Raw genomic sequence first — 56,089 nt, 5'->3', positions numbered from 1 at the left:
GAACGGAGGAACGAATGCGACTGAAAGTGGGAGAACTGGCGAAACGCAGCGGGCTGACCGTCCGCACGCTTCATCACTATCACGCGATCGGTCTGCTGACGCCTTCGGCGCGCGCCGACAACGGCTACCGGCTGTACGACCGCCACGACATCGCCCGGCTCCACCAGATCCAGGCGCTGCGTCGCTTCGGCCTGTCGCTCGTCGAAATCGGCGACCACCTGAACCAGCCCGGCACTCCGCTCGTCGATCTCGTCGCGAAGCAGATCGCGCTGCTTGACCGTCAGCTCGCGCAGACCGCGCAGCTGCGCGAGCGCCTCGTGAGCCTGCATGCGCAGCTCGCCGCAGGCACGGAGCCGGAGCTGGCCGATTGGCTCACCACACTGGAGTTGATGACCGTGTACGACAAATATTTTTCCGAGGAAGAACTCGCGCGCCTGCCGATGTACCAGAAAAGCCAGGCGGGCGACGCCGAATGGATCGCACTCGTCGACGAAGTGCGCGCGCTGCACGACGCGGGCGTACCCGCCGAGGACGAACGCCCCCGTGCGCTCGCCAGTCGTTGGATGAAGCTGCTCGTGCGCGACACGAACAACGACCCGCGGCTGCTGGCAAAGCTGAACCTGATGCACGAGCAAGAACCGGCGATGCAGTCGAAGATCGGCATTTCGACCGCGCTGCGCGACTATGTGCTGCGTGCGTCGTCCGAAAACAAGATGCGGATCTTCGAGAAGTACCTCGCGCCGGACGAGATCCGCTTCATGCGTGCGCACTACGGCGAACGCGCGATGGAATGGCCGCAACTGATGGGCGACGTGCGCGACGCGATCGATGCGGGCGCCCGACCTGCTTCGCCGGAAGGCCGCGCGCTCGCGCAGCGCTGGCTCGAGCTGTTCTGCAGCTATGCCGGCCACGATTCGGCCACGCATGCGAAATTCCGCGCGGCGATGATGAACGAGCCTGCACTGACGCAGGATACGTGGGTCGACGACACGCTGATCGGTTTCGTGCGGGAGGCGATGGCGCAGCTTGCGCCCGCGCGCTGAACGCGTTGAGCGCATGAACGTGCGGGCGGCAGGCGGGTTTCCCGCGTGCCGCCCGCTTCACCATTTGCAGCCCGTGTCGCGCACCGCATCCAGCGCGAGCATCGGCAACGCCAGCAGGCCCGCGCGTGAATACGCGTGCCGGCAGTCGGTGCGACGGGCATTCGACATGCCGTCGGCCAGCCTCGCATCGACGGTGTCACGGCGCGCGGCCACGCCGCCGGACGACGCGCCCAATGCCCCGACCGCCGCCTGCGCCGGACTGCGCGCCGCCGCATGCCGCGAGCCGATCGCGTCCAGATCGCGGCGCCAGTCGAGATCGGGGCCTGGTGCGTTCTCGAAATGGGGTTCACGTCGGGTCGCGATTGCGCCGGCAGGCGTTTCACCTTGCCGACGCGAAACGCCCCCCGTATTCGAAGACGCCCGCGTCGTCATGCGCGACACCGCAACCGCGGCGGATCGTTTCGTCGATGACACGGCGCCCTCCGCACCGCGCCCACTCGCGGCGGGCCCGGTTCGCCCGGCGTCAGGCACACCCGCCGCGGGCACCGGCCGCGCGGGAATCAGCTCGACGCGCAGCGCGAGCCGGGGCCGCGCCCCGGCGTTCGGGCCTGCCACCGTCGACGCCCGCTGCAGCACGAACCATCCGAGCAGGTGAATCGATACGGACGCGACGACAGCCAGCGCGACGATGCGCGGCCGGCGCCGCCCCGCCACGCCGGCAAGCCGCGATGGCGATGCGTCAGTCCGGCTCGCCGACACCGTCATCGCTGAACGCGAGCAGGTCGCCGGGCTGGCAGTCGAGATAACGGCAGATCGCCTCGAGCGTCGCGAAACGGATGCCCTTGACCTTCCCTTGCTTGAGCAGCGACAGATTCTGTTCGGTGATGCCGACCGCCGCCGCGAGATCCTTCGAGCGGACCTTGCGCGTCGCGAGCATCACATCGAGCTTGACCACGATCGACATGGCGCGCCTCAGACGAACTGCCGATGTTCGGCATCGAGTTCGCTCGCCTGCCGGAGGATATGCGCGATGACCGCGATGCAGGCCGCGGTGAACAGCGCGACCACGTACGGCAGGCTGAACCCGATGCTGACCACGCGATGGCCGACCGGTTCGCGCAGCGTCGCCCACACGCTCAGGAGCGGTTCGCACAGCAGGCTCAGCAGCACCCACATCCCGATCGCACGGCCCGTCTTGCCGAGATGGCCGGCCGCTTGCGCGGAGAAATAGTCGCGGCGCGCGTAGGTGCGGAACAGCGCACGCAGATGACGAAGGCCGTTCGCGAGCGCGATCAGCGGCACGCTCGACAGCAGGATGCCGACCGCCTTCTGCCACCACGGAAACGCGGCGACATCCACGTGCAGGTTCGAGATCACCGAATCGGTGAGGCCGAATACGAGGCCGGGCCCCGACGCCGCGTTCAGCGACGGGAACGCCCAGCACGCGGCGTTGAGCACCAGCATGCCGACGATGAACCACAGCGTGACGGTGGCCATCTGCTGGCTGATACGGGCGATGCGATCGGAATGCATGGCGTGTCCTCGACGACGAATGAACGAGCGTCGATTGTACGTCTGAAATTATCGTTAAACGATAATTAATTGCCGTTGAACCATGATTTATTATTGTTCGACAGGTTCGACTCACCCCCAACAGGCGCGTGTCGCACGCGCCGTCACGATCGCCGGGCGCGCGCCTATCGGTAGTCGCGCGCGCTGATCGCGTGCCAGTGCTTCGTCATGTAGCGCAGAAACGCGGGTCGGGCTTTCAGGTCCGCATTCGGCACGGGCGCCGCGCCGCCGTCCATGAACTTGCCGTTGACCGTGACGGTTTCCTCGCCGCGCAGCACGTACTTCGTGCCCTGGTCGATCAGGAAGTACTTGACCTGGTCGGCGCTGACGTCGCCGCGGCAGCCGATCCTGTACGCGAACAGAAACTGCTTGCGGCCGTTGCCGAGCAGGTCGCGCATCTCGATCGACGCGGGCACGACGTCGAGAATCACGTCGACCGGGCATGCCTTCACGTAGTCGCGCACGGTCCAGTCGGGCCGGCCGTCGAGCGTCGCGGCGACCTTGAGCTCGAGGTCGTCGCCGGACGCGGTGCGTGCGAGCGTCACCGCATGTGCGCCGGCCGCATCGGTCCACGTGTATTCGGTGGCGGCCTGCGCCAGGTTGCACAGCGCAGTGGCGGCAAGAAACAGGCAAGGCGAAAGGAAGCGTCTCTTCATCGGCGAGGTGAAAGCAGGATCGAACGCGCCATTATCGACACAGCCGCGTGCCTCTGCCAGCCGCCCGCCGCCTGCCCGTTCAGCGCTCGCGCGCCCCGAGCCCGAGCGCCTTCATCCGCCGGTACAACGTCCGCTCGCTCATCCCGACCTGCTCGGCGAGCGCCTTGCGCGTGCCGTCGAACGTGCGCGCGATGCGCACGAGCTCCGCGTCCGACACGCCGCGCGCATCGGCCGCGCGATCCTGCGGCGCCGCCGATGCGGCGACCAGCTCGGCCGGCAGGTGTTCGACCCGGATCGTCCCGTCGTCCGCGAACAGGCACGCGCGTTCGAGCACGTTGCGCAGCTCGCGGATATTGCCCGGCCACGCATAGGCATCGAGACACGCGCGCGCGCGTTCGGTCAGGACAAACGGCCGGGCCGCGAACGGCCGTGCGCCCGTCTCGCCCGCGCCGGCGCGCGCGTTCGCGATTCGCCGCAGGATCGATTCGGCCAGCAGCGCGACGTCCCCGCGCCGCTCGCGCAACGCCGGCAGCGGAATCGGAAACGCGTTGATCCGGTAGTAGAGATCCTGCCGGAACCGGCCGTCGTCGATCATCTCGCGCAGCGGCTTGTGCGTCGCCGCGACCAGCCGGAAGTCCGCGCGCAGCGCCTCGACGCCGCCGACGCGGCGGAACGTGCCCGACTCGATCAGGCGCAGCAGCTTCACCTGCATCGGCAGCGGGACGTCGCCGATCTCGTCGAGAAACAGCGTGCCGCCCTGCGCGGTCTCGACGAGGCCCGGCTTGCGCTGGTTCGCGCCCGTGAACGCGCCCTTCTCGTAACCGAACAGTTCGCTCTCGAACAGCGTCTCGGCGATCCCCGAGCAATCGACGACGACGAACGGCCCCATCGCGCGATCGCTCGCCTCGTGCAGCGCACGGGCGAACAGCTCCTTGCCGGTGCCCGATTCGCCGAGCAGCAGCACCGGCAGCATCGACGGCGCGACGCGCTGCAGTGCGCCGAGCGCCGCATTGAACGCGTCGGCGCCGCCGACGAGCCCTTCCGCACTCGGCTGCGCGGATGCGCTGCGCACCGTGGTCAGCCGCTCGACGTACGCGATCACGTTGCCGTGCGCATCGAAGATCGGCCGCAATTCGACGTCGACATGCTCGGGGCCGCGCGGCGTGTGATGGATGTGCAGCACGCGGTTCAGCCCGCGCGACTCGAGCGCCTGCTTCATCGGGCAATGCTCGCCGGCCTGGTCGCACGGCACGTCGTAGTGATGCGACACCTGGAAGCAGTGCCGGCCCACGTGCTCGACGCCCGCGACGCCGAACTGGCGCCGGTACGCATCGTTCGCCGCGAGGATGCGGTAATCGGGATCGACGACGATCATCGGCTGCGGATCCTGCTCGAGATACGCGACGAGCGCGCGCACGTCGGGCATGACGTCGGGGCGCGGCGCGGGGACGATCGGGATGGTGTCGTGCGGATTCATGCGGACGCTCGGTGAAGGAGATGCCTGACGAACTGGCAGGTGCACTGCCAGGCGGACTGCCAATTCTGCCACGACACCGCCAGAAGTGGCAGTCGGCAGCGGCAACCGAACGCCGGCGACGCCCGTGCTTCGCCGCTCCTGCGCCGAAAACCCGAATCGAATCAAATCCCTGGCAGATCGGCCGGTGCCGCGACGCAGGCTGGCACGCTTCTTGAGTTACAGATCGCGATTGCAGATGCAGAACCCGATCAAGGACACCCCGTGAGCGATGCCACCACGCTGTCGGTCGAAGGCTTTTTCGACCCGGCGACCCACACCGTCAGCTATCTCGTGCTCGATACCGCGAGCCGCGCATGCGCGCTGATCGACAGCGTGCTCGACTACGACCCGACATCCGGGCGCACGCGCACCGCCAGCGCCGACCGGCTGATCGCCCGCGTCGCCGAACTCGGCGCGGACGTGCACTGGCTGCTGGAAACCCACGTGCACGCGGACCACCTGTCGGCCGCGCCGTACCTGAAGGAACACGTCGGCGGCCGGATCGCGATCGGTTCGCACGTGCGCCGCGTGCAGCACGTGTTCGGCACGCTGTTCAACGCGGGCCCCGGCTTCGCGCAGGACGGCCGCCAGTTCGACCGGCTGCTCGACGACGGCGACACGCTCGCGCTCGGCACGCTGACGATCCGCGCGCTGCATACGCCGGGCCACACGCCCGCCTGCATGACCTACTGCGTCGACGACGCGACGCAGCGCGCGGCATTCGTCGGCGACACGCTGTTCATGCCCGACTACGGCACGGCCCGCTGCGACTTCCCGGGCGGCGACGCGCGCACGCTGTACCGCTCGATCGCGCGCGTGCTCGGCCTGCCGCCCGACACGCGCCTGTACCTATGCCACGACTACCAGCCGGGCGGCCGCGACGTGCAGTTCGTGACGACCGTGGCCGAGCAGCGCCGCGCGAACGTGCACGTGAAGGACGGCGTGACCGAGGACGATTTCGTCGCGATGCGTACCACGCGCGACGCCACGCTCGCCATGCCCGTGCTGATGCTGCCGTCCGTGCAGGTCAACATGCGCGCCGGCCACCTGCCCGAGCCCGAAGACAACGGCGTGCGCTACCTGAAGATCCCGCTCGACGCGATCTGAGCGCCGGCGCCTCAACCGAGACCCCCGACATGACCTCCATCCGCAAGCTGACCGACGCGCTGTCGGTCTCGCCGCAGATCGCGGCGGCCGACCTGCCCGCGCTTCACGCGGCCGGCATCCGCGCGATCATCTGCAATCGCCCCGACGGCGAAGGCGCCGACCAGCCGACCGTCACCGAAATCCGCGCGGCCGCCGCGCCGCTCGGCATCGACGTGCTTTACCTGCCGGTCGATACGGGCAAGGTGACCGACGACCAGGCCGCGCAATTCGGCGCACTCGTCGCGTCGCTCGACGGCCCGGTGCTCGCGTACTGCCGCAGCGGCATGCGTTCGGCCACGCTGTGGGCGTTGTCGCAAGCCGGCCTGCGCCCGCTGAACGACATCGTCGCGACGGCCGCCGCGGCCGGCTACGACCTGCACGCGCTCGCGTCGCGTGTCGTGCAAGGCGGCAAGCAGGCGGCACCGGCCGTCGACGCGCGGCACGACATCGTGATCGTCGGCGCGGGCGCGGCCGGCATCGCGGTCGCGTCGAGCCTGCTCGCGCGCGACGCGTCGCTCGACATCGCGGTGATCGATCCGGCCGACGTCCACTACTACCAGCCGGGCTGGACGATGGTCGGCGCGGGCGTATTCCGCCCCGAGACCACCGCACGCCGGATCACCGACGTGCTGCCGCGCGGCGTGCACCGGATCCAGGCCGCCGTCGCGGGCTTCGAGCCCGACGCGCACGTGGTCGTGCTCGACGGCTGCCGCCGCATCGGCTATCGCAAGCTCGTCGTGTGCCCGGGGCTCAAGCTCGACTGGCACGCGATCGAAGGCCTCGCCGACACGCTCGGCCGCAACGGCGTCACGTCCAACTACCGTTACGACCTGGCGCCGTACACGTGGGAACTCGTGCGCGCGTTCCGCGGCGGCAACGCACTCTTCACGCAGCCGCCGATGCCGATCAAGTGCGCAGGCGCACCGCAGAAAGCGATGTACCTGTCGTGCGACCACTGGCGGCGCGCGGGCCGCCTCGAGGCCGCGAACGTCGAGTTCCTGAATGCGGGCGGCGCGCTGTTCGGCGTCGCCGACTACGTACCCGCGCTGATGGAGTACGTGAAAAGCTACGACATCGCGTTGTCGTTCGGCCACAACCTCGTCTCGATCGACGGCCCGGCACGCCGGGCGACGTTCGCGCGCGCGCTGCCCGACGGCGGCAAGGAAACCGTGGTGCGCTCGTTCGACATGATCCACGTCGTGCCGCCGCAGAAGGCGCCCGATTTCGTGCGGTCGAGCCCGCTCGCCGATGCGGCCGGCTGGATCGACGTCGATCCGGCGACACTGCGCCACCGGCAGTACCCGGACATCTACGCGCTCGGCGACGCCACCAACACGACCAATGCGAAAACGGCCGCGGCCGCCCGCAAGCAGGCGCCCGTCGTCGCGCACAACCTGCTCGTGTCGCTCGGTCGCGCGCACGGCGACGCCGCATACGACGGCTACGGCTCGTGCCCGCTCACCGTCGAGCGCGGCAAGATCGTGCTCGCCGAATTCCTGTACGGCGGCAAGGTCGCGCCGACCTTCCCCGCGTGGCTGATCGACGGCAAGCGCCCGTCGCGGCTCGCGTGGCTGCTCAAGGAACGCGTGCTGCCGCCGCTCTACTGGAAGGCGATGCTCAAGGGCCGCGAATGGCTCGCGAAACCCGCGATCGCGCGTTGACCGGAGCCCGATGACGTCATGCTGATTTCCCTCGTACTGGGCGGTTTCGTCGGCGCCGTGCTCGGCCTGACCGGCGCCGGCGGCGGCATCCTCGCGGTGCCCGCGCTCGTCGTCGGCATGAGCTGGCCGATGCAGCAGGCCACGCCCGTCGCGCTCGTCGCGGTGGCCGGCAGCGCGGCGCTCGGCGCGCTCGAAGGCTTCCGCCGCGGGCTCGTGCGCTATCGCGCGGCACTGCTGATGGCGGTGGCCGGCGTGCCGCTGACCACGCTCGGCGTACGGCTCGCGCACGTGTTGCCGCAGCGCCTGCTGCTCGCGCTGTTCGCACTGACGATGCTGGTCGTCGCCGGCCGCCTGTTGCGGCAGGCGCTGCGGCATGCGGCGGTCGACGCCGACGCGTCGCCGCTGTGCGTCGGCCGCGTGAATCCCGATACGGGCCGGCTCGTGTGGTCCTGGCCGGTCGGTGTGGCGCTGGCGTCAACCGGCGCGATGACGGGCCTGATGACGGGGCTGCTCGGCGTCGGCGGCGGCTTCGTGATCGTGCCGATGCTGCGCAAGTTCACGAACGTGTCGATGCATGGGGTGGTCGCGACATCGCTGATGGTGATCGCGCTGGTCGGCACCGGCGGCGTGTTCGCGACGCTCGTGTCGGGCACACGTGCACCGCTCGACGTGACGCTGTGGTTCACCGTCGCGACCGCACTCGGCATGGCCGCCGGTCGGGGCGCATCGAGACACCTCGCCGCGCGGCACGTACAGGCCGGGTTCGCGGCCGTGCTCGTGTGCGTCGCGCTCGGGCTGCTGGCGAAGGCGGCGTTCGGCGCGTAATCGCGTACCGACCGGCGCCGATCGACGCGCAGCGCCGCCAGACAAAACGCCCGGCCGACTCGTCGTCGGCACCGGGCGTTTTTTATCGCGGGCGCCACCGGCCAACGGCGCGACGCGCCGTCGTCGTCAAGGCAGATGCTGGATGGCCGTCAATTCGGCCTTTCGAGCCATTTGCGCAGCCTGCCGGCAATCCCGGATCGCTCGACATACCCCAGCGCCGAAACCGCACACATCATTCCGATTGCCGCATACAGCAAGGCCATTTCTCCGTTCCTTGCGATGTCCGGCCATGCTGCCTGTGTCAGAACCGCAAGAACGGTCGATCCAGCCACACCGCCCACGATGACCAGCATCGGCAATACCGCCCTGCGAGGAAGCAGCGTGCTGGCCCGATAGACCGGATACGAAAGCAGCATTGCCACGGGAAATGCAACCGTGAAAGCCGCAGCGGAAAAAACGATCGAAACACCGCCGAAATCCTTGACGGACAAAACGCCGATCAGCAAGCCTGCCACGATCGCGGCAGTCAGGCTTGCACCAAGCAATTCCGAAATCTTCAATTCCTTTCTCCCGTCGCACCAGACAAAACGCCCGGCCCGACTCGACGTCGGCACCGGGCGTTGTTCATGGCAGACGCCGTTCAGGCGTCAGGTCGCGAATCCCGCCATCCGCTTGCGCTCCTGGCGCAGCATCACGAAGTTCGCGATCACGACGCCGGCCGTCACCGCGACGATGAACAGCGTCGCGAGTGCGTTCATCTCCGGGTTCAGCCCGAGGCGCACACGCGAGAACACCACGAGCGGCAGCGTCGTCGAGCCCGGGCCCGACAGGAACGCCGACAGCACGAGGTCGTCGATCGACAGCGTGAACGACAGCAGCCAGCCCGCGATCAGCGCCTGCGAGATCAGCGGCAGCGTGATCGTGAAGAACACCTTCAGCGGCGTCGCGCCGAGATCGAGCGCGGCCTCTTCCAGCGACGGGTTCAGCTCGCGCACGCGCGACTGCACGATGATCGCGACGTACGAGATGCACAGCATCACGTGGCCGAGCCAGATCGTGAAGATGCCGCGCTCGGCCGGCCAGCCGATCCACTTCGCCAGTTCGATGAACAGCAGCAGCAGCGAGATCCCCTGGATCACCTCGGGAATCACGAGCGGCGCGTTGATCATCCCGCTGAACAGCGCGAAACCGCGAAAACGCCCCATCCGCGCGAGCACGAAACCGGCCCAGGTGCCGATGATCACCGACGCGAACGCGGTCAGCACGCCGATCTTCAGCGACAGCCACGCGGCCGTCAGCAGCTCGTCGTCCTCGACGAGCGCCGAGTACCAGCGGAACGAGAACCCCGACCACACGGTGACGAGCTTCGACTCGTTGAACGAATAGACGATCAGGCTGATGATCGGGATGTACAGGAACGCGAAGCCGGCAAACAGCGCCGCGAACTGCAGGTAACGATTCGGCTTCATCGACGGCCTCCCTGCTCCTTCGCCTGGAAGTGCTGGAACATCGCCATCGGCACGAGCAGCAGCAGCACCATCGCGCAGGTCACGGCCGATGCCATCGGCCAGTCTGCGTTGTTGAAGAACTCGTTCCACATCACGCGGCCGATCATCAGCGTGTTCGCGCCGCCGAGCAGCTCGGGAATCACGTACTCGCCCACCGCCGGGATGAACACGAGCAGGCAGCCCGCGATGATCCCGTTCTTCGACAGCGGCAGCGTGATCTGCACGAACGCCTTCCACGGCTTCGCGCCGAGGTCGTACGCGGCTTCGAGCAGGCGCAGGTCCATCTTCACCAGGTGCGCGTACAGCGGCATCACGAGGAACGGCAGGTACGAATACACCATCCCGATGTACACCGCGTAGTTGGTGCGATACAGCTCGATCGGCGTATGCGTGAGGCCGATCCACATCAGGAAGTTGTTCAGCAGCCCGTTGTTCTTCAGGATGCCGATCCACGCGTACACGCGGATCAGGAACGACGTCCAGAACGGCAGCATCACGCCCATCATCAGCAGGTTGCGGGTCGCCGGGTTCGAGCGCGCGATGTAGTACGCCATCGGATAGCCGATCAGCAGGCACAGCAGCGTCGTGATCGCGGCCACCCACACCGAGTTCACGTAGGTCGCGAAATACAGGCTGTCCGTGAACAGGAACGCGTAGTGCGACAGGTTCAGCGCGACGTGCACGACGCCGTCGGCGTACGACGCAAGCTCCGTGTACGGCGGGATGCCGAGCTGCAGCTCCGCGAAACTGATCTTGACGACCAGCACGAACGGCACGAGGAAGAACAGCACGAGCCACGTGAACGGGCCGGCCACGACCGCCGTGGCGCCCGTCAGGTTGAAGCGCCGCACCGGCCACGAGAGCATGGACTTGAACGAGGTCATGACGTCAGCACCACGCCGGCAGTCGCGCTCCAGCGCACGTAGATCTCGTCGCCGAGCGACGGCGTGTCGAGCTCCGAAATCGCGAGGCTCGACACGTTCGCGATCACCGTCTTGCCGCCGTCGAGCTTCACGTGATACAGCGAATAGCCGCCCATGTACGCGACGTTGCCGATCCGGCCGCGCGCCCAGTTGAACGCGCCTTCGGGCGGCTTGCGCGTGAGCGCGATCCGCTCGGGGCGCACCGACACCGTGACCGGCATCCCGAGCGGGCCCGAGATCCCGTGGCTCACGTACAACCGGCTCGGCAGCTCCGGCGATTCGATGTACACGTGGTCGGGTTCGTCCTCGACGGTCACGCCTTCGAACAGGTTCGTCGAGCCGATGAATTCGGCCGAGAAGCGGCTGTTCGGGTATTCGTACACTTCGTTCGGCGAGCCGATCTGCACGATCTGGCCTTCGCTCATCACCGCGAGGCGATTGGCCATCGTCATCGCTTCTTCCTGGTCGTGCGTGACCATGATGCAGGTGACGCCGACCTTGTTCAGGATGTTGACGAGCTCGATCTGCGTGCGCTGGCGGATCTGCTTGTCGAGCGCGGACATCGGCTCGTCGAGCAGCAGCAGCTTCGGGCGCTTGACCAGCGAGCGCGCGAGCGCGACGCGCTGCTGCTGGCCGCCCGACAGCTGGTGCGGCTTGCGCTTCGCGTACTTGCTCATCTGCACGAGTTCGAGCGCCGCGGCCACGCGTTCCTTCAGCTCGGCCTTCGGCGTGCCTTCCTGCTTGAGGCCGAACGCGACGTTCGACTCGACCGACATGTGCGGGAACAGCGCATACGACTGGAACATCATGTTCACGGGCCGCTTGTACGGCGGCATCTGCGCGAGGTCCTCGCCGTCGATCAGGATCTTGCCCGACGTGACCGTCTCGAGGCCCGCGAGCATCCGCAGCAACGTCGACTTGCCGCAGCCCGAGCTGCCGAGCAGCGCGAACAGCTCGCCCTGGCGCACGGTCAGGTTGACGCTGCGCACGGCTTCGGTGTCGCCGAATTTCTTGACGACGTCGACGATCTGGACAAAGTTCTCGGCGCGCGCATCGGCGCCAGAGGAGGAAACGGAGGACGGTGCGCCCGCGACCGGCGCACCCGACTGGCTATTCATGATGTGCTGCATCTCTCCTGCGTTGAACGAACAAAGCCCCCGGGGGCACCAGGGGCTTCATGACTGCTGGGAACGCCGGCTCGCGTCAGCGGCCCGACTTCAGCTCGGTCCACAGACGCGTCTGCAGACGCTGGATTTCAGGCGGCAGCGGCTTGAGCAGGAACAGCGTCTTCACGACGTCGGCCGGCGGATAGACGGCCGGGTCGTTCGCGACGTCGGGCCGCACGTACTTGCGGGCCTCGGCGTTGGCGCTCGGGTAGTACACCGCGTTCGTGATCGCCGCGTGCACCTTCGGATCCTCGATGTAGTTGATCCACTCCAGCGCGGCTTCCTTGTTCTTCGCGTCCTTCGGGATCGCCATCACGTCGAACCACACCGGCGCGCCGCCCTTCGGAATGTAGTACTCGACCTTGTACGACTTCTTCGCCTCGATCGCGCGATGCTTCGCGATCACGACGTCGCCCGACCAGCCGAACGCGAAGCAGATGTCGCCGCCGACCAGGTCGTTGATGTAGCCCGACGAGTTGAATTGCGTGATGTACGGGCGGATCTTCTTCAGCACTTCCATCGCGGCCTTGTAGTCGGCCGGGTTCGTGCTCATCGGATCCTTGCCGATGTAGTGCAGCGTCGCCGCGAACATCTGGTCGGGCGCGTCGAGCACCGACACGCCGCAGGTCTTCAGCTTCGAGATGTTTTCCGGCTTGAACAGGATGTCCCAGTTGTCGAGCGGCACCTTGCCGAGCGCCTGCTGCGCCTTCGTCAGGTTGTACGCGAGACCGGTCGTGCCGTACGCCCAGGGCACCGAGAACTTGTTGCCCGGATCCGCGCCGGCGACGAGCGCCATCAGCTGCGGATCGAGGTACTTGAGGTTCGGCAGCTTCGACTTGTCGAGCGGCGCGAAGATGCCGGCGGCGATCTGCTTGCCCGCGTAGTTGCTGGTCGGCACGACGATGTCGTAGCCCGAGCTGCCCGTCAGCAGCTTCGCCTGCAGCGTATCGTCGCTGTCGTAGTTGTCGTAGCGGACCTTGACGCCCGTCTGCTTCTCGAAGTTCGGGATCGTGTCCTTCGCAATGTAGTCCGACCAGTTATAGACATTGAGCTGCGTATCCTTCGCCGCTGCCGCCGATGCACCCACGCACAGCGCGAGCGCTGCGAACCGGCCCACTACCTTTGCTTTCATCCCGTTCTCCCTCCGGCCGGACACGTTGCCCGGCTGCCGTCTGCCTCGTCATGGCGGCGCATTCTGGCGCGCCGCCCCTCGAAAACCCCGAAAACTACCATCATTCGCGCCCCGTCACAAAAAAATCATGCCGGTGTCGCGCAAACGGAACAGATATCCCGCTGCCGGCCGGTCAGGCGGCCCGTGCGGCGGGACGTTCCCGGGGAATTCTATCGGGTAATCGGCGGCTGTCCACCGGGAAAGACGGGCGGCGACGAAACCGCGTTCGCCGGCCGGACGCGAGCCGTGCGGCGGCCGCGCCCGAACCCGGCCGTACTGTCACGCCGCTGCACCGGTACGGCATGCCGGCCGCGCCCGTCCGACCGACCGGCCGCGATGCATTAAAATGGCGGCTGACGATTCAACTGCGTGAACCCCTCCGATGGCCTCCAATCTCCACGACCTGCCCGACAGCCCCTGCATCGGCGTGTGCTCGACCCTCTTCGACGAAGTCTGCAAGGGCTGCGGCCGCACGGCGGCCGAAGTGTCGAACTGGGTGTTCCTGAGCGACGACGAAAAGCGCGCGGTATGGGAGCGCATCCAGCGCGAAGGCACCGCGATGCGCTTCCAGTACGACAAGCTGTAAATCCGCCGCGCAAAAAAAAGCGGCATGCAGACCGCCATGCCGCCAACCCCAACTCTGTTCTGTTTCTGTTTCTGTTCCTTTCCCGCCGCGTCTAGAACTTCATCCCGACGCCCACGCCGACGATCAGCGGATCGATGTGCAGCGTGCCGATGCCCTTGTCGCCGAGCGTCGCATCGGTGCTCATCCAGATCTTCTTCACGTCGACGTTCATGAAGACCTTCTTCGTCAACTGCACGTCCACGCCGAACTGCAATGCCGGGCCGAAGCTGCTCTTGTTGATCGACACGCCCTGCCCGCCGACGTTGAGCCCGTTGTTGTAGAAGTACGTGTAGTTCACGCCCGCGCCGAAATACGGACGCACCTTGCCGGCATGGTTGAAGTGATACTGCAGCAGCAGCGTCGGCGGCAGCACGCCCACGCCGCCGAGATTGCCGAGGCTCGACGTCAGCTGGTGCCGCGACGTGCCGAGAATCAGTTCGACGCCGAGGTAGTCGCGGATCATGTACGTGAAGTCGAGCTCGGGCACGATCGCGTTGTTCACGCCGACGTTGAGCGCGCCCAGCGTGTCGCTCGCGCGTTCGTTCGGCTGGATGCTGATCGCACGCAGCCGGACCAGGACGTCGCCCTGGTTGATGCCGTCGCCCGGCGAGGCCGCGTGCGACAGCGAAGGCATCGCGGCGAAACTGGCCGCAACGGCGGCAGCGGTAACACAAGTTCGAATCGTTTTATGCATGGTACGGACCCCCAAAGAATGGTTCCCATTCTCCTCGTAGGGTCTTTTCATCGTCTTGATATCCGTCAAGCCAGCGTAAACGTGGGACGGTTTGCCGCAGGCTCGGTCGCACAGCCCGTCAGCAGCAGGTCGAGCAGGTCGCGCACGCTGCGAATCGCACGGCCGAACGGCAACGCCTCACGGCCGCGGAAGAACAGCCCGTTCGCGACGTCGCCGCGCAGCGCCGCCGCCAGCCGTGTGTCGATGCAGAAATGGCCGAACTTCTCGATGCCGTCGCGCAAGCCGCATACGCTCAGGCATTCGAGCGCGGTCGGGCAGCGCTGCTTCAGCGCGCCGAGCTTGTTGCGGATGCGCGTCTCGTTGCGCAGGTAACGATCGAGCCACGGCGTTTTCACCGCGCGTGCGGGCAGCCCCGTCACGCTGACGAATTCGACGATGTCGTCGGGCGTCGCGTCGGCCAGCACGCGCTTGAAGTGCGGATGCGCATCGCCCTCTTCCGTCACCGCGAATGGCGTGCCGACCTGCACGCCGTTCGCGCCGGCCTCGAGCGCCGCGCGCACCGTGTCGTGACTGTTGATCCCGCCCGCAACGATCAGCGGGATTGTTTCGCGTGCGATGCCGAGCGATGCCATCACCTGCGCGGTCTCGTCGAGCACGCGTGCGAAATCGAAACGGCGGTCGTGCATGTCGTCGATCTGCGTGACGCCGAGATGGCCGCCCGCATGCGCCGGATGCTCGATCACGATCGCGTCGGGCAGGCGCCCCTTCTTCATCCACTTCTTCAGCACGAGCGCGATCCCGCGGCTGTCCGACAGGATCGGGATCAGCGCGATGTCGTGTCCTTGCGTGAGATCGGGCAGGTCGAGCGGCAGGCCCGCGCCCATCACGATCGCATCCGCGCCCTCGTCGCATGCGACCCGCACGTAGTCCGCATGCGCGCTCACGGCCTTCATCACGTTGACCGCGATCATCCCGCGTCCTTCGCTGTAGGTCTTCGCGAGACGGATCTCGCGGGCGAGCGCCTCGAGGTTCGCGGCCTCGAGCGTCGCGCGATCGGGTTGCGCGCGGCAACGCGCGAGCAGGTCCGCATGATGGTGACGCAGGTCGATGCTCGCGATCGTGCCGACCGCGCCTTCGCGCGCGACGCTGCCCGCCAGCCGGTGCGCGGAAATGCCGACGCCCATGCCGCCCTGCACGACAGGCAGCAAGGTGCGGCCGCGGATCGTCAGCGGCGGAAAGGAAGTGCGTACGGTCATCTGAAACCTCGTCGGAACATCGGAACCGCGATGATCGACGATCCACCGCCGCGCACCTTGACGACCGTCAATAAAAAAACGGCACCAGCGTGCCGTTTTCGGTTCGTGCGGCGCGAAGCGCTCAGGCAGGCTTCGCGGGCTTGAGCTGCATCGACTTGTACTCGAGATATTCCTCGAGCCCGTACACGCCGTTCTCGCGGCCATGCCCCGACTGCTTGTAGCCGCCGAACGGCGCGGCGCCGTTCCACGTGCCGCCGTTGATGTCCACCTGCCCGGTGCGGATACGGCGCGCGATGCCCATCGCGCGTTCGTCGCTGCCGGCCCACACCGCGCCGCCGAGCCCGTACGGCGAATCGTTCGCGATCCGCACGGCCTCGTCCTCATCGCGATACGTGATGATCGACAGCACCGGCCCGAAGATTTCTTCCTGCGCGATCGTCGATTTCGGATCGACGCGGCCGAACACGGTCGGCTTCACGAAGAAGCCCTTCGTGAGCCCTTCCGGCAGGCCCGTGCCGCCCGTCACGAGCTCCGCGCCTTCGTCGATCCCGCGCTGGATGTAGTCCTGCACGCGCTGCTGCTGCACGGCCGACGCAAGCGCGCCGAGACGCGTCGCATCCTGCCGCGGGTCGCCCGCGACGTACGATTCGGCCGCGGCCTTCGCGATCGCGCGCGCTTCGTCGTAGCGGGCTTCCGGCACCAGCATCCGTGTATGCGCCGAGCAGGTCTGCCCCGCGTTCAGGTAGCAAGCGTTGACCGTGCCCTTCACCGCCGCCGCGAAATCGGCATCGTCGAGGATCACCGACGCCGACTTGCCGCCGAGCTCGAGCGCAACGCGCTTGACGCCCGCGGCCGCCAGCTCGGCCACGCGCTTGCCGGCGCGCGTCGAGCCCGTAAACGACACCATGTCGACGTCCGGATCGGTGGCCAGCACCTCGCCGACCACCGGGCCGTAGCCGCACACGAGGTTGAACACGCCGGCCGGCAGCCCGGCTTCGTGAATCGCTTCGGCAAGCATGAACGCATTGAGCGGTGCGACTTCGGACGGCTTCAGGACGACCGTGCAGCCGGCCGCGAGCGCCGGTGCGACCTTCAGCGTCACCTGGTTGAGCGGGTAGTTCCATGGCGTGATCGCCGCGACGACACCCACCGGCTCGCGCACGACGAGCGAGTTGCCGACCTGTGCCTCGAACTCGAACGACTCGGCAAGCTTCGCGTACGCCTTCCAGTTGTAGATCGGGCCGCCGACCTGGATCGCGCGCGACAGCTTGATCGGCATCCCGACTTCGCCGGTGATCGACTGCGCGAGCTCCTCGCTGCGCGCCTGCAGATGCTCGACGATCTTGCGCAGGTAGCCCGCGCGCGTCGAGGCCGGCGTGGCCGCCCACGCGTCGAAGGCCGCGCGCGCCGCGCGGATCGCGTCCTGCGCGTCGGACGCGACGCCTTCCGGAATCCGGCCGATCACGGCTTCGGTGCCCGAGTCGATCACGTCGATCGTACCGGTGCCGGCCGGCTTGCGCCACGCGCCGTCGATATAGAACTGGTCGTAGATTTTCATCGTTTTCCGCCTCCAGGAAAGCCGACATTCTAGCGAGCGTTTCGGCCGGCCGGTGTGACGATTGACAGCTATTGGAAAGGTCTTTAGCCTCGGCGCCTCATTCATCATAAGAAAGGAGAATGCCTTGAGCATCCTGACCAAAATCGAGGGCGGCTATCTTCAGGTATTGCGCGTGATCGTGCTGTTGTTCGCGACCGCGGTCCTGATCGGCGGGGTCATATTCGGCGCGATCGCACTCGATGCGCGCCTGTCGAAACCGCCGAAAGTCGATTCGGCCATCCAGGTCGATCCTGCATCGTTCGCGTGGGAGAACGACGCAACCGCCAAGGCCACGCCGGCCGCCGGCGGCGCGGCAGCGAAGGACAACAACGCGTCGCCCGCGCTGCGCCTGTCGACGCAACTGTCGGGCATCGTGCAGAAGCACGGCCGGGCGGCCCTGTCGCCGGACTACGCGGTCGATCGCGACGCGTACGAGCCGTCGTTCCAGCGCGTGCTCGGCGACGACGACCATCCGGAAGTCGCGTACTACGAGCAGCAGATCGCGTATCTCGACAAGGTGCTGTCACGCGCGGACGTCGCGGCCAGCGTCAAGAAGAAAGTCACCGGGCACGGTGACGAATATGCGCGTGAGCAGGCATACACCGACGTCGTGTCGGCGGTCATGCGCGACTTCTCCGAGCGCTACGACGCACGCCGGACCGCGATCGACAATGAGAAGAAGGCCGCCGAAGAAACGGCCGCCGAGAACGGCCAGACCGCGCGCTTCGCCGGCGTCGCCGCGCTCGTCGCGCTGTATTCGTTCGTGTCGCTCGCGGTGCTGATCATCCTGATCCGCGTCGAGCGCAGCATCCGCTCGATCGCGCGCGCCACGCACACGGCGACCTGAATCCGCTCATCCGCCAGCCCGCGCGCCGGGCTGCGGGGGCCCGGCGACGGGCCCACTTCGCGGCGCAAGCGACCGCTTTCTGGTCGCTTCCCGGTCACTCCCCGGCCGCATCTTCCCGCGTCGTTCCTCACGCGCTCGCGCACTTTTCGTTCCCGCCGCTCCCTCATTCCGCCGTCGGCCATCCGCGCCGGCGCGGCGTCCGTTTCGCCACCGCCATGTCAGCATCCGCCCGGGTGCGCGGCCGGGCCCGCATCGTGCTATGTTTTTACTATCGGCACCGGCCCGTTGCAACCGGCGCCGCCCGGAATCCGTGTATTTCGTGAGCGCTGCCATGTCCGACGCACCCCATACCCTCGGCTCGCAAGACCGCCTCGAGCTGCTTTGCTGGCTCACCTGCGGCAACCTCGGCGCGTTTTACCTCAACGAATCGTGGCCGGACGCCACGTTCCAGGTCCAGGCCGCGCACCGCTGGCTCGACCGCCATCACCGTCAGGCCGACTGGCTCGCGATCGCCAAGCTCGCGGCGCTCGCGCAGGACATCGCCAAGCGGCACGCCGGGTTCGTCGATGCGTCGTGGGCGCGCGACGCGGTCGAGGAAATCGTCGATACCGACGACCTCGACTATCGGGCGAAACTCGTGCAATGGGTCTACGAAGACTGCTGCAAGGCGCTCGCCGACAAGCGGCTGGCCGATTGACGATCGGGACGGCACGCGCGGCGCCGCGCTCCTGTCGTTGACGGGAATGTCAGCCTGAAAGACGGACGGGTGCGGTACGTCGCGCACCGCACCCCGAATCGCGAGGCGCGCTTACAGCAGCGATTTCGCCTGCGTCAGCACCTTGTCGCAGATCTGTCTGGTTACCTGCTGCTTCAGTCCGCCGCCGCTCAGGTCGAGCTTGCTGCCATTGCCGGCGTCGAGCACACCGCTCGCGCCGCTGGTATAGCCGCTGTCGGACGACGCGTTGCCGCCGAGCTTGCCCATCAGCGCGTCCTTCACCGACGACGCACTGCCGGATGCCCCGCCGAGATAGTTGTTCTGGATGCAGAACTGCAGCAGGCCCGCGACGTTGCCGGTGCTGCCCGGCATCAGCGACGAACCGCCACCGCCCGTCAACGCGCCACCGATGCCGCCGAGGTTGCCGAGCGCACCGCCCGCGCTGCCGCCCGAATCGCCCCCGCCGCCGACCTGCTTCAGGACATCGCCCAGCTGCGCATGCGCCACCGAAAACGGCGCGAGCAATCCGATCAGCGCACCGGCAATGGTCGCGCGGTATAGACGTGCATTCATGTGAAGCCTCCCGGTTGTGACCGCGTGAGTACCGCGAATCGAGTCCAAGGATACTCAATCAACCCGTGCATGACAGCCTTCGGAGGCGGCCTGAAACGTCAGGCATCGTGATATCGCCACGATTTGACAAAGCTTGACGGCGAGCCGCGTGCGGACATGCCGGTTTTGCATCCGCGCGCGATCGCCCGCCCCGGGTCGCCCGCGCGCGCGAAGCGTCATAGAATCGTCGTCGCCGGCCGCCCGGACCCTCCGGCCCGATCTCGATCCCGAACATGAAGGACACTCGCGTGACGCTTGCCCATCGATTTCTGCTGTTCGCCGGCGCAGCGGCCGCGCTGGGTTGCGGCGGCGGCACCGCCGGCGCGGCCACGCCCACGGCCGCCGCCGCGTGCCCTTCGCCGTCGTTCGAGCGCTATCCGGCACCCGCCGCAAGCGCACCGCGCAAGCCCGCCGCGGCACCACGCCTGACCACCAGGGAAGCCCGCCTCTACCGCACCATCATTCGCGACGAATTCACGCAGCCGGCCAACTTTGCCGGCCACTACCGCGTCGCGACCTGGGGTTGCGGAACGGATTGCCGGAATTTCGCGATCGTCGACAAGTACACGGGCGCGACGTACACGATGCCCGGCGTACAGGCCATCGCAGGCGTGATGGGCAACGACGAGGAGCGCGTCGATTTCCGGCCCGGCAGCACGCTGCTGATCGTCGCGGGCTGCTTCAACGACGATTGCGACTACAACGACGCGAAGGCGGCCCGGTTCTTCTACGAATGGACCGGTACGCGCTTGCGTCGGGTCGGCACCTGTCCATTGGCCATCGAGCCGCGCGAGTAGCCGGCCGGCGGCTGCCGCTCGCCGCGACTTGCGCTATCGTTCCCCCGGTACACCTTGAACGGCGCACCCACCTGCGATGCCCATTTGCCTCAGTTTCGATGACGGCCCCGGCCCGTCGACGCCCCTCCTGCTCGACGTCCTGCATGCCGCGTCGTGCCGCGCGACCTTCTTCCTGCTCGGCCGGAATCTGGCAGGCGCGCTCGATGTGGCCGCACGCATGGCGCGCGAAGGCCACCGGCTCGGCAATCACACCCGTTCGCACGCGAAGCCGGGCACGCTGTCGGACGACGCGTTGATCGACGAGATCGAGACGACCGACGCGCTGATCCGCGATGCCTATCGCGAGGCCCGCGTGCCCGCACCGGATGCGATCCCGCTGCGCCTGCCTTATGGACTGATGCCGCAGGACAGTCGCGCCCGCGTGCTCGCACGGCTGCAACGCGAACATACCGGCTGGACCGCGATCCTCGACGACTGGCAGCGGCCGGCGCCGTCGCCGCAGGCGCTGTTCGACGCGATGTGCGCCCATGTCGACGCCAGCACGGCACGGCGGCGCGACGTACTGTTCTGCATGCACGACGGATCGCGGCACGGCGAGGCGCGGCCCAATACGGTCGAAGCCGTGCGCCTGTTCCTGAATCGGCCGCGCTGACGTGGCATCCGGCCGGCGTCAGGGCGCAGCGCCATCCAGCAACTGCCGCCAGCCGCCGAGAAAACCGATGCCGGGCCCCGGCACCCACAGGCCGCGCTGTGCGGCTTCCAGGTGAATCAGCGTCTGGTCCGCGCAGAACAGGGCCATCAGCGCGTCGCGGCGGTCGTGCATCCAGTCAGGCACGGCATCGGGCCGCGTCGCCGCATAGGCCCGCAGGCCGGCGTCCCAGCGGCGCGCGTCGAATACGAAGCGATCGTCCCGGCCCGCATCGCGCGACAGCGCAAACAGCGCAAACGCCGCTTCGAGCCACTGCGCGCCCTGCCCGACGTCGTCGAAATCGAGCACGCCGTTCACGGCGCCCCCCACGTACAGCAGGTTGCCCGCGTGATAGTCGCCGTGCAGCCAGTGCACCGTCCCCGTCAGCCAGCGTGCGGCAGCGTCGAGATGCGCGCCGATCCGACGGATCATCGTCCCGTAGCGGTCGCCCAGGTCTCCCGGCAACGGCGGCGCGGCACGCGCGGCAACGCGTGCGTGCCGCGCCGACAGCCAGGCCAGCGGCGCCGATTCGGTCACGGGTATCGCCGCCAGCGCCTCGTGCAGATGCGCGAGCGCACGCATCGCATCGATCGCGCCCGCCTCCGCTTCGTCCGGCAGGCCGGGGCTGCCGTCGATATGCTCGAACAGATGCAGCCAGCTTCCGTCAGGCAGTCGCACGCCGGATTGCGCGTCGACGGTCGGCCGCAGGCGCGGTAGCGCCGGCAGCATCGGCGCCGTCCGCGTATCACCGAGATGACCGAGTATCGCCGCCTCGCGATCCACCTGTCCGACCGGCTTGCCGGACCACGACACGCGCAGCACCGCGCGTCCCGCATCGCACTCGACGAGATACGTTTTGTTAGTATGGCCCGACGCCAGCGCCTGCATGCGTGCAGGCCCGATGTTCCAATACCGGTGAAGCCACGGTTCCAGCGTTTTCACGTCACTCCTACTCGTTGCATTGACCATGTCAGAGCGTCCTTCGACCCGCATGCGGGACATCAACATCGAATGGCTGACGCGCGCCGCCGAATTCGACCACCTGTTCCAGACGCGCTGGCTCGGCGAGCGCTTCTTCCACTTGCCCGGCGACATGCTCGCGCTCCAGGAACTGATCTGGCGCGAGCGTCCCGACTGCATCGTGCAGACCGGCATCGCGGCGGGCGGCGGCGTCGTGTTCTCCGCGTCGATGCTGGCGCTGAACGGCGATCGCGGCCGTGTCGTCGCGATCGAGCCGCGCCTGCGCGACGACGTCAGGCAGCGCCTGCAGTCGCATCGGCTCGCCGATCGCATGGTGCTGATCGAAGGCGAGTCGTGCGCGGCCGACACGCTCGCATCGGTACGCGCGCAGATCCCGCACGATGCGCGCGTGATGGCGATCCTCGACCTCACGCATACCCACGCGCACGTGCTGCGCGAACTCGAATGCTATGCGCCGCTCGTGACGCCGGGCAGCTACGCGATCGTGATGGATACCGTCATGGAATACCTGCCCGCGTCGATGTTCGACGGCAAGCCGTACGGCAAAGGCAACAACCCGGCCACCGCCGTGCGCGACTATCTCGACCGCGACGACCGGTTCGAGGTCGACTACGACATCGAAGACCGCGTACTCATGACGCTGTCGCCAGGCGGTTTCCTGAAGCGAGTTCGCTGATCAGGCGCGCGGCCTCCGCCGAGCCGTCACGCGCGTAGCTCGCACGAATCCGCGCCGCCTGCTCGCGCAACGAACCGGGGCGCAACAGGCACGCGAGCGCATCGGCAATCTCGGCCACGCCGGCGTGCTGCAGATCCAGCACGCGCCCCGCGCCGGCCCGCTCGACGAAGTGCGCCGAATGAAACTGGTCGTTGCAGAACGGCGACAGCAACATCGGCACGCCGCATGCGAGCGACTCCATCACCGAATTCGCGCCACCATGGCTGACGAACGCGTGCGTGCGTCGCAGCAGCGCCAGTTGCGGCACGTAACGCACCGCGATGACACGCGCGTCGTCGGCCGGCAGCAGATCCGCATCGACCAGCTCGCCCACCGACAACACCAGTTGCGCCGGCGTCGCACGCGCCGCCTCGATGACTTTCGCGAACACATCGGGATGGTAATAAAGCTGGCTGCCGAGCGACATGTAGACGAGCGGACGATCGGCATCGAGGCGCTCCCACGGGAACGGCGTCTCGTCGCCACGCGGGCCGGACGGCAGCGCGGGGCCGACCAGTTCGACACCGGGCGGCGGCGCGCCGACCAGCGCGTCGGTCGTGAACGCGAGCGTCAGGTGCGGCGACAGGATGTCGCAACCGCGAAAGCGTGCATCGAGCCCGTAGCGCGCGAACAGCCGGGTGCGTTCCGGCGCCAGCCATCGCACCGTGCGCAGCAATTCGGAGTCGAGATCGTCCGGCAGCACCGGATTCAGCGAATTCGACATCGCCACCCACGGCAGCCCCTCCAGCTCGGCGGCGATCGCCGCCGCATAGAGCAGCGGATCGATCACGACCACATCGGGCCGCCAGTCGCGCAGCACCGCGCGGATGCCGTCCACCTGTGCGGGCGCCAGGTCGATCAGCAGCGTGCGGATCCAGTGCCGCAGCCAGTCCGCGTCGCGGATGTTCGCGGCAAAGCTCGCGCCGCGCGACAGGTCGTGACGCTCGGGTGTCTCGCGCGGCCCGACGAACGCGAAGCCGCCGGCGCCGTCGAGCTGGGCGCTGATGTCGGCCGGCGCATAGAACGTGACGTCGCAACCGGCGGCGCGCAGATGCTGGGCCGGGCCGATGCACGGATTGACGTGCCCTTTCTCGGGCACCACGCAGAACAGGATGCGTTTCATGAGCGGCTCAGGTTGGGCGATGCGCGGCATCGAGGGGAGTGTCGAGGCGGTTGAAATGATCGAGGATCAGCGACAGCGTCGTCCACAGCACGCGTTCGTTGTCCGTTTGCAGCGTGGGCGCGTCCAGACCGAGCGTGTCGGCCAGCGCGTGCGTGCGGTCGCGATCGAGCAGCGTCGCGAGATCCATCGCCGGGGCAAGCCGGCCGCGCTTGGGGCCATGCACGAGCCGGTCCGGCAGGTTCAGGCGCGCACCGAGATCGCGCAGGCATTGCTTGTCCGGATCGGGGGCGATGCTGGTCAGATGCGCGACGACGGCATCGTCGACGAACGGCGGATGCAGGTCGACCGACGCCGCGTCGAACAACGCATGGCACAGCGGCAGATAGTTGGCCGACTGGTCGCGGCGCAGCACCTGGTCCGCGCCGTCGCCGGTGATGGCCACCTCGACGCCGTCCGCGGCCATCGCCTCGGCCAGCAACAGCTTCGCGACCGGATGCAGGTTGAACATCGGCTCCTCGACCGCATGGGTCGTTCTCGGCAGCGCCGCGACGAAATCCGCCTCGTTCACGCGCACGAGCTTCACGTTCGCCTGCATCTGCCCGGCCAGTTCGAGTGCCGCATCGCGTTCGCAATAGTCCGGCATGTCGGTCACGAGAATGTAGGACGTCACGTGCCGCTGCGCGCCGAGTTCGCGCAGCAGCGCAAGCAGCAGCGCCGAATCGAGCCCGCCGCTCAACGCCAGCGCAACGCGCTTGCCGCTGTCGAGCGCACGTTGCAGCGACGCGCGCAGCACGGTTTCCAGATCCGCGTGCTGCGGCCGCCCGGGTGCCGGCTGAACGGCCAGCCCTTGCGGCGAACGGATCAGCGCATGGCCGGGCGGCACCGCGCGCACGTCGCGCAGCACGGTGCGGCCGACCAGGCGCTCGCCGCTCAGATAGCCCGCGATGGCCGCCGCGTCCGGCTCGCCGGCCGGTTGCGCCGACGCGCGCAGGACGGCCCGGATGCCGGACGCCGCCGTGCCGCTGCGCGGATGGTAGTGAAGCCGGTCGAAGCCGAACAGGTCGCGCGTGCCGACGATCATGGATAACGAGCCTTCAAGGAGTCCACTTCAATGCGTTTGAGGATGCGATGCGGCGCCACCGGCGCGCTGCCGCCCTGGCAATGCAGGCACGCTTCGAGCGGCGCCTCGCGTTGCAGATAGGCGAGCATCGCGTCGAGCATGTCCGCGTCGTCGCGCAGCGGCAGGCCGTCGGATCGAAAATCCTTCTCGCCCTTGTAGAGCGTGTGGAAATGCGCCGGGCGCGTGCACGTGTAGAACATGCCGTCGCGAATCATATGGCAGCGCTCGCGAATCCAGCAATCGTGATAGAGGCGCTGCGCGGCGTCTCGGTCGGTGCCGGGCTGTGCACGGTTCATCGTCGTAAACACGTCCTGCACCTTCCAGTTCAGGCGCACGTCGAAGCGCGTGGCCTGGTGCTCGATGTGCGCGACCAGGTCGGCCGAAAGCGACGGCTTCGGATAGCGCGAGATCGTCAGCGCATCCACCGCCTGCCAGAACGCGTCCGTCATCTCGCCGAGCTTCAGGCCATTCGTCGTGACGGAGATCACTGGCGCGATACCCGTGGCGCGCACGCGCTCGACGAGCTCGACGAGCGCCGGATGCAGCAGCGGTTCGCCGCCGACCAGCTTGAACATGCGCGGGCGCAGCACCTTCGCCGCACGGCGCAGATCGGCCTCGAGCGATGCCGGGCTCGCGTACCACTCTGGCAGAAGCGGCGACAGCGAGCAGCATTCCGCGCACGTCAGGTTGCAGTGGTCGACGACATGCGCTTCCAGCGAGCGCGTCAGGACGCGCCCGTCCTCGACACGGTAGTCGCGATCCAGCGGCGGCGGAAATACGTGCTGCCGCTCGCCCGGCGGCGACGTCGGATGCGGCATCCGGTTCAGGTTCGAATTCACTTCAGCGTCCTGCTTCGATGCAACGGGAAAAGAAATCGACCAGGCGGTCGCGGGCATCCACCATCGCGGATGCCATCGTCACCGCGCCGCTCAGATGCGACGCGAAACGCGACGGGTCGTCGAGCCAGCCTTGCACGATCCAGAGCTTCAGCGCGTGCTGCAGGCATGCGGCATCGACCGCCCAGGCAATGCGTGCAGGATCCACCGGCCGCACCCGCAAGTATGCGCGCACGAACGCTTCCGCCAGCTGCGGCGCTTCCAGCGGCAAATGATTCAGGCAACGCACCAGTTCGTATTCGCGCGGCGCGCCGATCGTCGCTTCCCAGTCGAGGATCAGCGGCGGCAGCGTGCCCGTGAACAGATAGTTGAACTGGTTGTAGTCGTTGTGGATCGGGTGCTGCGGATCGTCGGCGGGAAACGCGTCGATGCTGCCCGGATAGTAGCGGTCGAGCATGCGCAGCGCGAGATCGACGTAGCGGCGCAAGTTCGCGGCGTTCTCGTTCGAGCGTGCGTGATTCAGCGCATCGAGCAAACTGCGGCGCACCGCATCCGCGTCGATCGCGATCAACCGCGCACGGATCGTGTCGAGCGATGGCAGCTGAAGCCGTTCGAGACTCAGATGCAACGCGGCCAGGCTCGCGCCGAGCGCCTCCCATTCGGCCGGCGAAAACGTGTCGTAGGTTCTGAACTGCCCGGTTTCCCAGCGCGTGAGCATCGCGTGGGCGTTCGCCCCCGTCCACAGCGGTGCGCCGGCTGCCGTGCGTTTCAGCGCCTGCACATGGAAACGTGTATCGCCGTGCGTCTCGAAGTGCGCGAGCACCGCGGCTTCCCTGGCCGCACGCGCCTGATGCCCGGCGGCGTAGAGCTTGACCGCTACGCCGCCGTCATCGGTCGGCAGATGCCATACGCGTTCGCTGACCTGGCGCGGCGGCCCGCTACGGCCGAGCGCGCAGGCTTCCAGGATCTCGTCGAAGGTCGCGGCGAGCGGGCCCATTCAGATGTGCTCGGCCGGCCCGTGCCGATACGGATGACCGGTCAGGAACGTGTTGTGTCCGACATAGCGCAGCTTGTACATCGCGGGCCGGAACAGCACCGAAGGATCGTTGTTCGCGATGCCGAGCAGCGGATACAGGTCCTGCCGCACGAAGAATGCGTTGTTGCCCATGTCGTCGCAGCAGACGAGTTCATAACCCTTCTGCCTGCCGAGGTGCACGAGCGATTCGAGGCTCGCGCCGTAATAGGTCGAGCCGTCCCATTCGTGATCCGGGTTGAAGCACATGACCCAACGCTCGGGCGGCGTGTAGTACGGGTTGTATTCGATCACGACGATGCGCGGCTTGAACGCCTGCAGGCCGCGCCAGACCCAGTAGTCGTTGCCGTCGATATCGATCGACAGCAGGTCGAAGTCGGTCGGCGTGTTCGCGTCGGCGAGCAGATGATCGACCGTGTCGGGCTGGACGCGGTCGTGATACAGGCGGATGCGCTCTGCACCCGCGTAGTGCGCGGCCAGCTTGCCGAACCGGTACGCGCTGCCTTCCACCAGCACGCCGGCCCAGTCCTGTTCGCGCAGCAACCGGGCGGTGTTGCTGTTGCGCAGGCCGTCGCTGGCGCCGATATCGACGCAGAACCGGTTGACCGGCGCGATCCGCTCCATCAGGCGCGACAGGATGCCTTCCTCGGTGCCCTGCGCGTACAGGCTTTGCGCAAGGCCGGACAGGTCGAGCGGGAGAGGATGGTCCGGCATCGGGGGCGGCTCCGGGTCGAAATGGGGAATGATGATTGGCGTTCGGTGGGTAATTTACCCGAAGTCGATTCGCGGGAGGAAACAGGAATGAGAAACGCTGCCGGGCCACGCGGCAAGCGGAAATGAAAAAGCCCGCATCGACAACGCTGTCGATGCGGGCCCGATTTACTTCCGGCGGTTCGCTCCGTGGGGACGGCTGGAGGCACTGCTTGCCTGTCCAGCCGCGGCACTTGGCCGGAGGAAGCCTCAGGACACTTATTCCTGCCCCTGGCTCGTCAGGAACTCCTCGTAATTCCCGCCGAAGTCGAACAGCGTGCCGTCCGTACGCACTTCGATGATCCGGTTCGCCAGCCCGCTCACGAATTCGCGGTCGTGCGACACGAAGATCAGCGTGCCTTCGAACTGCTCGAGCGCAATCTGCAGCGACTCGATCGATTCCATGTCCATGTGGTTGGTCGGCTCGTCCATCAGCAGCACGTTGTGGCGGCCGAGCATCAGCTTGCCCCAGATCATGCGGCCCTTCTCGCCGCCCGACAGCACCTTCACCGACTTCTTGATGTCGTCCGACGAGAACAGCAGGCGGCCCAGCGTGCCGCGCACCATCGTTTCGTCGTCGCCGTCCTTGCGGTACTGGTCGATCCAGTCCATCAGCGTGATGTCGTTCGGGAACTCCTCGTACGTGTCCTGCGGCATGTAGCCGACATTCGCGTTCTCGGACCACTTCACCGTGCCGTGCTCGAGCGGGAGCGCGCCGAGCAGCGAACGCAGCAGCGTCGTCTTGCCCGCGCCGTTCTCGCCGATGATCGCGATCCGCTCGCCCGGCTGCACCGACAGGTTGAAGTTCTGGAAGATCGTGCGCTCGTACTTCTTCGTGATGTCTTCCGCGACCACCGCGACGTTGTGCAGCTTCTTCTCGAACTCGAAGCGGATGAACGGGTTCTGACGCGACGACGGCTTGAATTCCTCGATCTTGATCTTGTCGATCTGCTTCGCGCGGCTTGTTGCCTGACGGGCCTTCGACTTGTTCGCCGAGAAGCGGCGCACGAAGTCCTGCAGCTCGGCCACGCGCTCCTTCGCGCGCGCGTTCGCCGCGGCCTGGCGCTCGCGCGCCTGTGCCGATGCGAGCATGTAGTCGTCGTAGTTGCCCGGCCAGACCTTCAGCGTGCCGTAGTCCATGTCGGCCATGTGCGTGCACACCGAGTTCAGGAAGTGACGATCGTGCGAGATGATGATCATCGTCGAGTTGTACTCGTTGAGCGTGTGCTCGAGCCAACGGATCGAGTTGATGTCGAGGTTGTTGGTCGGTTCGTCGAGCAGCAGCACGTCCGGCTTCGAGAACAGCGCCTGCGCGAGCAGCACGCGCAGCTTCCAGCCCGGTGCGACGTCGCTCATCGTGCCGTTGTGGAACTTCTCCTCGATGCCGATGCCGAGCAGCAGCGCGCCCGCGCGCGCCTCGGCATCGTAGCCGCCGTATTCGGCGAACTTGCCTTCGAGCTCGGCGGCGTGCATGTAGTCGTCGTCGGTGGCTTCCGGGTTCGCGTAGATCGCGTCACGCTCGGTCATCGCGGCCCACATCTCGGTGTGGCCCATCATCACGACGTCGAGCACGCGCACGTCTTCGTACGCGAACTGGTCCTGGCGCAACTTGCCCAGGCGCACGTTCGGCTCCAGCGCGACGTTGCCGGCGCTCGGCTCGAGGTCGCCGCCCAGGATCTTCATGAACGTCGACTTGCCGCAGCCGTTCGCGCCGATCAGACCATAGCGGTTGCCCTCGCCGAATTTGACCGAGATGTTCTCGAACAGGGGCTTTGGCCCGAATTGCATCGTGATGTTGGCAGTAGAAAGCACGGCAGGTCCCGTTAAAGGATAAATCGACGGAAAACCGTGTATTTTAGCAGGTGTCGGAGAAACTGCCGACCACACCGTTCCGGCAGCGCATTCCAGCCCCCTGGACAGCCGCCCGGCGGCCCGTCAACGCGACGGCCCGCGCCCCGCCGCCGCCTGACAGGAATCCCGCATGCTTGCCAGCCAGCTTCGCGAACAACTCGTCGGCGCGTGGCGCCTCGTGTCCTACGAAATCCGCCCGCGCGACGGCAGCGCCGTCACCTATCCGCTCGGCCGCGACGCGCGCGGCTGGATTCTCTATACGCGGGACGGTTACATGTCGGCCCAGCTGATGGCTGCCGGCCGCCCGCCGTACGCGAGCGGCGATCTGCACCGCGGCACCGAGAGCGAGTGCACGGCCGCCGCACGCGGCTACATTGCCTATTCAGGCCCCTTTCATCTCGACGACGACGGCACGCTGACCCACGAAATGGACGTCAGCCTGTTCCCCAACTGGATCGGCAACGTGCAGCAGCGGGTCTTCAGGCTCGACGGCGATCGCCTGCAGCTCGGCACCGTCGGCCCCGTGCGGATCGACGGCCGGGAAGTCGACGCCGTGCTGCTGTGGGCGCGCGCGGGTAGCTGACGCGCCACGAACGGTCGACACGGTTCGCCAGGGCGATACGGCCAGGCAGCAGGTCGTTGCAAGCCTGCGCCGCGCACGGGGTGGTTGCATCGGCCGCACATCCGTCACTTGCCGGCTTTCGCGGCGGCCTTCTGGGCCGCCGTCGCCTTCACCTGCCCGAACAGCTCCGAGCACGGCACGTCCTTGTTGTTGCTCGGCGCGATCAGCGGGATCAAGGCCGCGAACGGGTTGATCAGGCCGAGGCCGACCATCGCGCCGGCGCGCAGCGCGAGCGCGCCCGCGTCGACGCCGACCTTCGGATCCTTGAACGTGCCCTTCGCATACAGCGGCGAGCGCAGCGAGAAGATCCGGAAACCCTTCGTATGCGGATGGATCTTCAGGTCGAGCGTTTCGTCGCGCAGGCTGATCGGGCCGTCGACGTTGATCAGCGCGTCGTCGGTATCGAGCGCGAATACCTTCGGGTCGAGCATCCCGTTGGTCGCGACGAAGTCGACTGCCGCGCAGTTGATCTTCACGTCATTGTTGCCGAACAGCTTCTCGTACACGACGTTCGCGACGTTCAGCCCCGCCGCCTCCATCAGCAGGCGGCTGATGCGGCCGTCCGTGACGAGCGCCTTCACTTCGCCGGTCGACGTCGCGGCCAGCGCGGCCGGCGAGTTGCCGGTCGCCGACAGCGACGCGTCGCCGTTGATCTCGCCGAGCGCCGACTGCATCACCTTCTGCGTGGGGAACAGCTGCTTGAGCTTTAGGTGCCGCGCGGCCACCGTGAAGCGGCCCTTCAACGGCGCGCCGCTGCCGTCGAGGTGCGCGGTCGTCGCGAGCGTACCGCCCGCGACGCCGAACTGCAGCGGTTCGAGCGACAGCACGCCGTCCTGCATCACGATGTGCGTGTACAGGTTCGTGATCGGCAGGTTCGAACTCTTGATCAGCTTGCGGCCCGTGAACTTGACGTCCGCGTCGATCTCGCGCCAACGATCGGTACGGAACGTCTCGACCGGCAGCACGCGGCCCGGCGGCTGGCGTGTCGTGTCGCCGCGCCGGGCCTTGCTTGCGGCCGTATCCGCGCCGATCACCGGCGCGAGGTCCGAGAACTGCAGCAGGTTCGACACGAGCTCGCCCGACAGCTTCGGCCGCGGCTCGCGCTGCTCGTACACCAGCGTGCCGCCGAGATCGCTGCCGCCGACGCGGCCGTTGAAGTTCTCGTAGCGGAACGTGCTCGCGCGCCGCTTGAAGTTGCCGATCAGCCGCCCTTCCGTCGCGTAAGGCGGCGTGTCGGGCAGCGTGATGCCGGTGAGCTGGTAAAGGTGCGACATCGACGTGCCCTGCAGCCACAGCCGCAGGTCGATCGCCGCGAGATGCATCGGATCGGTCAGCGTGCCGACGATCGCGAGCCGCGTGTCGCCGGCCTTCACGTCGGCCTGCAGCGGGAACGGCCGCGACGCATCCTGGATCGCCAGCACGCCGCCGAGCTTGCCGGTACCGCTGATCGGCACGTTCTTGTAGCGGCCGTCGACCTTCAGCCCGAACGCATAGGTCGGGCCGGACGGCTTCGCGGGCGCCGCGGCGCCGCTTGCGCCGCTTGCAGGAGAAGCGGAAGCGGCGACCGACGCCGATGAAGCGGACGACGACGAAGCCGATACCGCCGCAGATGCAGCCAAAGCCCCCAGCCCCGACGCCGCACTCGCGGCCTGCGCGGCGGACGCGCCCGATGCGGCTTCCGCGTTGGCCTTCGCGCTCAGTTGCGCGGCGCCGCGCTTGCCGACACGCTGCGCGGATGCCGCGCGCGACGTCTGCTCCTGCTCCTTCAGCACATCGCCGAGCGGAATCGGCTGCCCGAGCGTATCGATCGCGACGGTCAGGTCGGCCTTCGTGATCGCGTCGCGATACGTGACGGTGCCCTTCGCGAAGCCGAAGCTGTCGAGCCGCACTTTCCACGGCGACGGCTGTGACGATTGCTTGAACTGGAAGGTCCACGTGTTGCGGCCGTCGGCGAGGCGCTCGAGGTCGACGGCCGGATTCACGACGTCGATCGACGGAATGACGATTTCATGCGCGAGCAGCGGCAGGATCGCGAGGTCGAAGTGCGCGGCATCGAGCGTGACGAACTTGGGCGTCTTCGCCCAGTCGGGGTTGCCGATCTCGAGTTGCGTGGCCGAAAAGCTCGGCCAGGGCACCCAGGCACGCCAGCCGGTTTCGCCGTCGGGGCGGCGCCAGCCGACCTTGAGATCGCCGTTGATCGCGAACGGGCGGCCGAGTGCGGCACTCACCTGTTCATTGACCCACGGCTTCGCGCGGTTCCAGTCGAATGTAAAGAGAAAGACGCCGGCCGCCGCGATGAGCACCGCGACGATACCGACGATCCATGCAGCCGATTTGCCGATGGCTCGGGTAAGCGTCATGGCGGTTCCGTTGTTGTTCTGAAATGTCGCCGCACCATGCCGGGCCGCTTGCGTGGACGAACGGCGCGCGACACCCGCGGCTTTTCAGTCGGTATTATGACGCACGCCATGGTGACGTTTCGGCGCCATTAACGCTTTTTTTCATTTGTGACATGACAGCCCCCACCGGCCTCATCGATGCGCAGCACATCACGCGGCGCGACGCCAGCAGCGGCAAGACCCTGCTCGCCCCGACCGATTTAAGCCTCGCAGCGGGATCGCGAATTGCTGTCACGGGACCGTCCGGGTCGGGCAAGAGCGTGCTGCTGCGCGCGCTCGCGCTGCTCGATCCGCTCGACGGCGGCCACATCCTGTGGCGCGGCAAACGGATCCGGCGCAGCGCGATTCCGCGTTACCGGCGCAGCGTCGCCTATGTACGCCAGCGCCCCGCGCAAATGGACGGCACCGTCGAATCGCAGTTGCGCTATCCGTATTCGCTCGCGATCTATCGCGACGTCGCGTTCGATCGCGCGCGCGCCGAAGCGCTCGCCGCGCACGCCGGCCGCGGCCCCGACTTTCTCGACAAGCGCGCGAGCGACCTGTCGGGCGGCGAAGCGCAGATCGCCGCGCTGCTGCGCGTGCTGCAGCTCGATCCCGACGTGCTGCTGCTCGACGAGCCGACCTCCGCGCTCGACCCCGAATCGGCGCGCGCGATCGAGTCGCTCGTCGGCGCATGGTTCGACGCGGCGCCCGACGCCCGCGCGTACATGTGGATTTCGCACGATCCGGCCCAGGCCGCACGGATCGGCACGATGCGGCTCGTGATGCAGGCCGGCGTGATACACGTTGCCAACCCGACGGAGGCAACCCAATGAGCCCCGCACTGCAGGACCTGAGCCTCGTCGACGTCGGCATCGCCGCCGCGCTCGTCGCGGTCAACGGCGCGATCTCGATGGCACTGTCGCTCGGCCTCGGCCGCAAGCTCGCGCTCGCGGCCGTGCGCACCGTCGTGCAGTTGCTCGCGATCGGCTACGTGCTCGGCTGGGTATTCGGTCATCCTCACTGGTACATCGTGCTGCCGCTCACCGCGCTGATGACCTTGATCGCCGGGTTCGCCGGCGCGGGGCGCGGCAAGCGCACCTACCGCGGCCAGCGCATCGACAGCATCGCGTCGATCTGGTTCAGCAGCTGGTTCGTCGCGGCGGTCGGCCTGTTCGTCGTGATCCGCATCCATCCGTGGTACGCACCGCAATACGCGATTCCGATCCTCGGGATGATTCTCGGCAATACGCTCACGGGCGTGTCGCTCGGCGTCGAGCGGATGATGGAGGAGCTCACCGCGCGCCGCGACCGCGTCGAAACCGCACTCGCGCTCGGCGCGACGCGCTGGGAAGCCGCGCAGGACGCCGCGCGCCAGGCCGTGCGCGCAGGCATGCTGCCGACGCTGAACCAGATGGCCGTCGTCGGCGTCGTGAGCCTGCCGGGAATGATGACGGGCCAGGTACTGGCCGGCCAGTCGCCGCTGCAGGCCGTGCGCTACCAGATCGTGATCATGTTCCTGATCGCCGCGGCTTCCGCGCTCGGCACCGTCGGCGCGGTGCTGATGACCTATCGCCGGCTGTTCTCGGCCGATCACCGCTTTCTCGCATCGCGGCTCGAGGAACGCACGCACTGACACGCGGAAGTCGCCGCGCGATGCGTTCGCGCGGTTCGCCGGTCAGCGCGCGCCGCGACGCTTGCCGATCGCCTGCCGCAATGCGGCCACGATGTCCGCGTCCGCTGCGAGCCCGTCGACCGACGCAACGAGCCGCACCGCGCGCGGCGTCGTCACATAGGCTTGCGCGCCGACATAGCCGCCGCTGCCGGCCGAGCGCGTCGTCACGACGAGCGCCTGCGGCGCCCGCGCGCCGAGGTCGGCCGTGAACGCATCGGTGACCGTACCGTCACGCGCATGCAGCGCGCCCGTCACGTAGTCGTCGGTATCGAAGCCGGCGGCGGCATGCGCGGTCGAATACACCCGCACCGCGTAGCTGCCGGTCGAGCACGGTTCGAGCGCGCCGCTCGACACGACGGCCACCTGCTGCCGGGACGGCAGCCCGACCTTTTTCACGAAACCGCAATCGTCGGCCGCGTGCGCGTGCATGGCGGCGAACGCAATGGCGCACAGCAATGCGCGGATTCGGCATTTCATCGGGATGTCGTTACGGGAAGTGGATGATGCGGGCGAGCATAGCGTGACATTCGCATGACGTCACGCTGGTCGACGCGCGACGCCGCCGCACGCCGTGCTGCTGCCATACCGTTGCAGCAGCACGGTACCGCGAGCAGGTCGCGGGAAAGCACCGTGACGGCGACACGAAACGCTCACGCGCCGCCGGGCCGACCCGCGCGCCGAATCCGTTGCGCGCGCACCGGTTCCGGAAGCGGCCCGCGCGCGCCGTTCAGCGCTTGATCGACACCGTCACCTTCGTGCCGTCGCTCATCGTGACGGACTTCGAACCGCCGTTGGTCGGGATCGACACCCACTTCACCTGGCTCACCGACGCGACGTCCGGGCATTGCAGCGACTTGCCGCCGACCGTCACGTTGCGCGTGCCCTTTGGCGCGGCCGCCTGGAAGCTCATCTGCACGTTGGCGACGCCCTTCGCGTCGATCGACGGCGCGAGCCGCACCTGGGTCTGGCGGACCATCGCGCCGTTCGCGTCGCGCGGCAGGCTGTCGGCGTTCGGGCAACCGTCCGGCATCGCGACCGCACCGCTCGGCGGCACCGACTTCCAGTTGAAGTCGTCCGTCTCGCCCGAGCGGATCTTGCGGGTCTCCTGCGTGTTGCCGAAGGTCTTCGAGTCGACCTTGACGGTGTATTCGAGCTGTCCGGTGCCGCCGCCCTTCAGGCTGCCCTTGACCGGCGGCGCCGCGAATACGCTCGCGCTGACGCACGCCGCCGCGAACACGACCGACCACGATGCGGCGACTGACAAGCTGCGTTGGCTCATGCTGACCTCCTTGGTATGCGGCGGCACGCGCGTGCCGCGCGGTTTTCGATGCATGATGCGCTGCCAGTCTACCGCCAAGCGGCATGCCGTGCGCCGCAAACGCATCGGGTGTTACCCCGCTTGCGTTCGCGGCGCCGCAACCTTACGCGCGATGCCGGCTCAGAAGCCGCTCAGCACGAGCTTGCCGATCGCGCGCCCGGCCTCGAGCAGCTGGTGCGCGCGCCGCACGTTCGCGGCATTGATCGTGCCGAGCTGTTCGCCGAGCGTGGTGCGCAGCGTGCCGCCGTCGACGAGCCGCGCGACTTCGCCGAGGATCCGGTGCTGCTCGATCATGTCCGGCGTCTCGAACATCGCACGCGTGAACATGAACTCCCAGTGAAACGCCGCACTTTTCGCCTTCAGCAGTTCGACGGGCACCGGCTTGTCGTTCTCGACGATCGTGCAAATGCCGCCCTGCGGCCGGATTACCTCCGCAGCGGCGGGGAAATGACGATCCGTATCGTTGAAAATCAGCACGTAGTCGACGCTCGGATGCCCGGCCTCGCGCAACTGCGCAGGCAAGTCGCCGAAATGGTCGACCACCGCATCCGCACCCAGCGCACGCACCCATTCGGCCGACGCCGGCCGCGACGCGGTCGCGATCACGTGCAGCTTGCCGAGCGCCTTCGCGAGCTGGATCGCGATCGAGCCCACGCCACCCGCGCCGCCGATGATCAGCACCGATTTGCCGGCGTCCGCCCCCTGCGGCGACACGCGCAGCCGGTCGAACAGCGCCTCCCATGCGGTCAGTGCGGTGAGCGGCAGCGCGGCCGCCGCGGCGAAATCGAGCGTACGCGGCTTCAGCGCGGCGATCCGCTCGTCGACCGTATGGAATTCGCTGTTCGCGCCAGGCCGCGTGATGCTGCCCGCATAGAACACTTCGTCGCCGGGCCGGAACAACGTGACGTCGGCACCGACCGCGACCACCGTGCCGGCCGCATCCCAGCCGAGCACGCGCGGCGTGTCCTCGACCTGCGGCTTCGGCGCGCGCACCTTGGTGTCCACTGGGTTCACGGAAATCGCCTCGACCTTCACGAGCAGGTCGCGCGGGCCCGGCACGGGCTGCGGCAGCTCCACGTCGAGCAAGGCTTGCGGATCGTCGATCGGCAGATAACGGGTCAGTCCAACGGCCTTCATCACGAAACTCCTTCAGGGAAACCTGGGGGCCGCGGCGCAGCCCCATGGACGTCATCGTAGGCAACCCGATCATTCGAGAAAACCGCTATATTTCCTGAAACATTTTCAGGAAATTCAGAATAATGGCCTCCGATCCGATTCCGGCCCCCGACAAGCCGCTCGACCTGCTCGATGTCGCGCTGTTCGTTCGCGCGGCCCTGCTCGCGAACGTCACCGCGGCCGGGCGCGAATTCGGCGTGTCGGCCGCGGTCGCGAGCGCGCGCATCGCGCAACTCGAGCGTCAGCTCGGCGCACGGCTGCTGCACCGCACCACGCGCCGTATCAGCCTCACGCAGGACGGCGAGGTATTCATGGCGCACGCCGACACGCTGCTGTCGGCCGCCGACGCCGCGCGCGCGTCGGTCGGCCACGGCCGCACCGAGCCGTACGGGCGGCTGAAGGTGTCGATGTCGTCGTCGTTCGGCCGGCAGCATGTCGCGCCGGTGATTCCCGCATTCCTGCGCCGCTATCCGTCCGTGTCGCTCGACCTGCGGCTGTCGGACGAGATCGTCGACCTGGTCGACGACGGCTACGACGTCGCGATCCGCCTCGGCGCGCTGAAGGACTCGACGCTCGTCGCGCGCAAGCTTGCCGCCAACCGCCGCGTGCTGTGCTGCTCGCCCGCGTATCTCGCCGGGCACGGCACGCCGCGCCATCCGGCCGACCTGACGCAGCACGAATGCGTGATCCTCGGCGACCAGCGCGACTGGTCGTTCACGACGCCGCAAGGCCCGCTGACCGTGCGGGTCGGCGGCCGGCTCGTCGCGAGCAATGGCGAGGCCATCCGCGAAGCGCTCGTCGACGGCTTCGGGGTCGCGATCAAGTCGACCTGGGACGTCGGCCCGCTGCTCGCGAGCGGCACGCTCGTCACGATACTCGACGACTATCCGTTCGCCGACGACGTCGCGATCTGGGCCGTCTACCCGAGCCGCACACACGTGCCGCTGAAGACGCTCGCGTTCATCGCGTTCCTGGCCGAGCATTTCGGCGATCCACCCTACTGGGATCGCTCGGACGGGCGATAGGCGCCTTCATTCGGCTCGCGCCGCGGGCGTACCGGTTCGAGTCGGGCCTCGGGATTCGTCCCTGCCGCGACCGCCCGGCCCGGCCAACCGGCTACAATGGCGCGTTCGCGACGCAATGGCCCGCAGTCGAACGGGGCCGCGCACGCAGACGGCCGCCCATTGGCCGCGCACGCTTTTCATACGTCTCCCAACCATCCCGTCATGACCCACAACCTCGTCATCCAGAGCCTTGCGCCGCTGTCGGACGCCCATCACAAACCGCTGCTCGCGCTGTCGCGCGGCACCCGCATCGTGCAGACCGACGATCATGCGCTGCGCATCGAAGACGCGAGCCCGGCACAGCGCATCGACATCGACGCGTACTGCGGCACGCACGCGCTCGACTTCGCGTTCGTCGAGGCCGGCCGCACGCTCGCCGATTTCGGGCTCGCCGTGATGGACATGGATTCGACGCTGATCACGATCGAATGCATCGACGAGATCGCCGATTTCTGCGGGTTGAAAACGCAGGTCGCCGAGATCACCGAAGCGTCGATGCGCGGCGAGATCCGCGACTTCAACGAAAGCCTCACGCGCCGCGTCGCGCTGCTGGCCGGGCTCGACGCGCACGCGCTCGAACGCGTGTACGAGGAACGGCTGCAATTGACGCCGGGCGCCGAGACGATGCTCGCCGGCGTGAAGGCCGCCGGCATGAAGACGCTGCTCGTGTCGGGCGGCTTCACGTTCTTCACCGAGCGGCTGAAGGCGCGCCTCGGCCTCGACTACGCGCATGCGAACACGCTCGAGATCGTCGACGGCAAGCTGACCGGCAAGGTGCTCGGCGAGATCGTCAACGCCGACGTGAAGGCGCGCCTGCTGCGCGAGACGTGCGCGTCGCTCGGCCTCGAGCCGAGCCGCGCGATCGCGATGGGCGACGGGTCGAACGACCTGAAGATGATGGCCGAAGCCGGGCTGTCGGTCGCGTACCACGCGAAACCCGTCGTGCGCGACGCGGCGACGGTCGCGTTCGATCACGTCGGCCTCGACGGGCTGCTGCGGCTGTTCTGATCCTGCCGCGCGTCAAATGAAAAACGCCGGCGCGATGTTGCATCGCGCCGGCGTTTTGTCGTGCCGGGGAACCTGACCGGCCGGCGATCAGCCGAGTGCGGCCTGCATCGCGCGTTCGATGTCCGCGCGCAGGTCGGCTTCGTCTTCCAGGCCGACATAGAAACGCACCAGCGTGCCGCGATGCGGCCAGTCCGGACGCATCGACGCGACGTCGTAAGGCATCGCAAGGCTGCATGCGCCGCCCCAGCTCCAGCCGATCGCGAACAGTTCGAGCGACTCGACGAAGCGGTCGACCTGCTCCGCGCTGTAGCGTTCGTCGAACACCACCGAGAACAACCCGCCCGCACCGGTGAAATCGCGCATGAACGACGCGTGCCCCGGGCAATCGGCCATCTGCGGATGCAATACCGACGCAATCTCCGGCCGCGCCTTCAGCCATTGCGCCAGCGCGAGCGCGCTCTTGCCGTGCGCGTCGAAGCGCACCTGCATGCTCGGCAGGCTGCGCAGCACGAGCGAGCAATCGTCGACCGACACGCCGATCCCGCAGCGCATCCGCGCGAGCTTCAGCTTCGCCTGCAGGTCGGCGCTCGCGGTGATCGTCGCGCCCATCAGCACGTCGCTGCCGCCCGACTGGTACTTGGTCAGCGCCTGCACCGAGATGTCGACGCCGTGCTCGAACGGCTTGAACGCGAGCCCGGCCGAAAAGGTATTGTCGATCGCGGTGACGATGCCGCGCGCCTTCGCGGCCGCCGTGATCGCCTGCACGTCGGGCACTTCCATCGTCACCGAGCCGGGCGCCTCGATCCAGATCAGCCGCGTGTTCGGCTGGATCAGGTCGGCGATGCCGGCACCGACGAGCGGATCGTAGTAGCGCGCGGTGATGCCGAAATCCTTCGCGAGCCAGTTGCCGAAATCGGCGTTCGGCCCGTACACGTTGTGCGGAATCAGCACGTCGTCGCCGGCTTTCACGATCCCGAAATAGACGTTCATGATCGCCGCGAGGCCCGACGGCTGCAGCAGCGCATGCGTGCCGCCCTCGATCTCGGCAAGCCGCTGCGCGAGCGCGAGCGACGTCGGCGTCGAATGCAGCCCGTAGCGCCACTGGTTGTCGTTGTGCCAGACGAGCGCACGCATCGTCGCGAGATCGGGAAACACGACCGTCGACGCGCGCGCGACCGGCGGCACGAACGAACGGAAACCTTCCGGGATCACGTCGTCGGGTTGAACGATGCGGGTTTGCAGCGCGCGCTTGGGAGTGGATGCAGTCATGACAGGAAGCCGGGCACGAGGCCGTTCGGTTGCGGAATAAGTCGCCAGATTAGCCAAAATCGGCACGATTGGCCCGGTACAATGCGCGCCGCGCGCGCCGAGCCAGCGCGGGTTCAGTTGTCGGTGCGCAGATTGACGACGCCGCCCACCGTCTCGATTTCCTGCACGCGGCCGTCGCGCACCTGCAGCGCCGCGCGCTTGCCCGGCGCGAGACGCAGCACGACGGGTTGCGGATCCGACTCGTCCGAGTTCATCCGGTCGGCCTTCAGGGTGCCCGTCGCGTCGAAGCGGCCGATCCACACGCCCGTGATGTTCGTGCCGTCGTTCGATTCCTCGATTTCAAGCGTGTCGCCGTCGCGATCGCCCGCGAGCAGCACGACCTCACCCGTATCGGCGAACTGGTATTCGCCGTGCACGCCTTCCTCGTCCGTCTTCGGGCCGAGATGCACGACGATCGGGCGGTCGCCGAGCGTGCCTTCGTAGCGCGGCAGGCGGGCAAACTCCGGATTCGGCTTCAGCGGCCGCGCCGGTGCCGGTTCGTCCTGCTGCACGCCCGGCGCGACAGCCTGCGCCGCGACCACGCCCGGCATCGCCATGCCCGCCGCCAGCGCGCCCGCGACGACGAGCGCCCGTTGCCATTGCGAATATCGACCCACCTTGTGTTGCTCCTTGCTTCAGATTCGCTCGTAAATTGCGGCGATGCGCTGGCCGTCACACAGGCCGCGGCCGGCGCGCGTATTGCGCATCAGCCTTGCATCAGGCGCTCCACCGCCTCGCGCTGCGGAATCGGCGCGACCGCGCCGTAGCCCGTCGTCGACAATGCCGCCGCGGCGTTCGCATAACGCGCCGCCGCGAACGGATCGTCGCCCGCGACAATCCGCGCGACGAAGGCACCGCCGAAGCAGTCGCCCGCGCCCGTCGCGTCGACGGCTTCGACCGCGAAGCCCGGCACGACGCGCCGCTCGTTCGGCGTCGCCACGTAGGCGCCGTCCTTGCCGAGCTTCAGCGCAACGACCTGCGGCCCGTGTTCGAGCATCGCGTCGACGATCGCGTCGCGATCGTTCGCGCCCGTGATCGCCGTCACGTCGTCCCAGCTGGGCAGGCAGATATCCGTCTGGCGCAGCGCCTCGCGCATCACCGCGCGGGCGCGCGGCAGCGGCCACAGCTTCAGGCGCAGGTTCGTGTCGAAGCTGACCTTCGCACCGTTGCGGCGCGCGTGGTCGATCGCCGCGAACGCGGCGTCGCACGCGGCCGTGCTGATCGCGAGGCTGATGCCCGACAGGTGCACGGCCTTCGCGGCGGCCAGTGCGTCGAGCGGCAGGTCGCCCGCCGCATAGCGGCTCGCCGCCGAGCCCGCACGCAGATAGTCGAACTGGTGGCCGTCGGCGCCGTGCGTGACGAAATACACGCCGGTCGGCGCCGTGCGATCGATCCGCACGTACGTCGTGTCGACGCGTTCCGCGCGCCACATGTCGGCCAGCAGCCGGCCGAACGGATCGTCACCGATCGCCGACACGAAGCCCGTCGACGCGCCCTGGCGCGCCGCCGCGATGCAGAAGTTCGACGTGTCGCCGCCGAAGCCCTGCAGGAATTCAGGCCGGCCCGGCTGCGACTGGTTGAATTCGATCATCGCTTCGCCGAGCGCGAGGATCTCCGGGAATACGGCGGCCACCGCTTACACCTCGCCCCACAGATCGTGGCCGTCGGCGCCCGTGATCTTCACGGACACGAAATCGCCGACCTTGTAGCGCTTCGAGGCCTTCGCCGCCGGCTCGACATAGACGACGCCGTCGATCTCCGGCGCATCGGCCGCCGTGCGGCCGATCCCGCCTTCCTCGCTGACTTCGTCGATCAGCACCTTGAGGGTCTTGCCGACCTTGCGCTGAATGCGGTTCGCCGACACTTCCTCGGCGACTTCCATGAAGCGTGCGCGACGCTCCTCGCGAACCTCATCCGGCAGCGCACCGTCGAGTTCGTTTGCCGTCGCGCCTTCGACCGGCGAATACGCGAAGCAGCCGACGCGATCGAGTTCCGCCTCGCGGATGAAGTCGAGCAGCGTTTCGAACTGCTCTTCCGTCTCGCCGGGGAAGCCCGCGATGAACGTGCTGCGGATCGTCAGATCCGGGCAGATCTCGCGCCACTTCTGCACGCGCTCGAGCACCTTCTCGGCGTTCGCCGGACGCTTCATGCGCTTCAGCACTTCCGGATGCGCGTGCTGGAACGGCACGTCGAGATACGGCAGCACGTGGCCCTTGAACGGACCTTCGGCCATCAGCGGAATCACTTCGTCGACGCTCGGGTACGGGTACACGTAGTGCAGGCGCACCCATGCGCCGTACTGTGCCGCGAGTTCGCCGAGCGCGGCGACCAGGTCGGTCATGCGCGTCTTGATCGGCTTGCCGTTCCAGAAGCCCGTGCGGTACTTCACGTCGACGCCGTAGGCGCTCGTGTCCTGCGAGATCACGAGCAGTTCCTTCACGCCCGACTTGAAGAGGTTCTCGGCTTCCAGCATCACTTCGGCGACCGGGCGCGACACGAGGTCGCCGCGCATCGACGGGATGATGCAGAACGTGCAGCGGTGGTTGCAGCCTTCGGAGATCTTCAGGTACGCGTAGTGGCGCGGCGTGAGCTTGATGCCGGCCGCCGGTACGAGGTCGGTGAACGGGTCGTGCGGCTTCGGCAGGTGCGAATGCACGGCCTGCATCACTTCGCCCACCGCGTGCGGGCCGGTGACGGCGAGCACCTTCGGGTGGACTTCCTCGATCAGGTTCGAGCCGCTGGCGCTCGACTTTGCGCCGAGACAGCCGGTGACGATCACCTTGCCGTTCTCGGTCAGCGCTTCGCCGATCGCGTCGAGGCTTTCCTGCACGGCTTCGTCGATGAAGCCGCAGGTGTTCACGACGACGAGGTCGGCGCCGTCGTAGGTGCCGGAGATTTCATAACCTTCGGCACGCAGTTGCGTGATGATCTGTTCGGAATCGACGAGGGCTTTCGGGCAACCAAGCGAAACGAACCCTACTTTGGGGGATTGGGACATCTGGAATGTGGGGGCGTGGCAGCAAAAGCGTGAGTTTACAGCGATTTAGGGTTCGGCGAAGCAAAACAGGCGGTCAGCGGCAGCATCGACCGTCAAATCGGATGCACGACCCGCCAACGGCCCGTCCTGCGCGGCATCTTGATGCGTCCCTTTCACTCTGAAACAACGCATTGCCGCCCGAACAGCCCGCGCGATGTCCGAACAAAGGAATTTGATGCGCTGACGGCGCCGCGCTTCGTGCCGATCCAGGTGTGCTCTTTTCGCGGACTATCGATCCAAAGGAATGCGAAACGCAGCCTGCATTCACGATCTTGGATGGGTCGTGCCGACGAATACGCCGGTTCTGCCCCAAAAATTCAAACTCGTCTCATTTCACGATGATGGGGCGCGAAGTAGCATCCCGCTGCGACGATGGTCAGTTTCCAGGTGTTGTACCAAGTGGGTTCCTCACCACCGCCTCGCAGACCTATGCGTTGCGTGGACCGGTCAACTACATGCAGCCTAGCGGGCTCGTTAGCGTACTTCGCGCAGCACCTGTTCCTGCGCGTCATCTATCCGGAGTCCAACCCCACCATCGCACTCCATCGATGCCACCTACCGCACAAAAATCGCCCCGGGCGCAGCCGGCCGCTATGCGAAAATCCAGGCGTCCATCCTTTTCAATCGACCCACCGGGGTTCGCATGACCACGCACATCACAATCGAATTCACCGAGCACGCAGCCGAAGCCATCGGCGAGCAGACCAGCACCAGCTTTTCGTATGATCAGGGCGCGCACGTGCCGCAACCGGGCGACTTCGTCGAACTCGAGAATTCGCGCCAGACGTTTCTCGTGATCGGCCGCGTGTTTTCGCTGAAGGCCAACTACAGCGCCGTCAAGCTCGTGCTCGACCTTCCTCCGTCGGATGGCGAGCAGGATTTCGATCCGGCGCACTGACGGACGACGAGAGACGCGTTACACGCATTACGCCAGCCTGAACCGACGACCACGCAGCGCCCGCCGCGCGCTGCTCGTCGATCAATGCGGCGGTCTGCGCATCCGAGTCCAGCCAGACAAGCGCCCCGCGCGCCGTCACCGGCAACGGGCCCAGTTCACGCGCCAGCCGGGCGAACTCCGGGAGCTCGCCGAGCGTGCGGGAAAATCCGGACGGGTTTTCAGAAGGAAGCGCGCTACCGGTGCCCACCCAGCCAAACGACCAGTGAGTCGCGCCGCCCGCGGCCGCCGGCTGCTTTTCCAGCAGCGTGACCTGCGCACCCGATCGCGCAAGATGCCACGCGATCGACGCGCCGACGATGCCTCCGCCGACCACGACGACGCGCAGCGGGTTGAATCCCACGAGTGACATCCGGAAGTTGCGGGGTTCCAACTATCCCGTTCGCCGCGCTTCGCCGCTGTGCGGTCGCCTGCCGCCCATCATCGCGAATCGCGTCGTCCTCTCGCGCCCGGCAAACAATCAATCGATTGATATCCGCGGCACTTGAGGCGGGCGGACGATACAGAAAAGCCCGCCGAGGCGGGCCTTACTCAAACACCGGGCTCGACACTTCATCGCACGTCCGGAAACACCGCCGCCTTCAAGCATCGGTCGAACCACACCACATCGTCGCCATCGCCGATCGGCCACATTTCCGCGTCGAGTTGCGGCAACCCGGCTACGGGCGCTGACGCGTGGTTATCGCCACCGGACGCCCCTGCGCGCACCCATGCCGATTGCGCTCCACCGTTGTCGCACGCATTCTCATGCGCCTGTGTTTCGCAAAATGCCACGGGTCGAACCTTCCCGCCGTCTGCCGCGCTCACCGATCGGTACTGATAAACCGCACCGGTCGCCCAGTCCTCGCTCTGGCTGCAGACCCGTGCACGATGCTGCACATGGACAGCACCGAAACACGCATAGGAAACGTGCGCGCCACTTGCATCGTCGGGAATGAAATCGCAGTTTGCATCGAAACCGGTGAGCGGGCCGCCCGTGTAATTCGCGAGCCACTTGCGCTCGGCCAGCGCACGCGCGATCAACCCTTTGTCCGATCGATCGGCCAGCACGGCGGTGCGCCGATCGATGGCCTTGCGCACTTCGTCGACGGCCAGCGGACGGCCTTCGTAATCGGCGTCGAGACGGTTGTTGCGTGCGTCGATCCAGCGGCGCTGGCCGCGCACCAGCATGTCGCGAATCATCGTGTCCGGCGCGGCCTTCAGTGCGCCCGAGTACGCCGAGTTCATGCGCGCGTCGGCCGTGCTCAGCATGGAGTTCGCACAGATGCGCTTCTCGATCGGCTGCACCGCTTTCGCGCAATCCATCGCAAAGGCCGGTAGTGCCATGCCGGCGCCCATCATGATCATCGAAGCAAGACCCGCCAGCCTGCTGGCCGATGCCATTCGAATCCCTCGCATGCTCTCTCTCAGTCGGTTTTTTCTTGGTCGCACCGCACCGCTGGGGCATCGCCCGTCACAGCCTGTCGTGCCCGCGCGCCGGTATCGCATGTCGCCAAAGGCAGCCTCCACGCTTCACCTTGCAGCGCCGCTCATGGTACGCGCGCCTGCACGAACGCACACCGTCCGGCGCGGCGCGCCCCGGTGTTCCTTCACAGGTGACTGGATCTCGATCGACTGGACAACGGTCATGCACGCCCGAACCCGGCGCGCATTCGGTACCGACGGTCATGAACGACCGTCGGCGAAATGATCCTGCTGGCGGCGGCCGCACATCGTCGCGCCCGAATGCACGATCGGCCGGCCCGCACCGCTTCGCTTCGCGGCACCGACGCTCGACGGTTTGCCCGCCGCGGTCGGCCTGCCGCGAAACCGTTACTTCTTCTCCGGCTCCGACGCGCCCGGCTGCTTGAACGGGAACGTGCTGAACATCGACTTCGCCTGGTTCTGCATCTGCTCCTGCATCTGCACGAACATGTTCTTCGACTGCTCGATGTAGCTGGTCATCATCCCTTGCATCATCGGCGCCTGCATGTTCATGAACTGCGACCAGACTTCCGGATTCATCGCATTGCCTTCGTACAGGTTCTTCGACTGATCCGCGAGCTTGTTCTGGATGTCGATGAACGCCTGGATGTTCTTTTCCAGGTACGTCCCCATCATGCCCTGCATCGCATGCCCGTAAAAACGGATGATCTGCGACAGCATCGACGACGAGAACATCGGCACGCCGCCGCTTTCCTCTTCGAGGATGATCTGCAGCAGGATGCTGCGCGTCAGGTCTTCGTTGGATTTCGCGTCGACGACCTTGAAGTCCTCCTGCTCCAGCACGAGTTGCTTCACGTCGGTCAGCGTAATGTACGTGCTTGTCTCTGTATCGTAGAGCCGACGGTTCGGGTACTTCTTGATGAGCCGTTCGGCCGTCTTCTTTGTAGTAGTCATGTAACGCCTTTGAGTGCAGCGTAGCGGAAGTGACGAATCCCCGCCGCCCGAATCCGGGAGGCGGGGGCCTTCGGAATACGCCCGGCTGCGCGGCCACCCGGCCCGCGCAGCGCGGACGCTCAGCCCATGTGCAGGCCGCCGTTCAGCGAGAAGTCGGCGCCGGTCGCGAAACCGGAATCGTTCGACGCGAGCCACGCGACGATCGAACCGATTTCCTCCGGCCCGCCGAGACGCCGCACCGGGATCGTCGCGACGATCTTCTCGAGCACGTCCGGGCGGATCGCCTTCACCATGTCGGTGCCGATGTAGCCCGGCGACACGGTGTTGACCGTCACGCCCTTCGTCGCGACTTCCTGTGCGAGCGACATCGTGAAGCCGTGAATACCGGCCTTCGCGGTCGAATAGTTGGTCTGGCCGAATTGCCCTTTCTGGCCGTTCACCGACGAAATGTTGATGATCCGGCCCCAGCCGCGTTCGACCATCCCGTCGATCACCTGCTTCGTCACGTTGAACAGGCTCGTCAGGTTGGTATCGATCACGGCGGTCCAGTCTTCGTGCGTCATCTTGCGGAACACGACGTCGCGCGTGATACCCGCGTTGTTGACCAGCACGTCGATCTCGCCGACTTCAGCCTTGACCTTGTCGAACGCTTCCTTGGTCGAGTCCCAGTCGCCGACGTTGCCTTCCGACGCGATGAAATCGTACCCGAGCGCCTTCTGGTCCTCGAGCCATTTCACCCGGCGCGGCGAGTTCGGGCCACATCCTGCGACCACCTTGAAGCCGTCTTTCGACAGGCGCTGGCAGATGCTGGTGCCGATGCCGCCCATCCCGCCCGTTACGTACGCAATTCGCTGAGACATAAATCTCACTCCATTTTTTGGTTTCGAGAGCTGCCGGAGCCCCCTCTGACTTCACGTGACGCCGGCCGAAGCCGCAATCGGCCGGCGCACGGATTCGGTTCGCCGGTGGCGAACGGCCGGTTACGGACGACCGGTTACGGACGCTCGACCGCGAGCGCGACGCCCATCCCGCCGCCGATGCACAGCGACGCCAGCCCGCGCTTCGCGTCGCGCTTGGCCATCTCGTGCAGCAGCGTCACCAGGATCCGGCAGCCCGACGCACCGATCGGGTGACCGATCGCGATCGCCCCGCCGTTCACGTTCACCTTCGACGTGTCCCAGCCCATCTGCTTGTGCACCGCCAGCGCCTGCGCCGCGAACGCCTCGTTGATCTCCATCAGGTCCAGGTCGCCCGGCGTCCAGCCCGCGCGCTCCAGGCACCGGCGCGATGCCGGCACCGGGCCCATCCCCATCACGCTCGGATCGACACCCGCGTTCGCGTATGCCTTGATCTTCGCCAGCGGCGTCAGACCCAGCGCCGCCGCCTTCTGCGCCGACATCACCAGCACCGCCGCCGCGCCGTCGTTCAACCCCGACGCGTTCGCCGCCGTCACCGAGCCGTCCTTCGAGAACGCCGGCTTCAGCCCCGCCAGCGACTCCGCCGTCACGCCGTGACGCACGAATTCGTCGGTCGCGAACTGCAGCGGCTCGCCCTTGCGTTGCGGGATCGACACCGGCACGATCTCGTCGTTGAAGCGCCCGGCCTTCTGCGCGGCTTCCGCCTTGTTCTGCGACAACGCCGCGAACGCATCCTGCTCTTCGCGCGTGATCCCGTATTCCTTCGCGACGTTCTCCGCCGTGATGCCCATGTGGTACTGGTTGTACACATCCCACAGGCCGTCGACGATCATCGTGTCGACCAGCTTCGCATCGCCCATCCGGAAGCCGTCACGCGAGCCCGGCAGCACGTGCGGCGACGCGCTCATGTTCTCCTGGCCGCCCGCGATCACGATGTCCGCGTCGCCCGCGACGATCGCGTTCGCCGCCAGCATCACGGCCTTCAGGCCCGAGCCGCACACCTTGTTGATCGTCATCCCCGGCACGGCCGTCGGCAGCCCCGCCTTGATCAGCGACTGCCGCGCCGGGTTCTGGCCCGAGCCGGCCGTCAGCACCTGGCCCATGATCACTTCGCTCACCTGCTCGGGCTTCACGCCCGCGCGCTCCAACACCGCGCGGATCACCGTCGCGCCCAGTTCGGGTGCTGCAATCTTCGCAAGCGAACCGCCGAATTTGCCGACCGCGGTCCGCGCGGCCGATACGATCACTACGTCCGTCATTTCCCTTTCCTCCAGGCCCGCACGACACGGCGCATCGCTACCGGCCCTGTTAAAAAAACTGCGGTGCATCGGACAGCGTGCGCCGCTGTCCGTCTTTCGTCAATCGCGCTGCAATACGTACCGGCCCGGCGCCGGCTCGATCACCGGGAACTGTGCGGAACCGGGCTGGGCGGGCGGCGCCACCTTGCGGCCGCCGTACTGGTCGAGCCACTCGACCCAGGTCGTCCACCAGCTTCCCGGGTGCTCGGTCGCACCGGCAAACCAGTCGTCCGCCGATTCGGGCAGGTCGCTATCGTTGATCCAGTAACTGCGCTTCTTCTTCGCCGGCGGATTGATCACGCCCGCGATGTGCCCCGACGCGCCGAGCACGAACTTCAACGGGCCCGACAGGATCGACGTCGATGCATAGGCCGTCTGCCACGGCACGATGTGATCCTCGCGCGAGCCGTAGATGAAGGTCGGCACGTCGATCAGCGTCAGGTCGACCGATTCGCCGCACACGGTCAACGCGCCCGGCTCGCGCAGCTTGTTCTCGAGATAGGTATTGCGCAGGTACCACGCGTACATCGGGCCCGGCAGGCTCGTCGAATCGCCGTTCCAGTACAGCAGGTCGAACGGCGCCGGCGTGCGGCCCTTCAGGTAGTTGTCGACGACGTAGTTCCACACGAGGTCGTTCGGCCGCAGGAACGAGAACGTGTTCGCGAACTCGACGCCGCGCATCAGCCCCGGCTGCGTGCCGTTCTTGCCGCCGATGGTCTGCTCGCGCATCTGCACGTGCGCCTCGTCGACGAACACGTCGAGGATGCCGGTGTCGCTGAAGTCGAGCATCGCGGTGAGCAGCGTCATCGACGCGACCGGATGTTCGCCGCGCGCGGCGAGCACCGCGAGCGCGGTCGCGAGCATCGTGCCGCCGACGCAGAAGCCGAGCGTGTTGATCTGCTCGCGGCCGCTCACCTGCTGCACGGCGTCGATCGCCGCGAGCAGCCCTTCGTTCATGTAGTCGTCCCACGTCTTGTGCGCAACCGATGCGTCCGCGTTGCGCCACGACACGAGGAACACCTGATGGCCGTTCGACAGCGCATGCGCGACGAGCGAATTCTCGGGCTGCAGGTCGAGGATGTAGAACTTGTTGATGCACGGTGGGACGATCAGGAGCGGCCGCTCGAACACCTTGTCCGTCTTCGGCGTGTACTGGATCAGCTGGATCAGGTCGTTCTCGTAGACGACCGCACCTTCAGTACACCCGAGGTTCTTGCCGACCACGAACTGCGATTCGTCGGTCTGCGAAATCTTGCCGCGCTGCAGGTCGCCGAGCAGGTTCATCATCCCCTGCCGCAGGCTTTCGCCCTGCGTCTCGAGAATCGATTTCTGTGCGTCGGGATTGAGTGCGAGGAAGTTGCTCGGCGCGGCGGCGGCCGTCCACTGCTGGACCGTGAAACGAATGCGCTCGCGCGTCTTCGGATCGGTCTGAAGCGCGTCGGCCAGTTCCTGCAGATAGCGCGCGTTGAGCAGATACCAGGCCGCCGCGAACGCATGCGCCGGCGACGCCTTCCATGCATCGCCGCTGAAGCGGCGGTCCTTCAGTTCGGGCGACTCGAGCTTTGCGGCGGCGGCCTGCTGCATCAGCGCCATGCAATCGCGCGCGTAGTCGGCCTGCAACGCCTGAAGCCGCTCGGGGGGAATCGCGGCGGCCGGCAGCTTCAGCCCGGCGAACGGCGACGCCATCGCGCCGAAATCGGGCATCGACGGCACCTGGAACGGAAACGATGTCGGAAACTGGAATGTCGCGAACGGATTCACGGTGGCCGACGCAGTCGCGGCACGTGCCGGATCCGCAAAACCGCGCCACGCGTTCAACCACGACTCGAACATCTGCTGCATCGGCTGGGCGGCCGGATCGAAACCAATGCTGCCCGTGGAAGTGCCCGCCTGAGCGGACGTCGACGATTTTTTCGATGCTGTCATTACCTGCCTTACCGGTGATTCGTGAGCGTCTGTCGTGAAATCCTGCTCGCGCGCGGCATGCCGGCTGCGAGCCGGGCCGTCATGCTCTGGAGAGGCGTCTCCAGATTCTGCCGCAGTGCGGTATTTTTATCATTATCGTTTTCCCCATGTGAAGCGCCATATCAAACCGCTGAACAATTCCGCACGGAGATAATCCTCGCGCAACAGGCGGGACAAGGGTTCCGGCGAAACATAAAACATTTTGATTGACTTGACTTCGCATTTTTCATTCAGCCGCGCATGTAACGCGGCATGGCCGCCGCAAAATCGAGATAACCCGATTTTGCAGCGCGACAAATCCCGCGCCCATGCGCATCCCGTCAATCCGCCAGCCAGATCGCCGCCGCCATGCGGCCCGTCACGCGGTCGCGCCGGTACGAATAGAAGCGCGCCTGTTCGGTGACCGTGCAGGCCGTCCCGCCGCTCACGTGCGCCACGCCCGCACGCGCAAGACGCAAGCGCGCGAGCGCGTAGAGATCGGCCAGGAACTTGCCGGGCGCGCCATCGATCGCGACGAACGCAAGCCGGGTTTCATCATGCTCCGACTGCGGGGCCGTGTCGAGAAACGCATCACGCACGTCGGCGCCGACCTCGAACGCCCGCGGGCCGATCGCCGGCCCGAGGTAAGCATGAAGCGCGTCCGTCGCACCGCCCGCGAGTGCCGCGACCCGTGCCGCCGTCTGTTCGACGATGCCGGCCGCCAGGCCGCGCCAGCCCGCATGCGCGGCGCCGACGGCGCGGCCCTGCGTGTCGCACAGCAGCACGGGCAGGCAATCCGCGACCATCACGACACAGACGGCGCCGGCACGGTCGGTGACACTCGCGTCGGCCTGCACCGGCGCGAGCGCCGCGGGTGCCGCCGCGATCACCTCGTCCGCGCGCACGATCTGCGCGCCGTGAACCTGCTCGAGCCAAGCGGCGCTCGACTGGCCAGCCAGCGCGAGCAGGCGCGCGCGATTCCCGGCGACATGAGCCGGATCGTCACCGGTGTGCAGGCCGAGATTCATCCCGCCCGGCAGAGCTTCCGCGCCCTGCCAGCGCCCATACGGGCCTTCGCTCACCCCGCCGTCGCGCGTCGTGATCAGCGCGCGCACGCGCGGCGACACCTGCCAGTCGGGCTGTACGCAGTCCTGCCACGTCAACGGCGCCAGGTTCGTCATCGGCACTCACTCCTCCTCGTCGTCCAGGTACGGCTCATCGTCGTGATACTCGCCGCCGAAATCGTCATCGTCGTAGACACCGTCATCGTCGTCGAATTCCTCGTCGCCCTGCCCGAAGCCGAGCGCCGCGACGAGGGCGTTCATGTCGTCCGGCAGCGGGCAGCGCCACTGCATCGCCTTGCCCGTGACCGGGTGCACGAGACCGAGCCGCCATGCATGCAGCGCCTGTCGCGCGAAACCGTCCGGCAATGGCGCGACCGAGCGCTTGCCGCGCGCGCGCCCGTACACGGGGTCACCGAGCAGCGGGTGCCCGGCGTGCGCGCAGTGCACGCGGATCTGGTGCGTGCGGCCGGTCTCGAGATCGCACTGGATTGCCGAAACCGGCTGACGTTGCCACAGGCATGTGTCAACCGTGCGGAAATGCGTGCGCGCGGGCTTGCCCGACGCGCCGGTGACGACGGCCATGCGCGTGCGTTCGCGCGGATCGCGGCCGATCGGCGCATCGATCGTGCCCTCCTCGGGCATCGTGCCCCACACGAGCGCGAAATAGCGGCGCTTCACCGTGCGGGCCTGCAACTGGCGCACGAGGTCCGTCTGCGCGGCCAGCGTACGCGCCACCACCATCAGGCCCGACGTCTCCTTGTCGAGCCGGTGGACGATCCCCGCGCGCGGCAGGCCGGCCGCCGCGTCGCCATAGCGATGCAGCAGCCCGTTGAGGATCGTGCCGCTCCAGTTGCCGGCGGCCGGATGCACGACGAGGCCGGCCGGCTTGTTGATGACCACGAGCGCGTCGTCCTCGTAGATCACGTCGAGCGGCACCGGTTCCGGCGTAAAGGCGAGCTGCTCGGGGAGCAGGTCCGGCACGAGCTCGATCTTGGCGCCGAGCGGCACCGGCTGGCGGATCTTCGCCGGCGAGCCGTCGACGAGCACGCGCTGCGCCTCGATCCAGCTCTGCAGGCGGCTGCGCGAGAATTCAGGGAACAGTTGGGCGAGCGCCTTGTCGAGGCGCTCACCCGCGAGCGACAGCGGCACTTCGACGACGCGCGGCGCGTCGTCGGCCGCCGCGGACGGCACGACGGGCGCCTGCATGGCGTCGCCGGCCGGATCGTCATCGAGGGAATCCCCCGACGCAGCGTCGGCGGGCCGATCGCTTGGGCTATAATCTTCGCGATTTGGTGTGCCCGGCTGGGCATTCTGCGAACTTGAACGGGTCATTTAGACTGGGTCACCGAGACTTGAAGCTAGGACATGCGAGCATGATGAATTCGACCAAACGCACGGCCAGAACCGTCGCCGCCCGGGCTGCGGCGGTAGCGGCCGCGGCCCTCATCGCCGGCTGCCACGGCTTGCCGCAGAAGCAGGACGAGACGGCTACCTGGTCGAACAACAAATTATACTCAGAGGCCCAGGACGCACTGTCCGGCGGCGACTGGGGCAAGTGCGCGAAATATTTCGAATCGCTGCAAGGTCGCGATCCGTTCGGCCACTTCGCACAACAGGCACAGATCAACGTTGCGTACTGCAACTGGAAGGACAACGAAGCGGCCGCCGCCGACCAGGCCGTCGATCGCTTCATCCAGCTCCACCCCGATCATCCGGATATCCCTTACGCGTACTACCTGAAGGGGATGATCCACTTCAACGACGATCTCGGCCTGTTCGGCCGGTTCTCCGGCCAGGACATGAGCGAGCGCGATCCGCAGGCACTGCGTGAATCGTACGATGCGTTCAAGGTCGTCGTCGACCGCTTCCCGAAGAGCAAGTACGCGCCCGACGCCGCCGCGCGGATGCGCTACATCGTCAACGCGCTCGCGTCGCACGAAGTGCACGCGGCCGACTACTACTACCGGCGTGGCGCCTACGTCGCGGCCATCAACCGTGCGCAGCTCGCGATCAAGGACTACAAGGGCGCCCCGGCGATCGAGGACGCGCTGCACATCATGATCCTGTCGTACGGCAAGCTGAACCAGCCGCAACTCGCCGAGGACACGAAGCGCGTGCTCGCAGGCACGTTCCCCGACAGCCCGTACGTCACGGGCCACTCGCGCCCCGGCGCGAAGAAGTCGTGGTGGCAGTTCTGACGAAAGCACCATGCAGCGCCCGCTGCGCGAACTAAAAACCCGGCCATCGAGCCGGGTTTTTTATTGGCGCCGCGCTCAGGCAGCGTCGGTGCGAGCGCGCGTCGTCACGTGCGCTTTGCGGAACGGTGCTCGTCGAAGAAGTCCTGGACAACCGCGATCTCGCGAGTCCGCTTGAACGGCGGCAGGCTCTGCCAGATCCGGCGCCCGTAGGGCTTGTCGACGAGCCGCGTGTCGCAGATCATCAGCACGCCGCGATCCGTCTCCGCCCGAATCAGCCGGCCCGCGCCCTGCTTCAGCGTGATCACGGCCTGCGGCAACTGGTGCACGGCGAACGGGCTCAGCCCCTTCTTCGTCAGCGCATCGAGGCGCGCGGCGAGCACCGGATCGTCCGGCGGCGCGAACGGCAGCTTGTCGATCACGACGAGCGACAGCGCATCGCCGCGCACGTCGACGCCTTCCCAGAAACTCTGGCTGCCGACCAGGATCGCATTGCCGTATGCACGGAAACGATCGAGCAGTTCGGTACGGCTCGCATCGCCCTGCACGAGCAGCGGCGTGTTCCAGCCGCGCGATTCGATCACGTCGCGCAGCTTCGACGCGATCCGGTCGACCGCGCGCAGCGTCGTGCACAGCATGAACACGCCGCCACCGGACGCCTCGATCGCCGGCAGCGCGGCGTCGAAGACGGCATCGGTAAACGCCGGCGAAGACGGTTGCGGCAGGTTGCGCGGCACGTACAGCAGCCCTTGCGACTGGTAGTCGAACGGGCTCGCGAGCGTCATCGAGCGGCGCGAGCTGAGGCCCATCTGTGCCGCGTAGTGCGTGAAATCGCCGCGCACCGACAGCGTGGCCGACGTGAACACCCATGCACGCGGCACACCCGCGCGCTGCTTGGCAAAAATCGGCGCGACCGACAACGGCGTTTCGTGCAGCTGGACCGTATGCGCGAACACTTCGACCCAGCGCACCTTCTCGTTCGGATCGCCGTCGGATGCCGCCTTGTCGCCGGCCGCCGCCGCATCGGCCTTCGCGGCCGCCTCCGTCGCGCCGGGCGCGACCCAGCCGGCCAGCAGGTCCTGCAGTTCGCGTGCGCGCCGCAGGCACGCGCCGAGCGACTCCGCCCGTTCGGCCTGGCTGGCAAGCGCCGACGCAAGCGCGTCGAGCGCGGCCTCGAGCGCGTCGAGTGCGCCGAACATCGGGTGATCGTCGCCGAGCTGGGCGAGCGACATCCGGACGATCTGGTCGTTCGCGAACGCCAGGCGCAAGTCGCGTGCCGCGCGCTCAAGATCGCCGCCGAGCTTCACCCATTCGACCGCGTCGCGTGCATGGCTCAGGCCTTCAGCTACCGTGTCGCGTGCGAGTTCGAGAATCTGCGTCGTCGACAGCGTCTCGCCGAAAAACAGCGTCGCCGTTTCCGGCAGCTGGTGCGCTTCGTCGAAGATGACCGTGTTCGCGTTCGGCAGCAGCTCGGCCATCCCCGTGTCGCGCAGCATGATGTCCGCGAAGAACAGGTGGTGGTTGACGACGACGACGTCGGCCTGCTGCGCCTCGCGCCGCGCCTGCATCACGAAGCATTCCTTGTAGTGCGGGCATTCCTGGCCAAGGCAGTTGTCGCGCGTCGACGTGACCATCGACCAGACGGGCGCCGTTTCCGGCACGCTCGCGAGCTCGGCCTTGTCGCCGCTCTTCGTGATCTTCGCGAAACGGACGATTTCCTGCAGGTAGGCCGTATCCTGCCGCGACGGCAGTCGGCCGTTGTCGGCCGTGCGTTGCAGGTAGTAGTGGCACAGGTAGTTTGCGCGCCCCTTGAGCATCGCGACCGACACCGGCACCGCCAGCGCGTTGCGCACGGTCGGGATGTCGCGCTGGAACAGCTGGTCCTGCAGGTGTTTCGTGCCGGTCGACACGATCACCTTGCCGCCCCACAGCATCGCGGGCACGAGGTACGCATAGGTCTTGCCCGTCCCCGTGCCGGCCTCGACGATCAGCGTGTTGTCCCCGGCATCGCTGTCGGGCTCGGCTGCGGCGGCGTCCGCGCCCGTCTCGGCCGCCTTGTCGCCGTCGCCGAGGCGACGCGCCGGCCGCTTGCGGGTTTCGAAGATCTCGGGCTCGGGCATCCGGCGAGCGGACGCTTCCATCGCGGACGCGACGGCGCGCGCCATCTCGATCTGCGATGTACGCGGCCGATAGCCGTCGAGCGCGCGCGCCAGCAATCCGCCCTCGCCGAAAATCGTGTCGAGTTCGTCGACGCGCTTGCGGCTCAGTTCAAAGGTGCCTTCGGGCGCACGAGCGCGCCCGGCGGACGACACGTCGCGCCGGGC

Annotated in this window: 55 protein-coding genes (1 of these 55 cut by a window edge); 17 read left to right on the top strand and 38 right to left on the bottom strand. The window is 67.2% G+C overall.

Going from position 1 to position 56,089, the window contains the following annotated elements:
* Positions 1-14: 14 nt before the first annotated feature.
* Positions 15-1,043 (top strand): MerR family transcriptional regulator, encoded by a 1,029-nt coding sequence (locus ABIC51_RS06035; protein WP_175899138.1) that lies wholly within the window; start codon positions 15-17, stop codon positions 1,041-1,043.
* Positions 1,044-1,100: 57 nt separating this feature from the next.
* On the opposite strand, the gene ABIC51_RS06030 is transcribed toward ABIC51_RS06035, so the two are convergent.
* The 5 genes from ABIC51_RS06030 to ABIC51_RS06010 form a co-directional block, all read right to left on the bottom strand.
* Positions 1,101-1,679 carry a hypothetical protein gene (locus ABIC51_RS06030; protein ID WP_319000322.1) on the bottom strand — a complete coding sequence of 193 codons (579 nt, stop codon included), beginning with the start codon at positions 1,677-1,679 and terminating at the stop codon, positions 1,101-1,103.
* A 103-nt stretch (positions 1,680-1,782) separates the two neighbouring features.
* Entirely contained in the window at positions 1,783-2,007 is a 225-nt protein-coding gene (locus tag ABIC51_RS06025) for a helix-turn-helix domain-containing protein (RefSeq protein WP_027787308.1), read from the bottom strand.
* Between the two features lie 8 nt (positions 2,008-2,015).
* A complete protein-coding gene (locus tag ABIC51_RS06020) occupies positions 2,016-2,576 on the bottom strand; it encodes a DUF2975 domain-containing protein (RefSeq protein WP_048022805.1) in 561 nt (186 codons plus the stop codon).
* 164 nt (positions 2,577-2,740) lie between these two features.
* Positions 2,741-3,271, bottom strand: a complete 531-nt coding sequence (locus tag ABIC51_RS06015) for a M949_RS01915 family surface polysaccharide biosynthesis protein (protein ID WP_027787306.1) — start codon at positions 3,269-3,271, stop codon at positions 2,741-2,743.
* Positions 3,272-3,350: 79 nt separating this feature from the next.
* Positions 3,351-4,748 carry a sigma-54 interaction domain-containing protein gene (locus ABIC51_RS06010; RefSeq protein WP_060068430.1) on the bottom strand — a complete coding sequence of 466 codons (1,398 nt, stop codon included), beginning with the start codon at positions 4,746-4,748 and terminating at the stop codon, positions 3,351-3,353.
* A gap of 261 nt (positions 4,749-5,009) precedes the next feature.
* On the opposite strand from ABIC51_RS06010, the gene ABIC51_RS06005 reads away from it, so the two are divergent.
* From ABIC51_RS06005 to ABIC51_RS05995, 3 genes are read left to right on the top strand one after another with little or no spacing between them, the layout of a single operon-like run.
* Positions 5,010-5,894: an MBL fold metallo-hydrolase gene (locus tag ABIC51_RS06005; RefSeq protein ID WP_060196299.1), complete on the top strand. Its 885-nt coding sequence runs from the start codon at positions 5,010-5,012 to the stop codon at positions 5,892-5,894.
* Between the two features lie 29 nt (positions 5,895-5,923).
* Complete coding sequence (locus tag ABIC51_RS06000; protein WP_175852622.1) at positions 5,924-7,594, top strand: bifunctional protein tyrosine phosphatase family protein/NAD(P)/FAD-dependent oxidoreductase; 1,671 nt, start codon at positions 5,924-5,926, stop codon at positions 7,592-7,594.
* Positions 7,595-7,612: 18 nt separating this feature from the next.
* Entirely contained in the window at positions 7,613-8,419 is an 807-nt protein-coding gene (locus tag ABIC51_RS05995) for a sulfite exporter TauE/SafE family protein (protein WP_027787302.1), read from the top strand.
* Between the two features lie 149 nt (positions 8,420-8,568).
* Here ABIC51_RS05995 and ABIC51_RS05990 read toward each other — a convergent pair whose 3' ends face one another.
* From ABIC51_RS05990 to ABIC51_RS05970, 5 genes are all read right to left on the bottom strand, one after another.
* Positions 8,569-8,979, bottom strand: a complete 411-nt coding sequence (locus tag ABIC51_RS05990) for a hypothetical protein (RefSeq protein WP_146252764.1) — start codon at positions 8,977-8,979, stop codon at positions 8,569-8,571.
* 87 nt (positions 8,980-9,066) lie between these two features.
* Positions 9,067-9,888, bottom strand: a complete 822-nt coding sequence (locus ABIC51_RS05985) for an ABC transporter permease subunit (protein ID WP_027787300.1) — start codon at positions 9,886-9,888, stop codon at positions 9,067-9,069.
* Positions 9,885-10,811 carry an ABC transporter permease subunit gene (locus ABIC51_RS05980; protein WP_027787299.1) on the bottom strand — a complete coding sequence of 309 codons (927 nt, stop codon included), beginning with the start codon at positions 10,809-10,811 and terminating at the stop codon, positions 9,885-9,887. Before ABIC51_RS05980 ends, ABIC51_RS05985 begins: the two co-directional genes overlap by 4 nt.
* Complete coding sequence (locus ABIC51_RS05975) at positions 10,808-11,968, bottom strand: ABC transporter ATP-binding protein (RefSeq protein ID WP_048022911.1); 1,161 nt, start codon at positions 11,966-11,968, stop codon at positions 10,808-10,810. The genes ABIC51_RS05980 and ABIC51_RS05975 overlap by 4 nt, the downstream gene beginning before the upstream one ends.
* A gap of 85 nt (positions 11,969-12,053) precedes the next feature.
* Positions 12,054-13,148, bottom strand: coding sequence for a polyamine ABC transporter substrate-binding protein (locus ABIC51_RS05970; RefSeq protein ID WP_027787297.1), 1,095 nt, complete (start codon positions 13,146-13,148; stop codon positions 12,054-12,056).
* A 421-nt stretch (positions 13,149-13,569) separates the two neighbouring features.
* Here ABIC51_RS05970 and ABIC51_RS05965 point away from each other — a divergent pair, with 421 nt between their 5' ends.
* On the top strand, positions 13,570-13,773 hold the full coding sequence (locus ABIC51_RS05965) for a DUF1289 domain-containing protein (RefSeq protein ID WP_021159754.1): 204 nt from the start codon (positions 13,570-13,572) through the stop codon (positions 13,771-13,773).
* Between the two features lie 91 nt (positions 13,774-13,864).
* On the opposite strand, the gene ABIC51_RS05960 is transcribed toward ABIC51_RS05965, so the two are convergent.
* The 3 genes from ABIC51_RS05960 to ABIC51_RS05950 all read right to left on the bottom strand — a co-directional run bounded on the left by ABIC51_RS05960 (position 13,865) and on the right by ABIC51_RS05950 (position 17,320).
* The gene (locus tag ABIC51_RS05960) at positions 13,865-14,506 is read right to left on the bottom strand and encodes an OmpW/AlkL family protein (RefSeq protein WP_027787296.1); all 642 of its coding nucleotides are present in this window, start codon (positions 14,504-14,506) and stop codon (positions 13,865-13,867) included.
* 65 nt (positions 14,507-14,571) lie between these two features.
* Positions 14,572-15,762, bottom strand: coding sequence for an NAD(P)H-dependent flavin oxidoreductase (locus ABIC51_RS05955; protein WP_027787295.1), 1,191 nt, complete (start codon positions 15,760-15,762; stop codon positions 14,572-14,574).
* A 121-nt stretch (positions 15,763-15,883) separates the two neighbouring features.
* Positions 15,884-17,320 (bottom strand): aldehyde dehydrogenase family protein, encoded by a 1,437-nt coding sequence (locus tag ABIC51_RS05950; RefSeq protein WP_060314100.1) that lies wholly within the window; start codon positions 17,318-17,320, stop codon positions 15,884-15,886.
* A gap of 124 nt (positions 17,321-17,444) precedes the next feature.
* On the opposite strand from ABIC51_RS05950, the gene ABIC51_RS05945 reads away from it, so the two are divergent.
* Both ABIC51_RS05945 and ABIC51_RS05940 read left to right on the top strand, forming a co-directional pair.
* The gene (locus ABIC51_RS05945; RefSeq protein ID WP_175852621.1) at positions 17,445-18,206 is read left to right on the top strand and encodes a hypothetical protein; all 762 of its coding nucleotides are present in this window, start codon (positions 17,445-17,447) and stop codon (positions 18,204-18,206) included.
* Positions 18,207-18,537: 331 nt separating this feature from the next.
* Entirely contained in the window at positions 18,538-18,903 is a 366-nt protein-coding gene (locus ABIC51_RS05940; RefSeq protein WP_027787292.1) for a hypothetical protein, read from the top strand.
* Positions 18,904-19,014: 111 nt separating this feature from the next.
* Here the strand turns inward: ABIC51_RS05940 and ABIC51_RS05935 are convergent, their stop codons facing one another.
* Positions 19,015-19,494, bottom strand: coding sequence for a YjjA family protein (locus ABIC51_RS05935; protein WP_027787291.1), 480 nt, complete (start codon positions 19,492-19,494; stop codon positions 19,015-19,017).
* A gap of 287 nt (positions 19,495-19,781) precedes the next feature.
* Here ABIC51_RS05935 and ABIC51_RS05930 point away from each other — a divergent pair, with 287 nt between their 5' ends.
* Complete coding sequence (locus ABIC51_RS05930; protein WP_146252934.1) at positions 19,782-20,330, top strand: hypothetical protein; 549 nt, start codon at positions 19,782-19,784, stop codon at positions 20,328-20,330.
* Between the two features lie 76 nt (positions 20,331-20,406).
* The gene (locus tag ABIC51_RS05925) at positions 20,407-20,982 is read left to right on the top strand and encodes a polysaccharide deacetylase family protein (protein ID WP_027787289.1); all 576 of its coding nucleotides are present in this window, start codon (positions 20,407-20,409) and stop codon (positions 20,980-20,982) included.
* Positions 20,983-21,000: 18 nt separating this feature from the next.
* On the opposite strand, the gene ABIC51_RS05920 is transcribed toward ABIC51_RS05925, so the two are convergent.
* On the bottom strand, positions 21,001-21,960 hold the full coding sequence (locus ABIC51_RS05920) for a phosphotransferase (protein WP_146252935.1): 960 nt from the start codon (positions 21,958-21,960) through the stop codon (positions 21,001-21,003).
* Between the two features lie 25 nt (positions 21,961-21,985).
* Between ABIC51_RS05920 and ABIC51_RS05915 the strand changes: the two genes are divergently transcribed.
* Positions 21,986-22,675 (top strand): cephalosporin hydroxylase family protein, encoded by a 690-nt coding sequence (locus tag ABIC51_RS05915; protein ID WP_146252767.1) that lies wholly within the window; start codon positions 21,986-21,988, stop codon positions 22,673-22,675.
* On the opposite strand, the gene ABIC51_RS05910 is transcribed toward ABIC51_RS05915, so the two are convergent.
* The 6 genes from ABIC51_RS05910 to ABIC51_RS05885 form a co-directional block, all read right to left on the bottom strand.
* Positions 22,632-23,837 (bottom strand): glycosyltransferase, encoded by a 1,206-nt coding sequence (locus ABIC51_RS05910; protein ID WP_175852619.1) that lies wholly within the window; start codon positions 23,835-23,837, stop codon positions 22,632-22,634. The genes ABIC51_RS05915 and ABIC51_RS05910 overlap by 44 nt on opposite strands.
* Before the next feature lie 7 nt (positions 23,838-23,844).
* Positions 23,845-24,918 (bottom strand): asparagine synthase-related protein, encoded by a 1,074-nt coding sequence (locus ABIC51_RS05905; protein WP_119337121.1) that lies wholly within the window; start codon positions 24,916-24,918, stop codon positions 23,845-23,847.
* A complete protein-coding gene (locus tag ABIC51_RS05900) occupies positions 24,915-25,775 on the bottom strand; it encodes a 4Fe-4S cluster-binding domain-containing protein (RefSeq protein ID WP_264165547.1) in 861 nt (286 codons plus the stop codon). The genes ABIC51_RS05905 and ABIC51_RS05900 overlap by 4 nt, the downstream gene beginning before the upstream one ends.
* A gap of 22 nt (positions 25,776-25,797) precedes the next feature.
* Positions 25,798-26,790, bottom strand: a complete 993-nt coding sequence (locus tag ABIC51_RS05895; RefSeq protein WP_175899114.1) for a phosphotransferase enzyme family protein — start codon at positions 26,788-26,790, stop codon at positions 25,798-25,800.
* Entirely contained in the window at positions 26,791-27,540 is a 750-nt protein-coding gene (locus tag ABIC51_RS05890; protein ID WP_060084949.1) for an FkbM family methyltransferase, read from the bottom strand. It abuts the gene before it with no gap.
* A gap of 255 nt (positions 27,541-27,795) precedes the next feature.
* Entirely contained in the window at positions 27,796-29,388 is a 1,593-nt protein-coding gene (locus ABIC51_RS05885) for an ABC-F family ATPase (RefSeq protein ID WP_027787281.1), read from the bottom strand.
* A 169-nt stretch (positions 29,389-29,557) separates the two neighbouring features.
* On the opposite strand from ABIC51_RS05885, the gene ABIC51_RS05880 reads away from it, so the two are divergent.
* Complete coding sequence (locus ABIC51_RS05880; RefSeq protein ID WP_027787280.1) at positions 29,558-30,010, top strand: lipocalin-like domain-containing protein; 453 nt, start codon at positions 29,558-29,560, stop codon at positions 30,008-30,010.
* A 104-nt stretch (positions 30,011-30,114) separates the two neighbouring features.
* Here ABIC51_RS05880 and ABIC51_RS05875 read toward each other — a convergent pair whose 3' ends face one another.
* Positions 30,115-32,409 (bottom strand): AsmA family protein, encoded by a 2,295-nt coding sequence (locus ABIC51_RS05875; RefSeq protein ID WP_175852617.1) that lies wholly within the window; start codon positions 32,407-32,409, stop codon positions 30,115-30,117.
* Between the two features lie 152 nt (positions 32,410-32,561).
* Here ABIC51_RS05875 and ABIC51_RS05870 point away from each other — a divergent pair, with 152 nt between their 5' ends.
* Together ABIC51_RS05870 and ABIC51_RS05865 are read left to right on the top strand one after the other, a co-directional pair.
* The gene (locus ABIC51_RS05870) at positions 32,562-33,263 is read left to right on the top strand and encodes an ABC transporter ATP-binding protein (RefSeq protein WP_175852616.1); all 702 of its coding nucleotides are present in this window, start codon (positions 32,562-32,564) and stop codon (positions 33,261-33,263) included.
* Positions 33,260-34,063: an ABC transporter permease gene (locus ABIC51_RS05865; RefSeq protein ID WP_060084951.1), complete on the top strand. Its 804-nt coding sequence runs from the start codon at positions 33,260-33,262 to the stop codon at positions 34,061-34,063. Before ABIC51_RS05870 ends, ABIC51_RS05865 begins: the two co-directional genes overlap by 4 nt.
* A gap of 42 nt (positions 34,064-34,105) precedes the next feature.
* Here ABIC51_RS05865 and ABIC51_RS05860 read toward each other — a convergent pair whose 3' ends face one another.
* The 3 genes from ABIC51_RS05860 to ABIC51_RS05850 form a co-directional block, all read right to left on the bottom strand.
* A complete protein-coding gene (locus tag ABIC51_RS05860) occupies positions 34,106-34,579 on the bottom strand; it encodes a PliI family lysozyme inhibitor of I-type lysozyme (protein ID WP_027787276.1) in 474 nt (157 codons plus the stop codon).
* 250 nt (positions 34,580-34,829) lie between these two features.
* On the bottom strand, positions 34,830-35,381 hold the full coding sequence (locus ABIC51_RS05855; RefSeq protein WP_027787275.1) for a DUF6013 family protein: 552 nt from the start codon (positions 35,379-35,381) through the stop codon (positions 34,830-34,832).
* Positions 35,382-35,540: 159 nt separating this feature from the next.
* On the bottom strand, positions 35,541-36,557 hold the full coding sequence (locus ABIC51_RS05850) for a zinc-binding alcohol dehydrogenase family protein (RefSeq protein WP_027787274.1): 1,017 nt from the start codon (positions 36,555-36,557) through the stop codon (positions 35,541-35,543).
* Positions 36,558-36,679: 122 nt separating this feature from the next.
* Here ABIC51_RS05850 and ABIC51_RS05845 point away from each other — a divergent pair, with 122 nt between their 5' ends.
* Both ABIC51_RS05845 and serB read left to right on the top strand, forming a co-directional pair.
* A complete protein-coding gene (locus tag ABIC51_RS05845) occupies positions 36,680-37,621 on the top strand; it encodes a LysR family transcriptional regulator (protein ID WP_146252773.1) in 942 nt (313 codons plus the stop codon).
* A gap of 201 nt (positions 37,622-37,822) precedes the next feature.
* Entirely contained in the window at positions 37,823-38,668 is an 846-nt protein-coding gene (serB, locus tag ABIC51_RS05840) for a phosphoserine phosphatase SerB (RefSeq protein ID WP_027787272.1), read from the top strand.
* A gap of 87 nt (positions 38,669-38,755) precedes the next feature.
* Here serB and ABIC51_RS05835 read toward each other — a convergent pair whose 3' ends face one another.
* The 4 genes from ABIC51_RS05835 to rimO all read right to left on the bottom strand — a co-directional run bounded on the left by ABIC51_RS05835 (position 38,756) and on the right by rimO (position 42,974).
* Complete coding sequence (locus ABIC51_RS05835; protein WP_027787271.1) at positions 38,756-39,937, bottom strand: cystathionine beta-lyase; 1,182 nt, start codon at positions 39,935-39,937, stop codon at positions 38,756-38,758.
* Between the two features lie 113 nt (positions 39,938-40,050).
* Entirely contained in the window at positions 40,051-40,593 is a 543-nt protein-coding gene (locus tag ABIC51_RS05830; RefSeq protein WP_059675871.1) for a hypothetical protein, read from the bottom strand.
* 89 nt (positions 40,594-40,682) lie between these two features.
* Positions 40,683-41,609 carry a sugar kinase gene (locus ABIC51_RS05825; protein WP_146252775.1) on the bottom strand — a complete coding sequence of 309 codons (927 nt, stop codon included), beginning with the start codon at positions 41,607-41,609 and terminating at the stop codon, positions 40,683-40,685.
* A gap of 3 nt (positions 41,610-41,612) precedes the next feature.
* Entirely contained in the window at positions 41,613-42,974 is a 1,362-nt protein-coding gene (gene rimO, locus ABIC51_RS05820; protein WP_027787268.1) for a 30S ribosomal protein S12 methylthiotransferase RimO, read from the bottom strand.
* Positions 42,975-43,656: 682 nt separating this feature from the next.
* Here rimO and ABIC51_RS05815 point away from each other — a divergent pair.
* Entirely contained in the window at positions 43,657-43,911 is a 255-nt protein-coding gene (locus ABIC51_RS05815) for a hypothetical protein (RefSeq protein WP_027787253.1), read from the top strand.
* On the opposite strand, the gene ABIC51_RS05810 is transcribed toward ABIC51_RS05815, so the two are convergent.
* From ABIC51_RS05810 to ABIC51_RS05775, 8 genes are all read right to left on the bottom strand, one after another.
* Positions 43,850-44,311, bottom strand: coding sequence for an FAD-dependent oxidoreductase (locus tag ABIC51_RS05810; RefSeq protein ID WP_208451262.1), 462 nt, complete (start codon positions 44,309-44,311; stop codon positions 43,850-43,852). The two genes, ABIC51_RS05815 and ABIC51_RS05810, sit on opposite strands and share 62 nt — an antisense overlap.
* A gap of 209 nt (positions 44,312-44,520) precedes the next feature.
* Positions 44,521-45,477 (bottom strand): lysozyme inhibitor LprI family protein, encoded by a 957-nt coding sequence (locus ABIC51_RS05805; RefSeq protein ID WP_244112302.1) that lies wholly within the window; start codon positions 45,475-45,477, stop codon positions 44,521-44,523.
* Between the two features lie 303 nt (positions 45,478-45,780).
* Positions 45,781-46,347 carry a polyhydroxyalkanoate synthesis repressor PhaR gene (phaR, locus tag ABIC51_RS05800; protein ID WP_006485265.1) on the bottom strand — a complete coding sequence of 189 codons (567 nt, stop codon included), beginning with the start codon at positions 46,345-46,347 and terminating at the stop codon, positions 45,781-45,783.
* 119 nt (positions 46,348-46,466) lie between these two features.
* A complete protein-coding gene (locus tag ABIC51_RS05795) occupies positions 46,467-47,207 on the bottom strand; it encodes a 3-ketoacyl-ACP reductase (protein WP_006491801.1) in 741 nt (246 codons plus the stop codon).
* Between the two features lie 134 nt (positions 47,208-47,341).
* Positions 47,342-48,523, bottom strand: a complete 1,182-nt coding sequence (locus tag ABIC51_RS05790; RefSeq protein WP_124918540.1) for an acetyl-CoA C-acetyltransferase — start codon at positions 48,521-48,523, stop codon at positions 47,342-47,344.
* Positions 48,524-48,622: 99 nt separating this feature from the next.
* The gene (locus ABIC51_RS05785; RefSeq protein ID WP_027787250.1) at positions 48,623-50,488 is read right to left on the bottom strand and encodes a PHA/PHB synthase family protein; all 1,866 of its coding nucleotides are present in this window, start codon (positions 50,486-50,488) and stop codon (positions 48,623-48,625) included.
* A gap of 359 nt (positions 50,489-50,847) precedes the next feature.
* Positions 50,848-51,687 carry a peptidoglycan editing factor PgeF gene (gene pgeF / locus ABIC51_RS05780; RefSeq protein ID WP_027787249.1) on the bottom strand — a complete coding sequence of 280 codons (840 nt, stop codon included), beginning with the start codon at positions 51,685-51,687 and terminating at the stop codon, positions 50,848-50,850.
* Positions 51,688-51,693: 6 nt separating this feature from the next.
* A complete protein-coding gene (locus ABIC51_RS05775) occupies positions 51,694-52,902 on the bottom strand; it encodes an RluA family pseudouridine synthase (RefSeq protein WP_175899112.1) in 1,209 nt (402 codons plus the stop codon).
* 41 nt (positions 52,903-52,943) lie between these two features.
* Here ABIC51_RS05775 and ABIC51_RS05770 point away from each other — a divergent pair, with 41 nt between their 5' ends.
* The gene (locus ABIC51_RS05770) at positions 52,944-53,768 is read left to right on the top strand and encodes an outer membrane protein assembly factor BamD (RefSeq protein WP_021163132.1); all 825 of its coding nucleotides are present in this window, start codon (positions 52,944-52,946) and stop codon (positions 53,766-53,768) included.
* A gap of 104 nt (positions 53,769-53,872) precedes the next feature.
* Here ABIC51_RS05770 and yoaA read toward each other — a convergent pair whose 3' ends face one another.
* Positions 53,873-56,089, bottom strand: the 3' portion of a protein-coding gene (gene yoaA, locus ABIC51_RS05765) for a DNA repair helicase YoaA (RefSeq protein WP_027787247.1). The gene runs 30 nt beyond the window's last position; 2,217 of the gene's 2,247 nt are visible here — the last part of the coding sequence; its start codon lies off the right edge, out of view — the gene reads right to left on this strand; it ends in the stop codon at positions 53,873-53,875.

It is taken from the genome of Burkholderia sp. 572 (genome assembly GCF_040545135.1).
Taxonomy (GTDB): domain Bacteria; phylum Pseudomonadota; class Gammaproteobacteria; order Burkholderiales; family Burkholderiaceae; genus Burkholderia; species Burkholderia cepacia.
This window is presented reverse-complemented; position numbering and strand designations above follow the sequence as displayed.

Coding starts and splice junctions, on each gene's coding strand:
- ABIC51_RS06035 (WP_175899138.1), top strand. CDS start 15: ATGCGACTGAAAGTGGGAGAACTGGCGAAACGCAGCGGGCTGACCGTC.
- ABIC51_RS06025 (WP_027787308.1), bottom strand. CDS start 2,007: ATGTCGATCGTGGTCAAGCTCGATGTGATGCTCGCGACGCGCAAGGTC.
- ABIC51_RS06020 (WP_048022805.1), bottom strand. CDS start 2,576: ATGCATTCCGATCGCATCGCCCGTATCAGCCAGCAGATGGCCACCGTC.
- ABIC51_RS06015 (WP_027787306.1), bottom strand. CDS start 3,271: ATGAAGAGACGCTTCCTTTCGCCTTGCCTGTTTCTTGCCGCCACTGCG.
- ABIC51_RS06010 (WP_060068430.1), bottom strand. CDS start 4,748: ATGAATCCGCACGACACCATCCCGATCGTCCCCGCGCCGCGCCCCGAC.
- ABIC51_RS06000 (WP_175852622.1), top strand. CDS start 5,924: ATGACCTCCATCCGCAAGCTGACCGACGCGCTGTCGGTCTCGCCGCAG.
- ABIC51_RS05995 (WP_027787302.1), top strand. CDS start 7,613: ATGCTGATTTCCCTCGTACTGGGCGGTTTCGTCGGCGCCGTGCTCGGC.
- ABIC51_RS05985 (WP_027787300.1), bottom strand. CDS start 9,888: ATGAAGCCGAATCGTTACCTGCAGTTCGCGGCGCTGTTTGCCGGCTTC.
- ABIC51_RS05980 (WP_027787299.1), bottom strand. CDS start 10,811: ATGACCTCGTTCAAGTCCATGCTCTCGTGGCCGGTGCGGCGCTTCAAC.
- ABIC51_RS05975 (WP_048022911.1), bottom strand. CDS start 11,968: ATGAATAGCCAGTCGGGTGCGCCGGTCGCGGGCGCACCGTCCTCCGTT.
- ABIC51_RS05970 (WP_027787297.1), bottom strand. CDS start 13,148: ATGAAAGCAAAGGTAGTGGGCCGGTTCGCAGCGCTCGCGCTGTGCGTG.
- ABIC51_RS05965 (WP_021159754.1), top strand. CDS start 13,570: ATGGCCTCCAATCTCCACGACCTGCCCGACAGCCCCTGCATCGGCGTG.
- ABIC51_RS05960 (WP_027787296.1), bottom strand. CDS start 14,506: ATGCATAAAACGATTCGAACTTGTGTTACCGCTGCCGCCGTTGCGGCC.
- ABIC51_RS05955 (WP_027787295.1), bottom strand. CDS start 15,762: ATGACCGTACGCACTTCCTTTCCGCCGCTGACGATCCGCGGCCGCACC.
- ABIC51_RS05950 (WP_060314100.1), bottom strand. CDS start 17,320: ATGAAAATCTACGACCAGTTCTATATCGACGGCGCGTGGCGCAAGCCG.
- ABIC51_RS05940 (WP_027787292.1), top strand. CDS start 18,538: ATGTCCGACGCACCCCATACCCTCGGCTCGCAAGACCGCCTCGAGCTG.
- ABIC51_RS05935 (WP_027787291.1), bottom strand. CDS start 19,494: ATGAATGCACGTCTATACCGCGCGACCATTGCCGGTGCGCTGATCGGA.
- ABIC51_RS05925 (WP_027787289.1), top strand. CDS start 20,407: ATGCCCATTTGCCTCAGTTTCGATGACGGCCCCGGCCCGTCGACGCCC.
- ABIC51_RS05915 (WP_146252767.1), top strand. CDS start 21,986: ATGTCAGAGCGTCCTTCGACCCGCATGCGGGACATCAACATCGAATGG.
- ABIC51_RS05910 (WP_175852619.1), bottom strand. CDS start 23,837: ATGAAACGCATCCTGTTCTGCGTGGTGCCCGAGAAAGGGCACGTCAAT.
- ABIC51_RS05905 (WP_119337121.1), bottom strand. CDS start 24,918: ATGATCGTCGGCACGCGCGACCTGTTCGGCTTCGACCGGCTTCACTAC.
- ABIC51_RS05900 (WP_264165547.1), bottom strand. CDS start 25,775: ATGCCGCATCCGACGTCGCCGCCGGGCGAGCGGCAGCACGTATTTCCG.
- ABIC51_RS05895 (WP_175899114.1), bottom strand. CDS start 26,790: ATGGGCCCGCTCGCCGCGACCTTCGACGAGATCCTGGAAGCCTGCGCG.
- ABIC51_RS05890 (WP_060084949.1), bottom strand. CDS start 27,540: ATGCCGGACCATCCTCTCCCGCTCGACCTGTCCGGCCTTGCGCAAAGC.
- ABIC51_RS05880 (WP_027787280.1), top strand. CDS start 29,558: ATGCTTGCCAGCCAGCTTCGCGAACAACTCGTCGGCGCGTGGCGCCTC.
- ABIC51_RS05875 (WP_175852617.1), bottom strand. CDS start 32,409: ATGACGCTTACCCGAGCCATCGGCAAATCGGCTGCATGGATCGTCGGT.
- ABIC51_RS05870 (WP_175852616.1), top strand. CDS start 32,562: ATGACAGCCCCCACCGGCCTCATCGATGCGCAGCACATCACGCGGCGC.
- ABIC51_RS05865 (WP_060084951.1), top strand. CDS start 33,260: ATGAGCCCCGCACTGCAGGACCTGAGCCTCGTCGACGTCGGCATCGCC.
- ABIC51_RS05860 (WP_027787276.1), bottom strand. CDS start 34,579: ATGAAATGCCGAATCCGCGCATTGCTGTGCGCCATTGCGTTCGCCGCC.
- ABIC51_RS05855 (WP_027787275.1), bottom strand. CDS start 35,381: ATGAGCCAACGCAGCTTGTCAGTCGCCGCATCGTGGTCGGTCGTGTTC.
- ABIC51_RS05850 (WP_027787274.1), bottom strand. CDS start 36,557: ATGAAGGCCGTTGGACTGACCCGTTATCTGCCGATCGACGATCCGCAA.
- ABIC51_RS05845 (WP_146252773.1), top strand. CDS start 36,680: ATGGCCTCCGATCCGATTCCGGCCCCCGACAAGCCGCTCGACCTGCTC.
- serB (WP_027787272.1), top strand. CDS start 37,823: ATGACCCACAACCTCGTCATCCAGAGCCTTGCGCCGCTGTCGGACGCC.
- ABIC51_RS05835 (WP_027787271.1), bottom strand. CDS start 39,937: ATGACTGCATCCACTCCCAAGCGCGCGCTGCAAACCCGCATCGTTCAA.
- rimO (WP_027787268.1), bottom strand. CDS start 42,974: ATGTCCCAATCCCCCAAAGTAGGGTTCGTTTCGCTTGGTTGCCCGAAA.
- ABIC51_RS05815 (WP_027787253.1), top strand. CDS start 43,657: ATGACCACGCACATCACAATCGAATTCACCGAGCACGCAGCCGAAGCC.
- phaR (WP_006485265.1), bottom strand. CDS start 46,347: ATGACTACTACAAAGAAGACGGCCGAACGGCTCATCAAGAAGTACCCG.
- ABIC51_RS05795 (WP_006491801.1), bottom strand. CDS start 47,207: ATGTCTCAGCGAATTGCGTACGTAACGGGCGGGATGGGCGGCATCGGC.
- ABIC51_RS05790 (WP_124918540.1), bottom strand. CDS start 48,523: ATGACGGACGTAGTGATCGTATCGGCCGCGCGGACCGCGGTCGGCAAA.
- ABIC51_RS05785 (WP_027787250.1), bottom strand. CDS start 50,488: ATGACAGCATCGAAAAAATCGTCGACGTCCGCTCAGGCGGGCACTTCC.
- pgeF (WP_027787249.1), bottom strand. CDS start 51,687: ATGACGAACCTGGCGCCGTTGACGTGGCAGGACTGCGTACAGCCCGAC.
- ABIC51_RS05775 (WP_175899112.1), bottom strand. CDS start 52,902: ATGACCCGTTCAAGTTCGCAGAATGCCCAGCCGGGCACACCAAATCGC.
- ABIC51_RS05770 (WP_021163132.1), top strand. CDS start 52,944: ATGATGAATTCGACCAAACGCACGGCCAGAACCGTCGCCGCCCGGGCT.